This window comes from Acinetobacter minutum (genome assembly GCF_035916735.1).
Lineage (GTDB): Bacteria > Pseudomonadota > Gammaproteobacteria > Pseudomonadales > Moraxellaceae > Acinetobacter.
This window is the reverse complement of the sequence record NZ_JAQIHG010000011.1, coordinates 1-57,671: the sequence shown is the minus strand read 5'-3', so window position 1 is coordinate 57,671 and position 57,671 is coordinate 1. Positions and strand designations below refer to the sequence as shown.

Genomic DNA, 57,671 nt, shown 5'->3' with positions numbered 1-57,671 from the left:
TGTTCTATGAATATGCCAGCGAATATTGCATCAAAAGTTGCATCTAAAATCCAATATTTTAAAAACCCGAAAAACCGTGAATTAAGCAAAACCGAACTGGATGAACTCGCTAAAGAGCTTGATGCCATCAAGCAAGAAGTTCTGGATGATTTGGGTGAACAAGATGCTAAGTACATCCGCAAGATCTATTCAGCAGTGCGTTATACCGGGATTTCCGGCCGTGCTTTGCTTTTTGCAGGCTGGTTCCCACCAGCGTGGGTGTTAGGTACAGGCTTGTTGGGCGTGTCTAAAATTCTAGAAAACATGGAATTAGGCCATAACGTTATGCACGGCCAGTATGACTGGATGAACGATCCAAAATTCAAGGGTCAAACTTTTGAATGGGACATCGTGGGGACTGCAGACAACTGGCGTCAAACCCATAACTACAAACATCATACCTATACCAATATTAAAGGTATGGATGATGATATCGGTTATGGTTTGCTACGCTTATTCCCAGAACAACGCTGGAAACCAGGTTACTTGTTACAACCGATTTATAGTGTCCCATTCTGCTTGCTGTTCCAGTGGGGCGTTGCGATTCAGAACCTGGAAATTGGTAAAGTATGGATGGGCCGCAAAACCAAGCAGGAACTGAAAGAAGAATGGAAACCTTTACAGAAGAAAATTGGCAAACAGCTGTTTAAAGATTATGTTTTCTTCCCGTTAATTGCTGGTCCGGCTGCATTACCTGTGTTTCTAGGCAACCTGGCAGCGAATGGTATTCGTAATGTATGGACCTTTAGTGTGATTTTCTGCGGTCACTTTACTAAAGATGTGGAAGTGTTCCCGAAAACCGTTCTACAAGACGAAAGCCGTGGTCACTGGTATATGCGCCAGATTCGTGGTTCCTCAAACTTAACGGGTTCAGAGCTGTTCCATATCATGACAGGTCACTTGAGCCATCAGATTGAGCATCACCTTTATCCAGATATTCCAGCACGTCGTTACCGTAAAATGGCACCAAAAGTTGAAGCCGTATGTAAAAAATATGGTTTGAACTATAACAATGCCAGCCTGGTTAAACAGTATGGACAGGTGATTGGTCGTATTTTCAAATACGCGTTGCCTTTTAACAAATAAGACTGAATAAACCCAAAATAAAAACCCCCAAATAGTGACCTATTTGGGGGTTTTTCATTATCTAGTGATGAATTCAAGATAGATCTTAGAGGCTTGAGCATTGCTCGGCTTTGTTGCCCAGAATCTCGTTTTGCTGACCTTGCGGATTTTGTAAGTTATTGGAGCAGGTCATATTGCCTTGAATGGTATTTTGACTGACCTGGATCTGTGCTTTGTTATTTTCTAAAGCTAAATTTCCAAGAATAAGATTGTTTATTAAATCTACACGATGTCCGTTTTCTAGTTGAATATTACCATTAAAACGACTGCTTTTAGCAGACACGTGGTCAAAGGTATCATGTGATTCCAGATTGCCTTTAATGGTGACCTGATTTAAATGCAACGAGGCTTGGTTCTCCAGTAAAACATTGCCCGTAACCGTCACTTTTTCCAAAGAACAGTTCTTTTTGACCTGAATATTACTATAAATAGTGCGATTTTTGATGGATCCTTCACATTGTAGATCTGCTGCCCACAAGGGAAGACTACAGCCAGCGATGAGACTAAATAACAGTATTTTCTTCATTGAGGTCGTCCTACATGTTGTTATTCTTATCATTTGCTTCATTAATGTACTGTGAACTAATTCATTTTCACAATATCCGAGATGTAAAGATTTATAAAGTAAAACTTCATAGTGCTTTAGTGGGAGTCAAGAGGATGAGTAAACTCACCCTCTTCATTTGACTTATTTTAATTGAATACTGCCATTTGCATTGACGCTGATTTTTGATTCACCTGCACTCATGTCTTGTACAGGCATGGCCTCTGCACTCGCCAATTTACTCATGCTGCTACGTACCATTGGCTGTGGAAAATAGTTGTTGGTGTTGAGATTGAGGTTAACCAAAGTGTACTGATTTTTGTTCCAAGCCTTACTGACGGCTTGTGCACGCTGTTGAAAGTTTTTCGAAGCTTCGATCATCAATTCGTTTTCAACAGTTTTTCGTTGCTGGTCAGATACACTAAAGCTAATCGATTCAGTTTGGAAATTCTGCTGTAATTCACTGATGAGCTGACTGGCAGCTTTAAAATCCTGACTATTGATCTGGATTTCTGCACGACCCCGCCATTCTTTCAGTTTACGGTTATCCGTATCATAAATCGGGTAAGTGCTCTGCGAACCCGTTTTTACTTTCACCTGAGGATATTTGCGTGCAGTCTGTATTGCTTGAGACATTAATTGGTTCATCTGAGCAGCAAGTTCGGCAGGCTGTCGGTTGGATTTTTCAATAAACAGAATGGCTTGCATTTCGTCATTAGACATCTCACGTGAGGCCTCGGCTTGTAGATTGATAATTTGATAATTCAGACTTTCTACGGGTTGAGCTTGCACATGGGCAAGTACTGAACTGCTCAGTAAAACGCTAGATAAGATAAAACGACGCATATTGTTAACCTTGTTTGTTGATTCTTAAGAAATTGTTGGCTGTTGTGTAAGATAATAATTCTACTCTATGAGTCTATTAGGTAGATTTTGTCTTTAAATTGTAATGAAGGGTAGTTTGCTTGGGCAGGTTTTCTATAAAAAAACAATAAATATCAATCGATTAATTTTGATGAAAGAGGATGATGCTACGAGGTAGAAACATGTGGAATAAATCGTATAAAAATTAAAGTTTTCTTTGGCTTGTCACATAGTATGATGATAATTCAATCTAATAATGAGATTGATAAAGTTTTTCCATGAATCTAGCTCGGTAAACTGCACAAAATACGTTTATTTTCTTTGAAAATTAGGTATCATCGCGCTCCTAGTTATAAGATATATAACACTGTTGTGTCTTCACTAGATTCTAACAAGCACCGAGTCAAAGGACCACAAGTCACCAGACTTATTTCTTTTACCCTTATCAGAGATGGTAATCCGATATGAGCGTTACTTCTGTAAACCCTGCCACCAATTCCACTAACGAATACTACTTGACTCGCCAAAGTCAAATGGAATCGAATGTGCGTAGCTATCCGCGTAAATTACCGCTAGCAATTGCACAAGCACATGGTTGCTGGGTTACTGATGTTGAAGGTACAAAGTACCTTGATTGTTTAGCTGGGGCAGGGACATTGGCTTTAGGTCATAACCATCCTGCGGTGATCAAAAGTATCCAGGATACCCTTGCAAGTGGTCTTCCTTTGCACACTTTGGACTTAACTACTCCATTAAAAGATGCATTTACAGAAGCTTTACTTTCTCACTTGCCAGGTGGTAAAGAAGAATATTGCTTACAGTTCTGTGGACCTTCTGGTGCCGATGCGACTGAAGCTGCGATCAAGCTTGCGAAAACGTATACAGGCCGCAGTTCAGTGATCAGTTTTTCTGGTGGCTACCATGGTATGACCCATGGCTCTTTGGCCATGACAGGTAACCTGAGTGCTAAAAATGCAGTTAATGGCTTGATGCCAGGCGTACAGTTCATGCCATATCCGCATGAATATCGTTGCCCGTTAGGTTTAGGTGGTGAAGCAGGTGTTGACGCTTTAACTTACTACTTTGAACAGTTTATTGAAGATGTAGAAAGCGGTGTGACAAAACCGGCTGCCGTGATTCTTGAAGCAATTCAAGGTGAAGGCGGTGTGGTTATTGCACCAACAAAATGGTTGCAAAAAATCCGTGAAGTGACTGAAAAACACAACATCGTGTTAATTCTAGACGAAGTTCAAGCTGGCTTTGCCCGTTCAGGTAAAATGTTTGCTTTTGAACATGCTGGTATTGAGCCGGATGTTGTGGTGATGTCTAAAGCCGTTGGTGGTAGCTTGCCACTTGCGGTACTCGGTATCAAACGTAAATTTGATGCATGGCAACCTGCAGGTCACACGGGTACTTTCCGTGGTAACCAGTTAGCGATGGGTACAGGTCTAGCTTCACTGCAAGTGATCAAAGAGCAAAACCTTGCACAAAATGCACAAGAACGCGGTGATTTCCTGCAAGCAGAAATGAAAAAACTTGCTGCTGAATTCCCATGTATTGGTCATGTTCGTGGTCGTGGTTTGATGCTTGGTATTGAAATCGTTGATGAACGCCAGCAACCAAATCATATTGGTGCTTATCCTGCGGATGCACAATTGGCTGCTGCGATTCAAACAGCGTGTTTCAACAACCAGTTGTTGCTGGAAAAAGGTGGTCGTAACGGTACAGTGATCCGTCTACTTTGCCCGTTGATCATTACTCAAGACGAATGTGTTGAAGTGATCGCTCGCTTCAAGAAAGCCGTTGCTGAAGCATTGAAAGCGGTACGAGGCTAATCATGGTTGATTTTGCAGAACATCGTAAAGCGTTACTCTGCAATGATGCGCAGTCTATTGCTGACTATGAGTCAGCAATGGCTGAAGCAACGCACGCAGTTGCAGCATGGTTGCAAAACGACAAAATGTATACGGGTGGTAGCATCAAGGAATTGCGTAAAGCAATTGCTTTCCACCCGTCAAGAGAAGGTTTAGGTGTCCATAAAGCGCTTGAACGTATGGTTGAGCTTTTCCTGAATAAAAGCTTGAAAGTTCACCATCCTCATTCATTGGCACATTTACACTGCCCAACCATGGTGACCAGCCAGATTGCAGAAGTGTTGATCAATGCCACCAACCAATCGATGGACTCTTGGGATCAAAGTCCTGCAGGTTCATTGATGGAAGTGCAGCTGATTGACTGGCTCCGCCAAAAAGTCGGTTATGGTTCAGGCCAGGCAGGTGTGTTCACCTCAGGTGGTACTCAATCTAACCTGATGGGTGTGTTGCTGGCGCGTGACGCGTGTATTTCCAAGAACTGGAAAGACGAGAACGGTAATCCATGGTCAGTACAACGTGATGGTATCCCTGCAGAAGCGATGCGTAACGTTAAAGTGATCTGTTCGGAAAATGCACACTTCTCGGTACAAAAGAACATGGCCATGATGGGCATGGGCTTCCAGTCTGTTGTGACGGTTCCAGTCAACGCAAATGCTCAAATGGATGTGGATGCCCTGGATAAAACCATGGCGCATTTACAGGCAGAAGGCAAAATCGTGGCGTGTGTTGTTGCAACTGCGGGAACAACCGATGCCGGTGCGATTGATCCATTGAAGCAGATCCGTGAGATCACCAATAAATATGGCGCATGGATGCATATCGATGCTGCTTGGGGTGGTGCGCTGATTCTGTCTAATGAATACCGTGGCATGCTGGATGGGATTGAATTGTCCGATTCGATTACGCTGGACTTCCACAAGCATTATTTCCAGACGATTTCGTGCGGTGCTTTCTTGCTAAAAGATGAAGCGAACTATCGTTTCATGCACTACGAAGCAGAATATCTGAACTCTGCATACGACGAAGAGCATGGTGTACCAAACCTGGTGTCTAAGTCATTACAAACGACTCGCCGTTTTGATGCATTGAAACTTTGGATGACCGTTGAAGCCCTGGGTGAAGAGCTCTATGGCTCTATGATTGACCATGGTGTGAAACTGACACGTGAAGTCGCGGATTACATCAAGCAAACTCAAGGCTTGGAGTTGCTGGTTGAGCCGCAATTTGCATCTGTGCTGTTCCGTGTGGTGCCAGAAGGCTATCCTGCTGAGTTCCTTGATACTTTGAACCAGAACGTTGCAGATGAGCTGTTTGCGCGTGGTGAAGCCAATATTGGTGTAACCAAGGTAGGGCAGGTTCAGTCATTAAAAATGACTACCCTCAGCCCAGTGGCGACACTCGACAATGTTAAAGCGTTGTTGACTCAGGTGCTGGCAGAAGCAGACCGTATTAAAGATGCGATTGCAACTGGAACGTATGTGCCGCCAATCGATTAATTTCGATATTTCTGCACTGAAAAATCTGTAGTATCTAGAAACGGTCACCTTAGTGGCCGTTTTTATTGTCTTAATTTTGCATTAAAAAAAATATTACAAACAATGTGATCATTTTCACAAAGAAATATTTTGTGTTACATATTGAAAATTAAAGAATTTTAATAAAATCAAAGATAAGACGATAAAAATCATCAAAGCGTCATCAAGTTGTCACTTAATTGTCATATTTTAAAATCAAAATGCACCTATCGAAAATGTACAGCGCACTACAAAAAAGTGACGTACAGCAAACTACATTCACATTAAAGAGAGAAGAGCATGCGCTTCAGCCCACGTCAAATCGCAATCGCTTTAGCTGTATCAGGTGCCACTATTGCTACTGCAGCTAACGCAGCACGTGACACTATCCAGATTGCTGGTTCATCAACTGTACTTCCATACGCAAGTATCGTTGCTGAAGAATTCGGTAATACTTTCCCACAATTCAAAACACCAGTTGTTGGTTCTGGCGGCTCTTCAGCTGGTTTAAAACAGTTCTGTCAAGGTGTTGGTGACAATACTATCGACGTTGCAAACTCATCTCGTAAAATTAAAGATACAGAATTAGCTGCTTGTAAAAAAGCCGGTGTAACTAAAGTACACGAAATCAAAATCGGTTATGACGGTATTGTATTTGCTTCAAACTCGCATAAAGCCGCTTTTAAATTGAAGCCTTACCATGTATTTGCTGCATTGTCTGCACAATTACCATCTAAAGGTAAGTTGGTTGCTAACCCATATACGCGTTGGAACCAGATTGATAAATCACTTCCAAACGAACCAATCACTTTGGTAATTCCAGCATCTAACCACGGTACACGTGAAGTGTTCCAAGAGAAAATGGTTGAAGCAGGTTGTGAAGCGTACGAATACTTCAAAAACCTAGATAAAGATGCTCAGAAAAAAGCATGTTCTACTTTCCGTAAAGACGGTCGCGTAATTGAAATCGCGGGTGACTATACTGAAACTCTAGCACGTTTGAAAACTTCTCCAAGCGCTGTAGGTGTATTCGGTCTAGGCTTCTATGATCAAAACCGTGACAAATTGCGTGTTGCAACTGTAAACAACGTTGTACCAAGCGAAGCAACGATCCTTTCAGGTAAGTACCCTGTATCTCGTCCACTTTACTTCTATGTGAAAGGCGAGCACTTGAAATCAATCAAAGGCTTACCACAATACGTAGAATACTTCCTGAACAAGAAAGTATCTGGTAAAGGTTCTAAATTGGATCGCGCTGGCTTGATCTCAATGAGCGATGCAGAACGTGCAAAAGTACTTGCAGCGTTCAAAGCAGGTAAAACTGTAAACTAAGTTTAAACAAATCAGAGCTGATGCTAGAGAAAGTCTAGCATCGGCTTTTTTTGCTAAATCGAGGTTTTTTCAAAGAATGAAAATTGAAAAAACAGTGGAGAATACATGAATCTGCTACTAATTGGCGTATTATTGGCTCTTGTAGCAATTGCGTATCAGATTGGGCTTCGTAAGAGCCGTACTCTAGCAGGTCAGGGAAATAACTCGGCTTCTTTGCATTCACGTCCTGGTTACTATGGGGCATTGGTTGCATTGTGGTGTGGCATCCCTGCTTTTTTAATTTTGATTGTTTGGGGTTTTGCTGAACCGACCATTCTTCGTCACCTGGTTCTAACCAATCTGCCTGCAGCTGTTGCAGCAGGGATGGATCAGGCAGCTGTTGAAGTGCTTATGGATCGCGTACAGTCGATTGCATCAGGTTTTGGTGTAAGTGATCAACCTGCCGCTTATGAAGTGGCTGCAGCACAACAACTGGCGAAAATGCAAAGTATCAGTGCATACGCTAAATTAGCTGTCATTATTAGTGTTGCCTTGGCTGGTTTGGTCTGGGCGAAAAAACATGTGAGCCAGCAATATCGTGCGCGTAACCAGGTGGAACGTGTCATTAATGTTGCCTTGGCTTTGTGTTCAGGTGTTGCAATCTTGACCACTGTGGGCATTGTGATGTCCATGTTCGGTGAAGCAATGCATTTCTTCCGTTTTGTCAGCCCTGTTGATTTCTTCTTTGGAACTGAATGGAACCCGGGTTTCAGTACTTCAGGTAATGCCGAAGGTAGCTACGGTTTACTTCCACTGTTGTGGGGTACATTGATGGTGAGTGGGATCGCCTTACTGGTTGCGGTACCGATCGGTTTGATGATCGCGATTTATCTTGCAGAATACGCTTCTGCGCGTTTGCGTTCTTGGGCTAAACCAACCATTGAAGTGCTTGCAGGTATTCCAACGATTGTATATGGCGTATTCGCCATGATGGTCATTGGTCCATTCTTTAAAATGCTCGGTGATAGTGTCGGTCTGGAAATCAATGCAACAAGTGCACTGACCGCAGGTTTTGTAATGGGTATTATGATTATCCCATTCGTTTCATCTTTATCAGATGACATTATTACTCAGGTACCTCGTGCACTCCGTGATGGTTCTTTGGGACTTGGCGCAACCAAATCGGAAACGATTCGTCAAGTGGTTTTACCTGCTGCCTTACCAGGGATTACTGGTGCGTTCCTGCTTGCTGTATCTCGTGCAGTGGGTGAAACCATGATTGTGGTTCTTGCTGCGGGTAACAGTCCGTTACTGCATGCAAACCCATTTGAAGCCGTTTCAACCGTGACTGTGACCATTGTGAAACAGCTAACAGGTGATACTGACTTCTCTAGTCCACAAGCATTGGTGGCATTTGCATTGGGTCTTACGTTATTCGTGATTACCCTAGGTTTGAACATCATCGCACTTTACATCGTGCGTAAATACCGCGAGCAATACGAATGAGTACATCCAATACCTCTCTTCTGGACCAAAATGCCGCTCAATTACGTGAAGAGCGTAAAGACAAGATCACGAAATCTTTGGCTAAACGTCACCGCAAAGAAAAGACTTTCCGTTTGTTTGGTCTTTCCGCTGTCGTGGTGGGCTTGTTTTTCGTAGCGCTATTATTTGGTAGCATCATGTCAAAAGGCTTGCCTGCATTCTGGCAAGCGAGCATCACGATTCCGGTATATTTCGATCCTGATCTGATTGATGCTGGTCCACAACCGGCCAAGAATGCCAATGAGAACCCAGCACAATACCAGGCGCGCTATGTCGAATGGCAAACCAAGATGGGTATGGTGGATTGGGATGCACTGATTGTGAATGGCATGATTGCAAAAGATCCAACGCTTGAAGCTCGTCGTGATTATCTCAACAGTGTTTATACCAGTTCTGAAGCGTATCGTTTACGTGACATGGTGATGGCGGACCCTGCGTTAATTGGTCAAAAGAAAGAAATGACCTTTCTTGCAGATGCCAACGTTGATGTCTGGATGAGCGGTAAAATTGACCGTAGCTTGCCAGATGATCAACAACAGCTTGATGCAGATACTCGTAAGCTGATTGATGATCTAGAAGCAAAAGGAATTTTGGAAAGCAAGTTCAACACCAATATCTTTACTAATCCAGATTCACGCAGTTCGCCAGCAACTTCAGGTATGGCTGGCGCATTCATGGGCTCATTGTTCATGATGCTGATCGTTATCCTAATTTCAATTCCAATTGGTGTGGCGAGTGCGATTTATCTTGAAGAATTTGCACCAAAAAATATCTGGACTGATATTATTGAAGTGAACATCAACAACCTTGCTGCTGTTCCATCGATTGTCTTTGGTTTGCTCGGTGCTGCGATCTTCATTGGCTGGATGCATTTGCCTTTGTCTGCACCCGTGGTGGGTGGTTTAGTGTTAAGTTTATTAACGCTTCCAACGGTGATCATTACTACACGTGCATCGCTAAAAGCTGTACCTCCTTCGATTCGTCAGGCAGCTTTGGGACTTGGTGCATCTAAAGTACAAACGGTTTTCCATCATGTCTTGCCATTAGCACTTCCAGGCATCATGACGGGTGCGATTATCGGTGTTGCACATGCATTGGGCGAAACTGCGCCACTGCTATTGATTGGTATGAGTGCCTTCGTTGCCAGCATTCCTGCGACTCCAATGGATCAGGCAACTGCTTTACCAGTACAAGTCTACTTATGGCAGGGTAACGAGTTACGCAACTTCTTTGAAGGTCGTACTGCTGCAGCGATTATTGTACTTCTTGCCTTGATGATCGGACTAAACAGTCTAGCCATCTGGCTACGTAAAAAATTCGAAGTGCGTTGGTAATTGAGGCCACACCATGAATACTCTTGATGTAACAAATTCCTTAAAACAGGATAAAGCTGTGAATTCTGAACATACACAATTTACTTCTCAGTCTACTGAGCCAAGCCGTCCAAGCACTTCGTTTACTTCGCAATTCGAAACTGGTACTTCAAGCAAAAAAAATGCGGATAAAACCGTCAAAATCAGTACCAATGATGTGCATGTGTACTATGGTGAAGCTGAAGCCATCAAAGGGATCGATTTAGAGATCTATCAAAATGAAGTGATTGCCTTCATCGGTCCTTCAGGTTGTGGTAAATCGACCTTCCTACGTACTTTAAACCGTATGAATGACACGATTGATTCATGTCGTGTGACAGGTAAAGTCATGCTGGATAACCAGGATATTTATGATCCAAATCTAGATGTGGTCTTGCTGCGCGCACAAGTAGGAATGGTATTCCAAAAACCAAACCCATTCCCGAAATCAATCTTTGATAACGTGGCTTATGGCCCGAAATTGCATGGTTTGGCACGTGACAAATATGATCTGGAAGAAATCGTAGAGAACAGCTTACGCAAAGCCGGTCTTTGGGATGAAGTTAAAGATCGTTTGAACCAGCCAGGAACAGGTCTTTCAGGTGGTCAGCAACAACGTTTGTGTATCGCGCGTACTATTGCCGTGAGTCCCGAAGTGATCTTGATGGATGAACCATGTTCTGCACTTGATCCAATCGCGACAGCAAAAGTCGAAGAATTGATTTCTGAATTATCGACTCAGTACACCATTGCGATTGTGACGCACTCAATGCAACAGGCTGCACGTGTGTCGGACCGTACAGCATACTTCCACTTAGGTGACTTGATTGAAGTGAACTCAACTGAGAAAGTCTTCACTCAACCTGACCATCAGTTGACAGAAGCGTACATTACCGGACGTTTCGGTTAATCGATTTCCTCGGTGAAGGAGCCGTTTGCACTAGAGTGTGAACGGCTTTTTTATTCTCTATTGCAAAAAACATATTGAATTTTAAGCGATTGGCCTTCATCTTTATGATCGTAAATGAATTTTGAGAATAGTACCGGTATGTTATTTCACTTGCCTAAATTTCCAGCGGAACTTCATGTCACTCATTTGAATGCCCGAGTGAATGAGCAACGTAAAAAGATTGCACAAAATACAGCATCCAAATTTGAACTATTACAATTAAGTCAACAGCTGGCCAAAGAGGCAAGACTTCGCAAGAAACAAAAGCAGAAGATTTTTGTGATTGATTTCAAAGGAGATATACAGGCTTCAGCGGTTGAAAATCTGCGTGAAGAAATCACCCTGATTCTCGCTACAGCCAAAGCCGGACGTGATCGCGTGGTGGTGCGTCTAGAAAGCCCGGGAGGAATGGTGCATGGTTATGGTTTAGCTGCTGCGCAATTGGTGCGGTTACGTGATGCCGGTTTCCATTTGACCATTTGTGTCGATAAAGTTGCGGCGAGTGGGGGTTACATGATGGCATGTATCGCCAATGAGATTATTTCTGCACCATTTGCGGTGCTAGGCTCGATTGGGGTGGTGGCACAGGTGCCGAACTTTAATCGTTTGCTGAAAGAGCATCATGTAGATTTTGAGCTGTACACGGCGGGGGAATATAAGCGTACCGTCACCATGTTTGGTGAAAATACCGCAGAGGGTAAAGCCAAATTTGAGCAGGAATTACAGCAGACACATCGACTGTTCAAACATTTTGTTGAAAAGTACCGTCCTAAATTGAATGTTGAGAAGATTGCTACCGGTGAGCATTGGTATGGTCAGGATGCTCTGGATCTGAATTTGGTGGATCAGTTACAGACCTCAGATGAATATTTACTCGGATTATTGGCGCAACATGACATTTATGTGATCAGTACCCGCCGCAAGCCTACACTCGGTGAAAAGCTCGGATTACAGGCTGCACAACTGGCGGATCATGTCATCCCAACTCTGGTGGATAAGTTGATTAATCAGGTGACTAAGACTAATCACAGTCTCGTTCAGTTGCGTGATAGCCAGCTTTAATGATCTAGATGCTACTTTGTAAAAAGCACTGAATTTCAGTGCTTTTTATTTATTTAAAAGATTTACCGTGATGCTATGTATGATTTCTTGGTAAATTTGATCATTACAGATGTTTATTCATCAAAATATGCGTTGTCGTTTAATCATTGATTAAGTTAGAGATTGCAAAATAAGCATAATATTCGGGGGGAGTTATTCATGCAGGCCTTGCAGAGCAAGATTCATTTGGATAGCGCAATTCGCTTTCTGCATCTCATTATTATGTTGAGCTTTTTAGCCGCCTATTTGACCGGTGATAGCGAAGATTGGCATGATTGGCACATGATGTCTGGTTATACCTTGGCGATCAGTTTGGGATTGCGTCTGATGTGGCAATTTCTGGCACCGATGCTTGGAGTGAGTCAGCCGTTTGGTTTGCGTAAGCGGTTGACCATCGGCAAAAACTTTCTGCAGCGGGTTTTCAAAGCACCTGCTCATTTGATATCACAAGCTAGTTTGCAAGCCTTAAGTTCCGGCCTGTTTCAGGCCAGTATTTTGCTGATTTTTTTGGTGTTACCTTTTACTGTAATTTTTGGCTATGCTACAGAAAATACCTTTAATCATATGCTAAAAGAAATTCATGAATTTCTTGCTAACCTGTTTTTAACTGCCGTGCTGTTGCATATTGCATCGCTACTGTTGAATATGGGGGTTCAGAAAAAATTCTGGGCAAAAAAAATGTTCTGGGGACAGGAATTTTCAGGAACCGCTTTGTTCAGTATGGCTTTGATGCTAGGTGGGTTAATGGCTTTCTGGTATTGGTATCTCAGTTAATTGTGTTTGAATCATACATATAAAAGTTAGGATGATAAAAATGAAAATGGGCAAATCGATTTGCCCATTTTTTCTATAAAACGTCATAAATTGTTTAGTGAGGAACCTGTTTGTTTTTACGATGGGCCGCATATAAGGCAGGCAGGCCATATAACACCCCTCCTAGAATGGCTAAGAACATATCCTTATGGGCATCCCACGCATCGCCTTGTTGGCCATTATAGTTTTCTGCAGCTTCTGGTGACATGGTCAGTGCAATCCACCATTCCAGTAGCTCGTAAATTAAGCTGGAGGCCATAATAAACTGGATGGCGATCAGAAACAGGACATAGGGTTTGATCGGTGGTAGCCAGGCCTCAAATGTGCGGTAAATAAAAGGATAAAGTAATAAACCACATCCAAAATGGATGAGTCGGTCATACATATTGCGGGGCCAGCCCATAAATTGATCGAGATCAAATCCGAACTCGTGGATTAATAGTTCATTATAGGGGACATAAGAATATAGATAATGGGCACCGATGATGTGTAGGATCAAAAATACGTTGTAGAGATGGAACGCCCATAAGCTGTAACCAAAACGTTTATTCAGAAGAATTAACAAGATCACCATAACCACCGTGCCAGACTGATGTAGCAGGTAGGCAGCAAATTCAAGTGGATGAATTGATGCAAGCAGAGAGGCCAGTAGTACCAGTCCTAAACTGCCCCAATGGGCCATGCCAAAATTTTTATAGATCATGGGGATTATCGAGTTATTCTTAAAAATAAAAAAGCGAAGCATAGAGCTTCGCTTTTTGAATGTGAATTGTCAACAATTACAGTTTTTCAATTAACACCTTGATTTGTTTTGCTTGTTCAGCGGCATTACCGGTATAGCTTGCAGGTGTCATTTCAGCCAAACGTGCACGGTCAGCCGCAGGAACTTGTACAAGTTCTTCACCATTCACGAAATTCACCATCATGTCGCGAGTCATTGCTTGACCACGAGTAAGTGCTTTTAATTTCTCGTATGGTTTTTCTACGTTGTAACGACGCATTACCGTCTGGATTGGCTCTGCTAGAACTTCTTGAGCCTGATTAAGGTCTTCAAGTAAACGTGCAGCATTCAACTCAAGCTTACCAATCCCTTTTAAGCAGGCATCAAATGCGATCAAGCTTTGTGCAAAACCAACACCCATGTTACGTAATACTGTTGAGTCTGTAAGGTCACGCTGCCAGCGAGAAATAGGTAACTTTTCACCCAAGTGTGCCAATACGGCATTGGCAATTCCTAAGTTACCTTCAGAGTTTTCAAAGTCGATTGGGTTCACTTTGTGCGGCATAGTTGAAGAACCGACTTCGCCTTCTTTAAGTTTTTGTTTGAAATAACCCAAAGAAATATAACCCCAGACGTCACGGTTAAAGTCGATCAATATGGTGTTGAAACGACGTAACGCATCGAACAGTTCAGCCATGTAATCATGTGGTTCGATTTGTGTAGTGTATGGGTTGAATGTTAAGCCCAAAGATTCAACAAAGGCTTGTGAATGGCAAGCCCAGTCAATATTTGGGTAAGCAGACAGGTGCGCATTGTAGTTACCTACAGCACCGTTGATTTTGCCAAGTAATTCTACGTTATTGAATTGTTTGATTTGACGTGCCAAGCGGTAAGCGACGTTGGCCATTTCTTTACCCAAAGTGGTTGGGCTGGCAGTTTGACCGTGAGTACGAGACAACATTGGTTGGTCTGCATGGGTTTCAGCCAAAGCGACAATCGCATCCAAGATTTTTTGCATAGATGCTGCAAGCACTTCACGGCCATTTTTTAACATCAAGGCATGTGACAAGTTGTTGATGTCTTCAGACGTACAGGCAAAGTGAATAAACTCACCAGCATTTTTCAGTGCGTCAATCCCTGCAATTTTTTCTTTTAAGAAATATTCAACGGCTTTCACGTCATGGTTGGTCGTGCGTTCAATTTCTTTAATACGGTTAGCGTCATCTTCAGAGAATTGTGCGACGATTGCATCAAGTGCTGCATTGGTTTCATCTGAGAATGCAGGAACTTCAGTGATTTCAGGGCGGTTCGCCAAGGCTTGTAACCAACGTACTTCAACCGTTACACGAGCATGAATCAAGCCGAACTCAGAAAGGAAAGGGCGCAGCGCGTCACATTTGCTGGCATAACGTCCATCAAGTGGAGAAAGTGCGGTTAAAGCATTCATAGGGATTCCTTAATCATGGAATAAAGGTAAAAGTGAAAGTCTTTGCAGCATGGTTAAATGACCTGATACTGCAAACGGGCCAAATCTTGAATATCGTGCAATAGCTTACGCTTGCTAAAAATCATGTTCCAGGAGCTGCCACCCAGCTGACGCCACAGGTGCGCCAGTTGCAGGCCAGTAAACAGGCTGGCACGAATCCGGTTGGTGTGCTGGCTGTCTTTAAACGCTTCCGGATTTCCTCTGACCAGAATCCGCGGGTTGATCTGACCGGCGGTATCCACATAGGTCTGTGCCAGATTGGCAAGAATGCTTGGATGCAGATAATTATTGTCGAAGAAAGACAGCTGTTTCAGAATTTTTTGCTGTGATTGTTCAATAATTTCAACGTATTTGGGATTGCTATAGACTTTTTTTTCCAGTTGCAGCAGCGACATCGCATAGGAAAGCGGTAATTTGGCATGGCTGAGTTTGGGTAATTTGGATTTGGGCATCACCGAAAAGGGCTGGGTAATACTACTTTCCAATGTTTTAAGTCCCAAGGACACATCAGCCAACTGATGAAAAAAATCCAGCGTTTGGGTGGAATGATTGCGGGTGGGACGAATGTTCAGGCTGGCTTTGAGCAACTGTTCAAAATAGAAATTGCCACTTTCACCAATGCTGTGACGCCCGCTCATAGCCGTCATATGTGTGAGCTGGGCAGCCTGAAAAACACCAGCCAAGGCCAGTGCACGGTTTTGCCGTGTGCTTAAAGCGGGTGGTTGCTGAAAAGGTAGCTCAACCATGCCTGACATTCCTTTAAATAAAATCCGGTTTAGGTGCATTGGTCTGTAAAATGACCCCGCCACCCAAACAGCTCTCATCCTGATAAAATACCACGCTTTGGCCTGGTGTCACGGCACGTTGTGGCTCGTCAAACTCAACACGAATTCGGCTACTGTCTGGCGTATCGCGATACAGTGTGCAGGCTTGGTCTGGCTGACGGTAACGGGTTTTAGCTGTGCAGCGTAAACCATTCGCGGGAATTTCTTGTTCTCCAGCAACCCAGTCGACATTGTCTGTCCAGAGCATGGTGCTTTGCATCAGCGGATGCTCATGTCCTTGACCAACGACCAGACGATTGCCTTCAACATCTTTATACAGCACAAACCAGGCACCTTCTTGGGCACCTTTCATGCCACCGAGACCGATACCACCGCGCTGTCCCAAGGTGTAATACATCAGGCCATGATGCTCACCCACTTCCTGACCATTATCTAGCACGATCTTGCCGGGTTGAGCGGGTAAATATTGTTTAAGGAAATCATTAAAACGGCGTTCACCAATAAAGCAGATACCGGTTGAGTCTTTTTTCTTTGCGGTCACTAAACCTAATTCTTCGGCAATTTTACGCACCTGTGGTTTTTCAATTTCACCTACAGGGAAAAGGGTTTTATTGATTTCGCGACCATGTACTGCGTGCAAGAAATAGGTCTGATCTTTATTTTTATCCAAACCGCGCAGCAGAGGGGCGTAGGCTTCGCCTTTCGAATTGTAGAGTGTCTCACCTCGACGTGCGTAGTGGCCTGTGGCAATAAAATCTGCTCCCAGTGTCATCGCATGGTCGAGAAAAGCACGGAACTTGATTTCTTTATTGCAGAGAATATCCGGGTTCGGCGTACGGCCAGCTGCATATTCCGCCAGAAAATGTTCAAACACCCGGTCCCAGTATTCCATGGCAAAATTTGCAGTGTGCAACTTAATTCCGAGTTTGTCACATACAGCCTGCGCATCGGCCAAATCTTCCAGTGCTGTACAATATTCCGTGCCGTCATCTTCTTCCCAGTTTTTCATGAAAAGACCTTCAACCTGATACCCTTGTTGAAGTAATAGCGCTGCAGAAACAGAAGAATCTACACCACCTGACATACCGACAATGACACGTTGTTGCATAGGATTAGGCATCCAAATGAGAGGTTAATGAGGGAGAAAAATGCTCATAAATTAGCGACAGTGGATATTTCTGACCCGCTAGGGCATCTTGAATGGCTTTGATAACCAAAGGACTACGCGCACGTGCTGAAGCTTGCAGTTCATCTAAGCTCATCCAGCAAATGCCGGTAATACCATCGTCTAGCTCAGCTGAAGCATCATACTCAATGCTATGTGCCAAAAAACAGAAGCGGTAATAGGTACGATCAGGAAACATTGGCGGTGTATAGGTATAGATCCCGAGTAAGGAATCAATTTCCACCGTGTGGCCAGTTTCTTCTTGGGTCTCGCGGATCGCGGCCTGGATCAGGGTTTCCCCACATTCCACATGACCTGCAGGCTGATTGAAGACAGTATGAACCACCCCTTCAGTATGTTCTTCAACGAATAAATAACGCCCGTCTTTTTCTACGACAGTCGCAACAGTGACATGGGGTGTCCAAGCGGTCATCAAAAAGCACCATAGGATAAAAGTCGTATTCTACGAAATTTCTCGGTACATGGCTATGCCGATCTAACCGTGAGGTACCTGATATCAGATAAAATACTGATCATCAGGCTCACATGTCTAAACTAGCAAATCTTTAATCTGCAGCCTGATTGTCTTTATGGTGGTTCATGACCTTCACATAATGTAAGGCTGAATATGGCAAGAAGGCGATTTCTTTTTCGGTCAGTGGACGTACCTGCTGTACCGGACTTCCCACATACAGATAGCCGCTTTTTAATACCTTGCGTGGGGGTACCAGACTACCTGCACCAATCATCACGTTGTCTTCAATGATCACGTCATCGAGTACCACAGTATTGATCCCGATTAAGACCCGATTACCAATGCTACAGCCATGCAAGGTGACATGGTGGCCAATGGTGACATCTTCCCCGATGATGAGCGGAGAACCATTTGGTTTTACCTCATTTTTATGGCTGACATGCAGCATGGCATGATCTTGCACATTGCTATTACGGCCGATCTCAATGCTGTTGACATCCCCACGGATGACTGCAAAAGGCCAAACCGAAACATTTTCGGCCAGTTTGACATCGCCAATTACGACGGACATGTCATCAATATAACAGCTGGAATCAATTTGGGGCTGATGTTCGAGGTACGGCCGGATATTCTTTTGCATAGGTTTAGCTGAATTTTTATAGATAGGGATAAAGTATAAAATAAAAAAGCATTCATACCGTAGATATGAATGCTTTTTTGCAGCGACCTGAATTTAGAACAGGTTGCTGAAGAATTGCTTGATATGGTCAATCAGACGTGAGAAGAAGCCGGCTTCTTCTACTGGTTTTAAGGCAACGAGTGGTTTTTCAGCAATCACTTTACCATCTAGGCTTGCCACTAATTTACCAATCACCTGACCTTTTTGTAGTGGCGCATTCAGTTTAGGCTGAACCACCAACTGGGTTTTGATCTTGTCAGCTTGGCCTTTTGGCATAGTGACGTTGAAGTTTTCCGCTAGACCGATTTGTACTTCATTTTCTTTACCAAAATAGACTTTGCTCTTTGCAAGCACCTGATTGGCTGGCTGTACGTTAACGGTTTCAAAGTTCGCGTAGCCCCAAGCGAGCAGTTCACGTGTTTGTGAAGCACGTTCATTCATGCTTGGTGCACCAAAAATCACCGAGATCAGACGCATTGGACCACGTTTGCTGGATGTTGTCAGACAGTAACCAGCTTCTTCAGTATGACCGGTTTTTAAACCATCCACGCTTGGATCGGTATAAAGCAGGGCATTACGGTTACCTTGCTTGATACCGTTAAAGGTAAATTCTTTTTCTGAATAGATTGGATAATATTTTGAGCTGTCTTTAATGATGTGCTGTGCCAGTGTTGCCATATCTTTCGCTGTAGAGTAGTGACCTTCAGCTGGCATACCGGTTGAATTCATGAAGTGTGTATTGGTCATGCCAATACGTTTTGCTTCTTGGTTCATCGCATGAGCAAAAGTCCCTTCATTGCCAGAAATGTGCTCTGCCATGGCTTTAGAAGCATCGTTACCCGATTGAATAATAATCCCGCGCAGCATCTCCAATACGGTTGCCGTACCATTCAATGGGACATACATACAGGACTCTGTGCTGCTACCACGGCACCATGCGGATTCGTTCATGCGAACTTTTTCATTTTCCGTCAGTTCGCCTTTTAATAATTTTTGCTCGATGAGGTAACTGGTCATCATTTTGGTCATCGATGCAGGGGCTAGCTTTTCATTTTCATTTTTGGCAGCCAGGATTTGTCCCGTCTCGTAATCCATCAACACATATGATTTATTGTTTAATTCTGGTGGAGAGGATAAGACTGTTGCTGCATAAGAAAAACTAGGTATAAGTAACAATGCAGCAATGGCGCTTTTTCGGGTCATTCTAGGTGTTTCCAATCTTAGTACAGGGGCACAAACGAGCTAGCATTTTAGGACAAAGCAAAGCCGACTGCTATGGGCAAAGTCGGCTTATTTCAGAATGTATTGTAACTATTTAGTTTTTGCGATCGTAGGCCATGATCTCTTCACAGATTTGTTTATTTTCAGTATCTCCAGCCACTTGGGCATCGTTTTGAGCTTCTTTCAGGACTTTCTCGAATTGCGCTGTTTGGCTCAGTTGTTTTAATGCAGCAACGGGATCTTTTTCTTGTGGCAAATGTTCAGCGGCTAAGGCTGCCATCCCTTGCTTGAACTGTGGGTTATCACCGACCAATTTCGGGCAAATGTCCGACAAAACGTAAATCGCTGCCAGCTCTTCTTGAGTAATTTGCTGTTGAGTGACTTCAATATTTTCCGTAGAGGCTGCCTGAGTACTGCTCAGTACGAACGCCATGCTTAATCCGAGGCCATATGCACACGTTTTTATCCAGTTGAATTTCATGTTATTCCTGATGCGTCTTGATCAAACCATAATGCAAAATAGCCTAATGCTTTTGCAATCGAAATGTCGCAAAAAAATGTATCAATGCTGTTGCTTTGAATCACATGTCTGGGGTGTTATTTAAATAACTCATGTATGGTTTGAATGACTGTAGCGGGGCAACGAATAAACGCGAAGCTTATAGATCTAGGCTTACACCGAAGTTGTGAACCTGTTCATGTAATGACTGGATGAAACTGTTGAAGTCGCTATAATCCATAATCGATTTTGTATTTTTACTTTTCGCTGTTTATTAATAGATTGAGATTGTTGTGAATATTCTTCTTGCCAATGATGATGGTGTTTTTGCACCCGGGATTCAAGCACTTGCACACGCATTACGACCGTTAGGCCGTGTCGTGATTGTGGCACCAGAAAGCGAACGTAGCGGTTTTTCTAGTGCCCTAACCCTAGACCGCCCTTTACGTGCTGTACCGATTGCTGAAGATGTCTGGGCAGTCAATGGTACACCGGCGGATTGTGTATATTTATCTATGAATGGCCTGTTTGATTTCGAATTTGATCTGGTGGTCAGCGGCATTAACAGTGGTGCCAACCTTGGTGATGATGTGCTGTATTCGGGAACCGTGGGTGCTGCATTTGAAGGGCGTCTGATGAAACAGCCAGCACTTGCGGTTTCCTTGGCAGGGAGTAATGTTCGTTCTTATTTGCATCCGAATGATTATGCCGTTGCAGCAAAATGGATGCATGATTTTATTGCCGCAGGGGTGCCCAAATTGCCTCCACGCCATATCCTGAATATCAATATTCCAGATGTGGAAGAGCTACAGGGCGCACAGATTACCTATCAGGGCCGCCGGACACAGTCTAAACCGATTACCAGCCATGTCGATCCACGTGGCCGTCAAGTCTACTGGATCGGACTGGCCGGTGAAGCAGTTGCTGAACCTCGTAAAAATGTTGCTGATATTCAGTCCGATTTTTTTGCGGTTGCGAATGGTTACGTGAGCATTACCCCGATTCAGATGGATGCAACCAATTATGAGGTTCTCAGCAGTTTACAAAACCAATTAAGTGCAATGCGATAAAAACAAAATAGAATGTTATAACTTTGTGAAAAAGACAGCTGGATACAGGTGTTTTAGCTGTCTTTTTTGTTAACCTTAGCCCATCTTGATTTTTATGTTTGACTGAACCTGGAGAGGGAGATCAATGCAATTGCTTCGACAACAGCCATTCTTTTATGTGCCGACAAATATGCTAAAAACCATCGTGTTGTCCGTAGCCGTTGTTTCAACGATTGCACTGACTGGTTGTGCCTCTAAACCTCAAGTCAATAATCCTGCACGTTATGCGATTGCTCCTGAGTTCTACACTGTGCGTTCCGGAGATACCTTGAGTGGGATTGCTGCGCGCTACGGCTTGAGTTACACCAGTATTGCTGAAATGAATGATATTACACCGCCTTACCGGATTTATGTGAATCAGTCATTACGCCTGAAACAATCTGGGACAGCGCGTCGCAGTACTACGACCCAAGCTGTTACACAAGCTGCACCGATTCAACGTCAAAGTATGAATTTTCCGAGTGCCCCAGTCGTGAGCAGTCCACCTGTTCAATCAGCTACTTCGGTTGCAATTGCGAAAGCGAGTAACTTACGTTGGGTGAAACCAAGTAATGGTGCCGTGCTGCAAGGTTTCAATCTAGCCAGCAATGTGAAGGGGATTCGCTATGCGGGTAATATGGGGGATCCTGTATATGCAGCAGCAGATGGTCAGGTAGTCTACGCTGCAGATGGCTTAAAAGAATATGGCAATCTGGTGCTGATTAAGCATATTGATGGTTATATCACTGCCTATGCACATAACAGTAAAATGAATGTGAAAAGTGGTGAAAATGTGAAAGCAGGGCAGAAGATTGCTGAGATGGGATCGAGTGGAACCAATCGTGTGATGCTGGAGTTTCAGGTCCGTTTAGATGGTAAGCCGGTGAATCCTGTCGGTGTTTTACCAACTAATTGATAAAAATAATGCATTATGTGAAATTCCTCGTATAATACAATGAGTTGCTTTTATCAAAAAGGATGGAGCATCTCATAATTTCAGAGGGAAATTTATGTTAGACCAACTTCGAGCAATGGGTGTCTTTGCTTGTGTTGTAGAAAAAAGTTCATTCAGTGGTGCTGCCCGAGCTTTGGGCATTACCACCAGTGCTGTCAGCCAACAGATTCGCTCCTTAGAACATGAAATGGAAGTCACCCTTCTGCACCGTTCGACACGAAAGCTGAGTTTGACTGAGGCGGGCCAGACTTTTTTCCACAGCTGCCAAGAAATGCTCGCTGCTGCGGAACGCGGCAGAACGCGTATCAATGAATTGCGTGATGATCTGGTTGGTGAATTACGTATCGCTACGACGCCTGAATTGGGGGCAAACCATCTGGTGCCTGCTTTGTCGCACTGGATGGCGGCGCATCGTGGCCTATCCGTTAAAATAGAAACCAATAACCATGATGTCGACTTGATAGAAGGGCGGATTGATATTGCACTGCGGATGAGTCCTCAGGCAGAAGATCAGCATATTGCATCTGTACCATTAACACCGGTTGAACAGATTCTGGTTGCTGCACCGAGCTATTTAAATCAGACCGTACCGCTCACCCGGCCGGAAGATTTACAGCATCATGAACTGCTTCCAACCAATATCATCAAGAATGATCGGCATTTCGCATTTCAGCACAACAGCACTGGCGAAGCAGTTGAGGTTGAGATGAATGCCCGTTTGCATTCCAATAATGTTTCAGTCGCCAAATCCTTGTGTAAACAGGGCCACGGTATTGCACGCATTTTTTATCTGGATGTGCAAAAAGAATTAAAGAACGGGTCGTTAGTGGAAGTCCTTCCGGAATGGAAATTACCCGCGTTCACTTTATGTGCGATGATTTCGAAACAAGAACAACAACCGATTAAAATCCATCGCTGTGTTGATGCATTGAAACAATATTTTAGCCAGTTACCCGGTGGCCGAATTTTTCAAGACGCTTTATAAAAGCTGAAGAATAAAAAAAGCCGCGAACCGCGGCTTTTTCAATGCATTAAATCATTAGGCTGCAAGAAAATCCTGGATCAATGGAACCAGACGCTGCACAAGATCGTCAGCCTGTTCGCGGGTCATGTTCAATGGCGGCAACAGACGTACCACATTGCCAGCGGTTACGTTAATAATGAGTTTTTGCTGATCACGAGCAATATTCACCAGTTCCGCACAAGCTTTTGGTAGTTCAATCCCGATCATCATGCCGAAACCACGAACAATCACGTTCTGGACTGCCAGTTTTTCACGCAGTTGATCCACGATGTACTGACCCACTTGAGCGGCATTTTCCATGGTGTTTTCTTTTTGCATTAGGTCGATCACGGTATAGACTACGCGCGAACCCAAAGCCGTACCACCGTAAGTTGAACCGTGGTTGCCTGCTGCCAATACGCCAACAGCACGTCCTTGAGTCATGACCGCGCCAATCGGGAAACCATTACCCAATCCTTTTGCTGTGGTTAAAACATCTGGCACGATATTGGTATGCTGATAGGCAAAATATTTTCCGGTACGGCCATTACCCGTCTGGACTTCATCCAGCATCATGAGCCAGTTGTGCTGGTTACAGATCTGACGGACGTCTTCAAGATAGCTAAACCCTTGTGGTGCAGTATTGACACCGCCTTCACCCTGGATCGGTTCAATCAAAATCGCCACGATGTCTGGGTGCTGGACCGCTGCTTCCTGAATGGCTTCGATATCGCCAAAAGGCACACGGATAAAACCTTCTACGAGTGGAGCAAAACCTTCCTGCACTTTGGCATTACCTGTCGCAGAAAGCGTCGCAAGGGTACGGCCATGGAAAGATTTCTCTGCCACAATAATTTTAGGATGGCTGATGCCTTGTTGGTGGCCATATTTACGTGCAATTTTGATTGCACCTTCATTGGATTCCGCACCACTGTTGGAGAAGAAAATCTCTTCCATACCGGAGACTTCAGCCAGTTTTTGTGCAGCGGCCGTTTGCCATGGAATTTCAAACAGGTTACTGGTATGAATCAGGGTGGCTGCCTGTTCAGCAATCGCTTCTGCAATCACAGGATGGGCATGACCTAAGCCGCATACGGCAATCCCGGTGAGTGCATCTAGGTATTCACTGCCATCTGCTGTATAAAGATAAGCACCTCGTCCTCGTACAAAGCTGATCGGTTGACGGCCATAAGTTGGCATCAAATGAGATGGTTGATCAGGTTGTACCGGAGCAAGGGTGATATGATTCATGACAGAACTCTTATCTGTTAAGTGACTAGAAAAAGTTTATATAAGCAAAATCTGCCTCAGAATAAAAGCCCAAATGTAAAATTAAAACAGAAATATCGTGGTGATTGGTCCTGTTTGCCGAAGTTTTAGGTATAATGCGCGCAGATGAGTTGAGGATCTTTCTATGACTGAACAAGCACGTGATACTGAAGCATTAATTCGCGATCAAATTGCTAAACATGCTGTACTCCTTTACATGAAAGGTACGCCGCAATTTCCACAATGTGGTTTCTCAGCACGTGCTGTGGAAGCGCTCAGTCAGATTGGCCGTCCGTTTGCTTATGTGAATATTCTTGAAAATCCAGATATTCGTGCAACTTTACCAAAAATTGCCAACTGGCCAACTTTCCCACAATTGTGGGTGAATGGTGAGTTGATTGGCGGTAGCGACATCATGCTTGAAATGTTCCAGAGCGGCGAACTCAAGCCATTGATCGAAGCACATAGTGCAGCACCTGAAGCATAATTTGCTTACAGTCAAAAAAAGCGCCTGTTGATCAGGCGCTTTTTTTATGGGGCTTGACTGATTCAATTCACCAGTTCTGCAGACTGATTGGTATTTTCATCGCTCGCTTTCTGTTCTGCATTCAGTGATTGATCCGGACGAGCACTTTCATCTGCTTTCTTTTTTTTCTTCTTTTTTTTCTTTTTCTTCGGCTCTTCTTCCAGTTCAGCACCATCTTCGATTGCTTGCCAGTATTCCAGTTGCTCCATCACAGCCGCATAGATCGAGTTTTTGCTATAACGGCCTTTCTTGTTGAGGGTGCCAACAGGGCGGGCCATCAGGATTTCCAGTGCCTGATCAATGGTATCAATGGCATGAACATGGAACTGTCCGGCCTGTACGGCATCAATCACATCCTGGCGTAACATCAGATGTTGCATGTTCTGGCGCGGAATAATGACGCCTTGTTTACCGGTTAGACCTTGCAGTTTGCAGGCATCATAGAAGCCTTCAATTTTGGCATTGACACCCCCAATCGGCTGCACCTGGCCAAGCTGGTTCATAGAGCCGGTAATTGCCCAGGATTGATCAATCGGGATTTGGCTAATGGCTGAAATGAGGGCGCAGAGTTCAGCAACGGTGGCACTGTCGCCATCAATTTGTCCGTAGCTTTGTTCGAAAGCCAATGCAGCCGAGAAGTGCAAAATCTGTTCACGGCCAAAGTGGGCTTTCAGAAAGCTGGCCATCAGTAACACACCTTTGGCATGTAATGAACCACCCAGCTCTACACTACGTTCTATATCCAGAATATCTCCACCGCCTTGATAGACAGAAGCGGTCAAACGCGATGGCAAGCCAAACTCTACATCCGCATAATGAATCACAGAAATGGCGTTAATTTGGCCGAGGCGGTGGCCACGTGTCTCGATGAGCTGAGTTCCACTTGACAGATCCTGCCAATACAATTCACGCAAATAGCCTAAGCGGTATTGGCGGTTATGTAAGGCTGTGTTGATATGTTTGGCCGAGACGATTTTATCTTCTGCCTGTACCGCATGGTGATGCGATTCACGGATCAAGTCCCCCAAAGTCAGCGCATGCAGGGAGAGTGAACTCTGATCTTCAGCTTGACGGCTTGAATCGGTTAGCAGGGCAGCGAGTGCAGAACGGTCAAACGGCAACAGTTTATCTGCCTGTACATAATCAGCGATCAGCTGCATGTAAGCATGTTCATTTTCTGCTGTACGTTGCAGGGTATCAGTAAAATCTGCCCGGATTTTAAAAATACTACCCAGTTCAGGTTCTAGTTCCAGAATTTCATAGTAAATTTCCGGTTCGGCCAGCAAAACGACTTTTAAATTCAGTGGAATGGCCTGGGGTTCAATCGAAATACTACCGGTCAGGGTAAGCATATGTTCTAGCGAAGAGAGCTTTAACTGACCCGATTTCAGTGCACGTTTCAGACCTTGCCAAGCATACGGTTGTTCCAATAATTGCTCAGCTTCGAGCATGAGAAAACCGCCATTGGCACGATGTAAGGCACCCGCACGAATGAGGGTGAAATCCGTGGTAATAGTACCGTTATGCGTCAGTTGCTCAACGTGACCTAACAAATTGTAGTGGGTTGGAAAGTCTTCAAAAATAACCGGTGCACCACTGTTAGCTTTATTGCTGACAATGACATTCGCCTGATAGCGCGCGGGAATACGGCTAAACATCGCCGGAGAGAAATCATCTTCTTCCTGATCCAGAATCATTTCTACATGGTCAATGATGTCTTGAGCATACAGTTTTAGATACTGCTCTAAGCCTTTAACTTCACTGAATTTATTCAGAATTTGCTCGATCCGTGGTAGTACCACCTGCTTTGCAATATCACGATTGAGGTCAAAGACACGGTCACGAGCATCATCTTCGAGATCGCCCAGATGTAAACCGAGACGTTCCAGCTTTTTATCCATATAGCGGATATTGGCGGCGATTTCGGCACGCTCTTTACTACTTAAAGCATTGATTTCATCTTGTGTCATTTCCTGCATCTGGTCATTTTTAAGATGAACAGGAACAAAACAGTGTTCTTCCTGACGTGAAATCAGTTTCAAATCGAGTGCTTCACCTTCCTTAGTGATCGCAATCAACGCTTGTTGCTGTTCCGTGCCGGTACGTTGGCGGATCTGTTCAATTTTATTGTGATAGGTTTCTGCACTAAAACGGCGTTCGAGCTGCTTGAGTAAGGTTTGCCAGGTTTGATGCAGTAGATCGGCAAATTTGCTTCCTTGACCTGCTGGAAAACATAGGCCAATTGGCTGACGCGGGCTTTGAAAGTTATAACCATAGACCCAGTCGTCTGGGGTCGGCATGCTCTTGGCATGCTGCTGTAACAGACGTCGAATCATGGTTCTTTTACCAAGACCTGCGGTACCGACAGCAAAAATGTTGTAGCCGGAATAAGGTAATGAGATCCCTGCTTCTACTGAGGCTTTCGCACGATCCTGACCGAGAAAGTTATTTAATGGTTTAATCCGTTTGGTTGAAGCAGGAATATTTTCCAGGTTAGGGATATGGGTGAGTTGTTTATTGTGTAATGCGGTTTTTTGTAATGTACCCTGAATGTCGGCTTGCTCAAATGCAGAAGGATTTTCCTGAATATTTTTTGCGATTTGGGGAAGTAAAGCGGGGGTGGAAGAACAAGTCATCTGGTCGAGTCTTTGCGTCACTGTGAAAATCCAAAACTGAAGCTGCGTAATAGATTTTAAGGTATACAGGTTTAACCGAAAATATCAAGCGAGCCGTCCGGTTTATCAACAAAATAAAATAATCCTTGCACAAATCGGGTTGCAACATTTGTGATTAACGGTTTGAATAACAATCTTTGTAAGATCATGGAACAACAGACGCGGATGACCACACAATCAACAGGATGGAAAAACGCCTTTACGGCCTTTTGGGATCGCCGTGCGATCATTATGCTGTTTTTAGGTTTTTCTGCCGGTATTCCCATTCTGCTGATTTTTTCCAGTTTGTCTTTATGGCTCGGTGAAGCCGGTATTGATAAAAGTGCCGTCACTTTCTTTAGCTGGGCCGCGTTAGGTTACTCATTTAAATTTGTCTGGGCACCGTTAATCGATGAATTACCCGTTCCTGTACTCACCCGCAGTCTTGGTCGGCGTCGTGCCTGGTTACTGATCGCCCAATCGCTGATTATCCTTGCCATCGGCATTATGGCCTTTTCCAATCCTGCCTTAGGACAAAGTTCCTTAATTCAGATGGCTATCGGAGCGGTATTGTTGGGTTTTGCTTCGGCTACCCAAGATATTGTGATTGATGCTTACCGGATTGAACTGGCAGAGACGCAAATGCAGACGGTTTTGGCCTCGACCTATAATGCAGGCTATCGTATCGGGATGATCATTGCAGGGGCAGGTGCCTTATTTTTGGCAGCGTATCTCGGTACTGCGAAAGGCAACTATATTTATGAGGCCTGGAAATACACGTATTTAAGCATGGCGGCGGTGATGCTGGTTGGTGTCATCACGACATTCATCATTCGTGAACCGAAGGTCGAACGAGTTTATAAAACCTATGCACGCAGCGATTATTTCCGTCTGGTGTTGGTGTTTCTGGTCGCGGTTGCTGGTTTTGTTCTGAGCTATATCTATTCCGATCGACTGGTGCAGGCAGTCATAGAAGCCGCACAAATTAGCGATACCTTTTTAAAGTTTTTGCTAGAGAGCGTTCGTTTTATTGGTTCAGCGTTGGTGGCACTTGTGCTGGGATCACTGTTGGTTAAGGCTAAAGTGGTGAATCAGCAGATGGCACATGAGACCTGGATTAACCCGATTCAGGATTTTTTCCAGCGTTATGGCCTGAAACTGGCATTGGTTTTGTTATTGCTGATTGGTTTTTACCGTATTTCTGACATTATCGCGGGTGTGATTTCCAATGTGTTCTATCAGGATTTAAATTTCAGTAAGGAACAAATTGCCGAAGCGGTAAAAGTCTACGGGGTGATCTTTACCTTGATTGGTGGTTTTCTGGGTGGTTTGCTGGCTCAGCGTTTTAACATTATGAAAATCATGTTGATCGGTGCGATCCTGGCCAGTTCAACCAATCTGATTTTTATTGGTTTGGTAAAATCAGGCAATGCTTTAGCACCGGTTGAGATTCAGATCGGCGAGCAACATTACCGTACGACAGCCGATGAGGTCGGATACTGGAAACTGAAAATCCCAGCTGAACAATTATTGCAGACGGATCATCTTGAAGTGCATGCAGCCTATACGGATCAGCCGAATCAAAGGATGAATGTCCGTTTACCTTATTTGAAAACTGAATCGGGTGATTCCAGACTTGCATTACAGATCTTACCTGTGACTTCCGACAATCGGGTTGATACACAAGAAGCTGAAAAAAGTCTGGTCATTCGTGGACAGGTCTTTGGTCTGGATACCGCACGTTCCGAAAAAATAGAAGTGTGGCTGGATGGTAAAAAATTCGATGCTACCGTGGATGATGCTGGTATCTGGAGCGCTGCGGTTGATGGAAAACAACTTGCAGCTTCAGACTCCCACCAGTTAAAAGCGCAGGTGATTAATGCTCAAGGCCAGGTCTTAAAAGCCCAAACCCTGCAATATCAGAGTGGTAGTGCGAAAACGACCGGACTCGATGTGGATATACAGCCGCTAGGACTTGTGAAAGCAGATCAGAAGGATATTGAACTTCAAGGGAAAGTCATCAAGCCTTATAGCAGTGTTTGGTTGTATTTTGCCATTATCGTGGATAATTTAGCATCTGGACTGGCAGGAGCAGCCTTTATTGCATTCCTCTCTAGCCTGACCAGTGTATCTTTTACCGCAGTACAATATGCCATTTTTAGCTCTTTGATGACCTTGACCCCGAAAATTCTAGGCGGTTATTCGGGGACGATTGTGACCCATATCGGTTATCCAAGCTTCTTCTTGATGACCACTCTGATGGGAATTCCGATCCTGATCTTGATTCTCTGGGTCGCACGCCTTCTGGCAAAACATCAACAACAGCAAGTTTAGAGAGAGTGAGGATAAGATAATGCGTATGTTACATACCATGCTCCGTGTGGGGAATCTGGAACGTTCATTGGCTTTTTATACTGAAGTTTTAGGTATGCGCTTATTACGCAAGCGTGACTATGAAGAAGGGCGTTTTACCTTGGCTTTTGTCGGTTATGGTGATGAGGACAGCACAACTGTGCTGGAATTGACGCATAACTGGGATACTGAAAGTTATGACCTCGGTAATGGTTATGGCCATATTGCGATCGCTGTCGAGGATGCCTACCAAGCCTGTGAAGAGATCAAAGCCCGTGGTGGTAAAGTGGTGCGTGAAGCAGGGCCCATGAAAGGAGGCGTCACCGTGATTGCCTTTGTTGAGGATCCGGATGGCTATAAAGTCGAGCTGATTCAGCAAGATGAGAATGCCCGCAATAATTAATAAGGCGATTGAACTGGATGATTAAGAGATCATTCGATTCTGCTTGATTTTCTTGAAAGTTCAGTCCGAATCCCCTAAGCTCAGCTTGACGAAATTTGACCTGTTGGTGAATTTCGTCTGCTGGGCTTTTTATTAACTATCGAAATGCAGGATGCATGTCATGTTGAAATTGTTGGCTTTGGATCGTTTTACCATTCTATTGTTTGTAATGGTTTTGCTGGCGAGTCTGTGGCCGATTTCCGGGCAGGCGGCCGAGTATTTTTCTGTACTCACTACCAGTGCAATTGCATTGCTGTTTTTCTTGCATGGCGCCAAATTATCACGTGATGCGATCCGTGAGGGATTATTCCACTGGAAATTACACAGTATTATTTTCCTGTTTACTTTTGCTTTGTTTCCGGGATTGGGGCTCTTGGCTCGACCGATCTTGGAACCTTTATTGGGGCAAATGCTGTATTGGGGTTTTCTATTTTTATGCTTCTTGCCCTCAACCGTGCAGTCCTCCATCGCGTTTACCTCTATGGCACAAGGCAATGTCGCTGGAGCCGTCTGTAGTGCCTCTTTTTCCAACATTATTGGTATGTTGATTACTCCATTGCTGGTGAGCTTGTTTATTATGGGGAGTAATACGCCACAGTATGACCCGAGTCAGGCGATTCTGCAGATTATTGGCTTGTTACTGGTGCCTTTTGTCTTGGGTCAATTGATGCGACCTTGGATCTATCCCAAAATGCAAAAATTTCCGAATTTAGTGAAAAATTTTGATCAGTGGTCGATTTTATTGGTGGTGTATGGTGCTTTCAGCGGTGCAGTGGTCAATGGCCTATGGCAGCAAGTGGACTTATCGACTTTGTTCGTGCTGATTCTGGTTTGCTCGGTTTTACTGGCCGTGATTATGGGTTTGGCTTTTTGGTGTGCGCGATTGCTTGGGTTTGACCTTGCCGATCAGAAAACGATTTTCTTTTGTGCCTCCAAAAAAACTTTGGCCAGTGGCGTTCCTATGGCGCAAATTTTATTTATGGGTTTACCTCTCGGGATTCTATTGTTGCCGATCATGATTTTTCACCAGATCCAGTTGATGGTGTGTGGCATATTAGCCAATGCCTGGTCGAAATCCTCAGATTCATCTATAGAATGATTCGCAATCTGGCAGGAGTTCACGTATAATGCGTGCCACTTGTTGTGCTTAGCTCTGGTTTAGAACCTCGGTGGGCCAAAAGAATGGTCTGTTGTGGTGTTGATCTGCGAATTTTCGCCTTTTCCCCTAATTTTGGGAGTGATCAATTGCGATGACAGCTTAAGCCTTTCTTCAATTAGGAGTAATCGACGATGCGCGCCGATATTCACCCAAAATACGAAACACTTGTTGCAACTTGTTCATGTGGTAACGTGATCGAAACCCGTTCAGCTTTAGGTAAAGAAACACTTTATCTTGACGTATGTTCAGCATGCCACCCGTTCTATACTGGTAAGCAAAAGAACGTCGACACTGGCGGTCGTATCGACAAGTTCAAACAACGTTTTGCAGGTATGTCACGTTCTATCAAACGTGGTTAATCCTCAAAATGAAAAAAACGGGCAATTCGCCCGTTTTTTTGTCTCTGCATTTTTATCTGGGTTGGCAAGATCTTAATGATCTTGCACATCGCTTAAATGATCGAGTTTTTTCTGGAAATAGTCACCCTGCAAATAACGCGCTTCGACATTCCAGGCATTTGCGAACAGATTCATATCATTTAATTCGGAAAGTAGAATTTCAACCGGACGAATAATCAGGAAGTTGGCAATTTTCTCTTGCAGCTGTTCGACTTGCGCATCGTCTGCCAGCATGGTAGACAGGCGGCTATCCAAGCTCAGATAATTAATCTCGACCTGATTCAGGAAGGAGTCACTGTACATCGACATTCCGAAATCTCGCAATGAAATCTCAGCACCATGCTGGCGTAATACCCGTATCTGTTTCTGTACGAGAGGGAGATCATGGTTGAGTGCTTTTTCCGAGAATTGTAGAATCAATGGATGGCTAACGCGACTGCCCACAATGGTCAGCAGTTTTTCCACGAGTTGTGGGAATTGTGGATCTTCTAGCAGGATCGGAGAATTCAGATTGACAATTAGTTTAGCCTCAGGATACTGCGTAATAAAGTTATGGAGTTGCTTACACGCCTCTACCAATACCCAGCGATCGACTTTGATAGACAGTTCTGGATCATCCGCCAATTCTCTAAAATCGGCTAAATTGTGCCATTGGTTTTCATAGATGAAACCACTAGTGACTTCATAGGTATACAAATTAGTATCGTATTTATCATACAGCTGCTGATATTTTAGCCGGATATCACCACTTTCCAGTCTTTGCTGTAAAGCCTGCAAAATTGTTGGCTGTTCCAAGAGTTGTGGATCGGCTTCAAAACCTAATGGAGTCGTTTCAAGTTTGGCGGATAATTCAAGATCCGATGCTTGAGTCAGGGTTGCCAGACTGTTATGGAAGGCGCGGTTAAGCAATTCTTCCAATTGATCTTCATTGCCCAGTTCACTTTTTAATTCAGCATAACCCAGTTTTAAGTGGAGTGGGTAACTGCTATTGCCTACAGCCAACAATTGCGGTTTTTCTAGGGCGGCTAAGCCTGCTAAACGCGATTTTAATACCGAAGCTGATTCAGCCTGCACCAGTACAGCAAAAAGTCCCGTTTCGATTTTAAAGACAGGTAAGTGAGTCTGTTCTTTCAGGAAGTTTTGGATGTTGTGGAAATAACCTTGCAGCGTGTTGAGATTGGTATGGAAAATTTCATTAGGACATGTGGCTAATGAAACTGAAACCAATGCATTACAATTCGCGGGCTGGTTGAGCAAGGTGCGATTAATGTGTTGATAGGTCTTCGCAGGTTGCTGCAGAACGCTTTTTTCAGATCCTTCGGTGGTTTTGGAATGTGGCGTAGCGTAATTGCTTGCAGTGCCACAATCAATCGTCAGCTGTAAAGCATCTTCTTCAGCAGCAGGCAAGAACTCGATATGTAAAGGATTTTTACTGGCTGCCTGAGACTGGCGTGTATGCATCTCAAAACATGCCTGATCAAATTGACCCTGTGAAATTTTCTTAAAACGCTGTTTAAAATCATTTAGATCTGCAGGTTGTAAGACATCTAATAGGGGGAGGCCAATAATCTCATCTTCATCTTTAAAGCCAAATAAAGCTAAATATTCAGGGTTTGCCTGTAAATGGATACCTTCCTGGATGATGGCAACAGCCTTATTACTGTCTTCGACTAAGGATTGTGCTTGTGACTGGGCATTTTCCAGTTCATCTTCTAGATGCTGTTGGGTTTGTACCAGACGGCTATAAGATAAGGCACGAATGACATCGATATAAAAACGAGCACTGTAATCCAGATTGACCAGATCATAAATGCCTTTATTGATAAAGGTCATATATTGTTCGAACTGATAATCCTCAGGTTTAAGCATCAAGACGGGGAGGTGCGGTTGTTTTGACGCCTGAATCAAGGCAATCGCCTGTTCAACTTTCAAGTCATAGGCACGACCAAAAATTACCACATCCCAGACATTGTGCAGCTGTTTTTCAAAGCTTTTGATATCGTCGAGTAAGCAGGCTTTAACCTGATGGCCTTTAGCATCCAGCAACTCAAGAATTTGGTTATAACGAATCTGGTTGTCATCAATAATGAGTAAGCGAGTTTCTGTACGCTTTAACTTTTTCGACAGTAAAGAGTTTCTCATTTTAATGCTTCCCATAAATCATGATCTTTCAATTCATCGGCCTTCTGGTGGATAAACTGATCTACAATAGATTGCTGCTGATCATTTAATAATTCAAATTCAAATTGGACAAAACTTTGTGTGATTGCCAGTGTCTTCAGTAGATAGATTTTGATTTCTTCTTTGCCGAGACGTAAATAAATGGTTTGTTGATCTTTAAACATTTGTGAACCCGGCAGAACCAGACTGGTTTTCACTAGGCCATCTTGTTCATTTTGTAAGATCAGCGCGGGATGGTAGTTATCTAGATGTCGTTCTGGCTTGATATGCACTGCACAAGGATAAATCTCTTGCGCCAGAATTTCTATGCCAAGCTCTAAACTTTTATCAGCCGCTTGTTTAATCCAGCGAATGACCGCAGAGCGCCATTTTCCTTGGTTATTTTCCTGAACCAGAATGAATTCACCGGTACGAAGATTTTTTGGCGTTTCACCGGTCCATTTAATGCGGTAACCATTGGCACTAATATCAATCACGTCAGCCTGATAAATCTGTTTTGCTTCTCGATCGAGTAACTTGGTGTGTGCCGTGCCTGAAGTGCTCGCATCTGTCCAACCTGCCAGCATTCGTGATTCATTCAACCTGTCAAAGCGTGTGCTGATTTCTAGCGTTTCGTAAAAATTTTTCGCTTTTGACATGTAAAAATGTGCAGTCATCAAGCTAAAACATAACTGTAACTGTGCTGAATATTCATAACGCTCATGCTGACGTTCGATGTGATCATTATCGAGAATAGTTTGCACATGGTGTTTTAATGTAGGGCTCAGGAACAGTTTTTCATTCTTTGAAAGGTACTCTGGATTTTTACCTAAGGTGTTATTGATATGCTCGAGTAGACTTTGTGTGCTGATGAATAGATTGGCCTGAAAATCATCGCTTTGCTTTTTATTGAATACCGGTCGTTCATCTGTACGTGTATCGACCAGATATTTACTCGTATTATTTTCTCGTGTTGAAAGTTGAATCAGACGGGCCCAATCAAAAGTACATTCGTACAAGGCATTAATTTCTGACGGACGGATTTGGTGCGTGTTGAAGATATCCAATAGGATTAATTGAGCATAGGCTTGAGCAATATTCTGTAGGCCATGTGCACTTTCTTTAATTTGACTGAGGCTGGTGTTGTAATAGTCATGCTCCAATGCCAGATTATAGAGTCGATGGGCAGCTTGCCATTGACCTGGTAAGGCACTGCTATACAACATTTGCTGTTGATAGAGTAGGCCTGCAAACTGGCGCAAACTATAAAAAGTTGCCAGGGAGCGTGCAGTCTGTAAATTTTTCTTTTGGCTAAAGGCAAACAGGGAAAATTTCTGATGTTGTAACTGATCGTGACTGCGCAGGGTAATGTCCTGATAGATCTTGGCGAAATAACTGCGCAGCAACATCGCCAATTCAATAATATGTTCATTCCGGTCTGAACTGATCAAGGCATGATTGGAAAAATGTTTTTCCAAACTTAATAGCACATTTTCAATACTATGGTGCAAGACCTGGATCAGGTCAAAACGCAAGGTTTCCGCACATTTGAGTTCAGAGATTTCGATCAGGGCATTAAACAGCAATTTAGATGAGTCACCCAATTGAAGAATAGACAACGAAGAAATCCAGTCCTGTACTTCTTTCACGGAGGTACCGGAAAAACTTAAATGGTCGCGTATTAAAGCGGTAGGTGTCTGAAAAGTATCCGAAATCGCACTATTCATCATATTGTTGTAAAACTCAAAAAGTTGAATCCCCAAAAAGCGGTGTTTTATTCTTTTCGCCCGCTATTTCCCTGACCAGTTTAGGAACCAAAAACCCCGGTAGATTCGCTAAAATTTCACGATAAATGTCATTCACCTGTGATGACAATAAATCGAAATGATGTGCCCCTTTCACCTTATCAAGTACGTGTAAATAGTAGGGCATCACCCCTGCCTCAAACAGGCGATAGCTTAAATTTACCAAGACTGGGGCTGAATCATTCACCCCTTTTAATAATACTGCCTGATTCAATACCGTAATATGATGTTGAACCAACTCAGAAAGTTTGGAGCAGGTGAAGTCATCTAACTCAGCTGGATGGTTTGAGTGTATCACCAGAATAATACGTAGCCTACTGTTTTTTAACAGCGTAATCAGCTCTTTATCGACACGGTTGGGGATTACGATCGGAACCCGTGAATGGATTCTCAAAAATTTTATTTGCGCGATGGATTCAAGTCGTTCAATCCACTCGGCAAGTTTGCGATTAGATAAGGTAAGGGGGTCACCACCGCTTAAAATTACTTCATTAATATCGGGCTGGCTTTCAATATAAGCTTTCATCTGTGGCCAGTCTTCGCGCTTTGGAAGATTCTCTTGATAGGGGAAATGGCGACGGAAACAGTAACGGCAATGTACAGCACATGCCCCTGTCAGGGTCAGCAAGAAGCGCGATTTATACTTATGTAGAATACCGGGAAATTGATTCGCTGCTTCTTCACCGAGCGGATCGGTTACAAAGCCAGGATGATCTTCCAGTTCGAGGTGATGAGGAAGAACTTGCAGCAGGAGGGGATCATAAGGATCGCCTACGTTCATTTTTCCAACAAATGCACGTGGCACACGCAATTTAAACTGTTCAGAAGCCAGAATCGCGCCCGATAATAAGTCATCGGGTGATAGCTCAAGCGTCGTGAGCAACTCTAGCGGGTCAGTAATCAGGTCACTGAGTTGTGATTGCCAGTTTTGCTCTTGATATAAATAGTTTATCATGCCACACGTTAAAAATAATGCTAGTCTAGCATTATTAGATTTGAGTTAGTAAGTTTGGAGTGTGCCAGTCATGGCCAATTATTCTACAAATGAATTCAAGCAAGGCCTTAAAGTCATGCTTGACGGTAACCCATGTTCAATCATGGAAAATGAATATGTAAAGCCAGGTAAAGGCCAAGCATTTAACCGTGTGAAACTTCGCAACCTGAAAACAGGTAAAGTTCTTGAAAAAACTTTTAAATCTGGCGACAGTTTGGAAGGTGCCGACATCGTAGAAGTAGAAATGAACTACTTGTACAATGATGGCGAACTTTGGAATTTCATGGATCCTGTCACTTTTGAACAGATCGCTGCAGATAAAACTGCGATGGGTGATGCTGCAAAATGGTTAAAAGACGACTCGAACGAGCTTTGCACTATCATGTTGTTTAACGGTGTGCCGTTAAACGTCAGTGCGCCAAACTTCGTCGTGTTGAAAATCGTAGAAACTGATCCAGGTGTTCGTGGTGATACCTCTGGCGGTGGCGGTAAACCAGCGAAACTTGAAACAGGTGCTGTTGTACGTGTACCACTTTTCGTTCAGCAAGAAGAGAGCGTACGCGTAGACACCCGTACTGGTGAATACCTCGAACGCGCTTGATTACAAAAAGATAAAACCGCAGAGTTAAAATACGACTAATGTGGTAAGGGATGATGTCAATCATCCCTTTTTTATGCCAAAGTATTGGTTGAAAAATAAGATATCAGGAGTAGAGTCAGCCCAAACAGCAGAAAACGAATAATAAAAATGAGCTGCTTTAAATCATCAAGAAATTAAAAATATGAGGTTTTCTATGAACATGATTCAAACGAAATCTACTCTCCCCTCAAAACTGATCTGGAGTTTAGTCGCCATTGTCGGTGCAATTTCCTTTGGGATTTTAGCAGTTAGCCGTGGTGAACATGTCAATGCCGTCTGGCTGGTACTGGCCGCGATCTGTATCTATAGCATTGCATACCGATTTTATAGTTTATTCATTGCCAATAAGGTATTCGAACTCAATGCCCGACGCCTGACTCCAGCCCACCGTTTAATGGATGGTTTGGATTATGTGCCGACCAACAGATATGTACTCTTTGGCCACCATTTTGCTGCGATTGCTGGTGCTGGACCTCTCGTAGGACCGATTCTCGCTGCACAAATGGGCTACTTGCCTGGCACCATCTGGTTATTGGCTGGGGTGGTGCTCGCAGGTGCCGTGCAAGACTTTTTGGTGCTGTTTATTTCAACACGCCGTGATGGTCGCTCGCTCGGTGAGATGGCTAAACAAGAATTGGGCTCTTTCGCCGGTATTGTGGTCATGCTTGGTGCTTTAGGTGTGATGATCATTATTCTGGCCGTGTTGGCGTTGGTAGTCGTGAAAGCCTTGGCACATAGCCCATGGGGCGTGTTTAGTATTGCCGCAACCATCCCGATCGCCTTGTTTATGGGCGTGTATATGCGTTTCATCCGTCCAGGCAAGATCGCAGAAGTCTCGATCATCGGTTTTGTGCTGATGATGCTGGCGATTGTGTATGGTGGCCAAGTGGCCGCGGATCCTTACTGGGGGCCGTTCTTTACCTTAACCGGCACACAATTGACCTGGTGTCTGATTATCTACGGTTTTATTGCTTCTGTATTACCTGTCTGGCTGCTATTGGCTCCACGTGATTATCTGTCCACCTTCCTTAAAATCGGGGTAATTGCCGGTTTGGCCATCGGGATCATGGTGGCTTTACCTGAGCTGAAAATGCCGGCCGTCACCCATTTTATTGATGGTACAGGCCCGGTGTTTGCGGGCAGCTTATTCCCATTCCTGTTTATTACCATTGCTTGTGGTGCGATTTCTGGTTTCCATGCATTGGTATCGAGTGGGACATCACCGAAACTGGTGAATACTGAAGCCGATATTCGAATGATCGGTTATGGCGGTATGTTGATGGAGTCCTTTGTTGCCATTATGGCAATGATCTGTGCCACAGTACTGGAACCCGGCATTTACTTTGCGATCAACGCGCCTGCGGCTGTGCTTGGTACTACTGTGGAAAGTGCAGCTGAAGCAGTGCGTAACTTGGGCTTTTTCGTTACGCCTGATACCCTGGCTCTGTTGGCTAAAGAAGTAGGTGAAAGTTCGATTCTATCCCGTACGGGGGGAGCACCGACCTTTGCAATCGGGATGGCACATATCATTTCCGAGATTTTCAATAACCGTTCGATGATGGCATTCTGGTATCACTTTGCCATCTTGTTTGAAGCCTTATTCATTCTCACTGCAGTCGATGCTGGTACCCGCGCTTGCCGTTTCATGGTGCAAGATACAGTCGGTATTGTTGTTCCAGCCTTGAAACATTCGGGTTCATTCTTCGGAAACTTGGTGGGTACGTCTGTTGCTGTAGCGGGTTGGGGCTTCTTCGTTTATCAAGGTGTGGTCGATCCACTTGGCGGGATTAACTCGTTATGGCCATTGTTTGGTATCGGTAACCAGATGTTGGCCGCGATGGCGTTGATTCTGGGGACTGTGATTCTTTTTAAAATGAAGAAAGAAAAATATGTCTGGGTCACCATTCTCCCGACGATTTTCTTGTTCATTACTTGTATGACCGCCGGTTGGCAAAAGATTTTCCATGAGAATCCTAAAATTGGTTTCTTGGCACAAGCCAATCGTTTCTCGGATGCGATGGCGCGTGGTGAATTACTGGCTCCGGCAAAATCACTGGCAGAAATGCAAACGGTGGCATTGTCGAATCAGATCAATGCCATATTGTGTGGTTTCTTTATGATCGTGGCGATCGTTATGGTGTTTGCATCAATTGGTGTGATTCGCCGAGCATTGGCGAGCAAAGTGCCGACTGTACATGAAGCTGAAGCGGTGTATGTCGATCCAGCAACCTTGCAAAAACCCTCTAACCATTAATTAGGAGCATGACATGCTGTTCAAAATTCCTAAAAGTGGTCAGGCGGTGATTGTAAAAATCATCAAAATGACCGTAATGGCACAAAAGGATCTCTTGTTGTCGCCAAAAAACTGGTCACGTATTGCGACGTTGTGGCAGCGTTTACAACAGAGCTTCCGTTTGATGGTGGGTGTTCCTGATTATGAAACTTATCTGGAACATATGCGTAACCATCATCCCGATTTGGTGCCTATGGACGTCAAGACTTTTTTTCGCCATTGTGTAGATGCACGTTATCCATCTGCCAAAGGCGGAATGAAGAAATGCCCATGCTAGAAATCTTTTGATTTCTTTAGAAAAAAATTAAAACGGTGTATGTTAGGCATACGCCGTTTTTTAACATTGAGACAAATGTGATGTGGAGCAAAACGAAGGCTCAAAAGCCAGAAATTCATCAACAAATGTCCGTGCTCACTGAGCAGATTGAAGCCTTTCAAAGTGCTATTGATACTTTTTTACAGCAGATTAATTCCATTATTTTGGACAAACCTGAACAGACCAAATTGGCGCTCACCTGCTTGCTGGCAGGTGGACATGTGCTATTTGAGGATTTGCCGGGTTTGGGTAAAACCACACTTGCCAGTGCCTTGGCGAATTTGGCCGGTCTGCAGTTTCAGCGCATCCAGTTTACCAATGACATGCTGGCCAGTGATGTCATTGGGGTGAACATGTTGAACCAGAAAGAACATCGTTTTGAGTTTAAGCAGGGACCGGTTTTTACCCAGATTTTGCTGGCCGATGAAATTAACCGCTGTAGCCCTAAAACGCAGAGTGCACTACTCGAAGCCATGGAAGAAGGCTTTGTGACCGTTGATGGTGTGCGTTATACCTTACCTCAACCATTTTGGGTGATTGCTACGCAAAACCCACTTTATCAAAGTGGTACTTATGCGTTGCCTGAGTCACAACTTGACCGTTTTCTGATGCGTTTGTCACTTGGCTATCCTTCACGCGAAGCAGAAAAAATACTACTGCAGCAAGACACTCGCCAAATCTTGTTGTCGCAGCTGACGGCGATCTTTAAGCAGCAGGATATTCTTCAATTGCAACAGATGGTACGGCAGGTTTATCTCAGTGAAGCGGTGCTGGACTATTTACTGGATCTTGCCTCAGCAACCCGGAAAAAACAGCATGGTTTATCTACACGAGGGTTATTGGCACTGAAAAAAGCCGCACAAGCTTATGCTCTGGTCGAGAAGCGATCCTTCGTGACCACGGATGATGTTCAAGCAGTATTCGTAGCCGTTGCGGCGCACCGTATGGGCATCAGTGAAGTGGAAATCCTGAAATTACTCGATGCTGTGGCAGCTTGCTAAATGAAACCGCTGTTCTCCTCTGCACTGATACAAAAATGGCTGGTTAAACGTTTTCGTATCGATAAGCATAAGATGCTCAAACAAAATGATATTTTAATTTTTCTTTACCAGCAGGGTTATCTGTACTTGGTACTGATCTTGATCACCTTTATTGCGGGGGTAAATTATGCCAACAACCTGATTTTGGGATTTTGTTTTTTTATCAGTGCTGTGTTATGCATCAGTTTTTATCGGACCTTTAAACAGTTGCATGGTTTAAAGTTGGAAATGATTTATCCAGAAGTTGGGCGTGCCGGCCAGCCTTTAGAGGTGAAAATTCAGTTTGAGCAGGCCATGATTGCACCACGCTATTTATATGTTCAGACGGAACAGCAGCTACATAAAGTGTTGTTAAAACAGCGTGAACAGACAATAGCCTTGCATTTTTTTCCACAGCAGCGCGGTGCCTTTCCTTTACCTCAGATTCGGGTGTTTTCCCTGTATCCTTTGGGTTTGGTACGAGCCTGGACTTACTTGTATCCAGCTGAACAGATCTGGATTGCACCTCAGCCGCAAAGTATGACGAATCTGCGACAGCATGCGAGTGATCCGGATCAGCATGCGTTGGATGAATTCTTTGAACTGCGGGATTTTAAAATAGGCGATCCCTATCAGGCAGTATCTTGGAAACAGGCTGCACGTGGGCAAGGAATGCTGGTCAAGGTATTTGAAGCAGAGCGTGAAAAGCACCATCAAGTGATTGATTATCAGCAAATGCCTGGTATTGATCATGAGCAAAAATTGAGTTTTATGATGGAACTGATTGAACTGTGTGAACAGCAGCGACAGCCTTATCAGATTCGACTACCTCAGCAGTTACTGGCTGAAGGAATGGGGCGGAAACATTATCAACAGGCACTTCTGGCACTCGCACAGGCATAATCATGATTCATCGATCTGTTCAGTTTTCCATTTTACTGAGCCTTAGCTTGGTGTTGATTGCACAAGTGGCTTTCGCACCTGTTTTGCTGAGCATTGGTCTCGCAGTCATTGTGATTCTGCTGAGCTGGCGTTATCGCTACTCGTATCATCAACCGATTGCTAAAGTGCTACAGATACTTTGGCTGGGTTTGGGTTTGTCCACAATTTATCTACAGTATCAGACGTTTATCGGTGTAGAGGCGGGCGTTGCACTACTCACCACGATTTTGTTTGCTAAAGCACTTGAAACCCGAACTGCACGTGATGTGATTGTTCTGTTCAATTTCGCTTTATTCGTGAGTGCCAGTCTGTTTTTATACAGTCAGTCGGTCTGGATGGCCTTGCTGATACTGACCAGTTTAATGAGCTGTTTATTGGGCTTGTATCGTTTACAGCAGGCGGAATTTACCGATCATCTGGGTACACTGAACTTTAAACAGGATGCAAAACGCATCTTGCAGCTTAGCGCTTATGCAATCCCTTTTTTTATCTTATTATTTTTATTCTTTCCGCGCTTGCCACCACTCTGGCATATTCCCATACAAAATCAGCAAGGGGTGACCGGGATCAGTGATCAGATGTCTCCGGGCGATATTGCAGAGTTGTCTCAATCTAGTGCTTTGGCGTTTCGCATTATCACGGATACTTCACGCTTGCCGCCACGCTCGGAAATGTATTGGCGTGCTCTGGCATTGGATCAATATGATGGGGCGCGTTGGACCAGTCATGTGCTGAATAGCCAGCCACAACAGCATAATTCTCCGCAGAACTCGACGGCTCAATCTTTTGAATATCAATTATTACCGGCTGATCAACGGCAAATATGGATTCCTGCGTTGCAACAGTCGCAACCGCTAGAGTCTAATTTTCAGCTCAGACAAGATGGAGGGATTACACCATTACGCACTCTGCAGCGTAGCCAACCGATCCGTTTACGTTGGATCGGACCTGAATTGCCAGCTGGGCAGGATTTTAATGTATTTAATGATTTTCAGCATAAAATCAATACGGCTTATCCGGCAAGGAAAGACTTGCATGCCCAGCGATTAGCCCAACAGATGTTGAGCCAAAGTCGTTCTGATCCACATCGTTATATTGACAATATTTTGCGCTGGTATCAGCGGCAGGGTTTTAAATACACCTTAAATCCGGGACGTTTGGGCGAGCAGAGAATTGATGAGTTCCTCTTTCAGTCAAGACAGGGCTTTTGTGAACATTATGCTTCGAGCTTTGTCATGTTGATGCGCTATGCCGGTATTCCTGCACGTGTCGTGGTGGGATATCAGGGTGGGCAATTGGCACTAGATGCTAAAAGTTGGGAAGTTCGACAACTGGATGCACATGCCTGGGCCGAAGTCTGGCTGAATGGACGCTGGCAAAGTTTTGATCCCACCGCTTTGATTGCGCCGCAGCGAATTGATCAGGGAATGCAGGAGTTGATTGAGAATGATCAGCAAATTTTTGGTTCTGAATCTGCAAATGCTTGGAAATACCAGCAGTTTGCCTTGCTCAAAAATCTGAGAATCTGGAGTGACTATGCAAGTTATCAATGGCAACGTAATGTTATTGGCTATGACAGCGAGACCCAAAAGCAATGGCTGTCGAGATTGGGACTTCACTCACTATACAGTACGGTGCTTGTTTTATGCTTCGGAGGAGTTGCTTTAGGTTTATTTTATTTTGTGATTTTAAAGCTGCGGGCAAGACAGCGTTTACCTATGGTTCAGCGTTTGATAATGAACTTTTCTAAATGCTTACCACGTGTTTGGCAAAAACAGCAGAGTGAAACCTTTGAACAGTGGATGCGACGTTTGATGCAATATTGTCCTGAAATGCAGCAATCTTTATTTCAACGGTTGATTCAGCATTACCAAAAAATTGTTTTTATGGAACAGAGGAATTCAGGAGATATCGTGCAACTTAAAAAAATGCTTAAAGACTGCACAATTGTGTTAAGGCAGGTGAGAAAAACCTTGTCAGAAAAATAAAAAATGAATATGATGCAATCACTTTAGGCGTATAGCTCAGTTGGTTAGAGCGCTACGTTGACATCGTAGAGGTCTCCAGTTCGAGTCTGGATATGCCTACCAAAATTAGCTGTTAAATCAGCAAATTAAAGCCCACCTTAAAACGTGGGCTTTTTTATTGGGGTTCTTTAGGGGTATTAAATATTTCTGTTGTGTTAATAATTCCTAAACAAACTCTAAGGAAAAAAATTTAAAATTTTTATATCAGTTGTTCACTCTTTGATGGAGCAGGGACATTAATGGCTGTCTTTTAACTTGGTTTTGTATCACTTGTTAAGCTTGCTTGGAGTTCTTGGATGATGCCGCTAGCTTGCCGCCGTGGAAGCGTGTAAATATTGGCCAATTCAGGATTGGCTTTAAAACGTTTATAGCTCCAATGATAATGTTCAGGATAGCGTTGGATCAGCTGCTCAATCGTTTGATGAATCATCCCGGTACCCTGTTCAGCTGAAACCGTGTAAATCTGCTCATTCATGGGCTCAAAATATAGATCGAAGCCGCCCGCATCATTGCGTAGTGCATAAACCAATAAGGCACTTGCTTTGGTTTTCTGGATCAATTTAGCTGTCAAATGGCTCGAAGCAACCGGGATGCCAAAATAGTTCACTAAATCACCGCCAAGCTTGGGCGTATGGTCGGGAAGAACAATAGTCGTTCCTCCGCTTCTTAATGCCCGAAAAATCTCGCGCACGCCACTGTCATTTGTTGGGACCAAATGTGAGTGTTCACGGCTACGAGCTTTACGTACAAATTGTTCAGTTGCTGGTTCCTTAATTGGCTTATACAAAATGGTCATCGCCGTATATTGAGAGCACCAACTATTGATGATTTCCCATGTGCCAAAATGAGGTGCCACCATAATAAGGCCCGTGTTGGCTTTTAAGGCTTGATGAAAATAAGCTTCACCATGGATATTATGCAGGCGATCAAGATTTTTCTGATGGTTAGACCCCCAGATGCTTAAGAATTCAAAGTAAGACAACATTTCATTTTTAGCTGCACGGCGGGTGATCTGTTCACGTTGTTTTTCCGATAACTCGGGAAGTGCAATCTCCAAGTTCATGGCAATGCTATGGGTAGTATTGGAGATCGGTAAATGATGAATCAGTCTTGCAAGCACACGGGCGAAAAAACGTAAAATTTGGATAGGCTGACGACCGGCCAATTTAAGAAGTTTATAATTTAAGCTGTTCGAATGAGAAGTCGGCATGAAAAGAAAGGATACCTTGCGGTCAGAAAAAGAAGGCTGAGCTGTTAGTGTAATCTAAATAGGGTGCTCACTTCAGGATTTCTTATCGGGGCATGGATGCCACACAAGTAATGAATGCCGAATTGCAGAGTTTTATCGAAGCAACGGCATGTGTGACTGAAGCGGAATGTTAAGGAGAATAGTGGTATTTTAGCAATCTCCATATGCAGTGGCAGAATGAGCTTGATGGTCTTTGCTTCAGTAAGCCAATTGAAAACATTACTGGAGATTGGCAGCACAACGCAAAATTCAGCCGAATGAACCAGTCTTCATGCTTACGCTCAAAGATGCTTTAGCTTATGTTGACGGGTTGGGAAGAAAATTATCGACAGAACAGCAATGGGAACATGCTGCAAAAACTTTTAGTCGCGAACATGAGGTCTTAGCAGATTTGCAACATGTCAATGTCTAGCAAAGGAAACTTCCTTACTTATCAAAATTAGCAAAAACAAGGGGTTATTGAGTTGCCCTGGCTGGTTGTTTTACGGCCCATCCTTTTGGTTTATACGACATGATTTGCAATATTAGGAATACACCAAAATTCCTTTTAAGGTAAGCCATGATGACCATATAAGCATGCAACAATGACGCTTACAATATTTGCCTTGCTTTAACTGTTGCACCATCAAAGCTTGATCTTATCTTTGTGTCGTAAATTATGGTCAGCACTGCCGTGCTTCCGTAAGGGATGCACAGAAAATAGATTTAGGTATCAGTCACTTCAGATTTAGAACCGTGAAAAACCGTCCATAATTTTTAATACGAAGCTGATAGATAGACATTCAAAAGAATGTTTTTCTGGAATAGTGAGTCGCTTTCCTTGAGGAAAACTCAGGATTAATTTCGATTGAATAGTATCGAATTCAAGAGTGGCTGATCTAATATTTTATATTGCGTATATATGAATATTCATATATAAAAGACGATCTGTTCAAGAAGCTTTTTTGTGGATGCTATGCCAAAAGTACAAATTTATCATAACCCTGCATGTGGTACTTCCCGTAATACACTCGCGCTGATCCGTAATGCGGGGATTGAACCGGAAGTGATTGAATATCTGGTGACGCCACCTTCAAAAGATAAACTGGTAAAAATGATTCAGGATTCCAGCCTTACTGTGCGTGAAGTGTTACGTAAAAATGTGGATCCTTATACCGAATTGAATCTGGATGATGCCAACTGGACCGATGAAAAACTGATTGATGCGATGCTTGAATATCCGATCCTGATCAACCGTCCCTTGGTGGTCACAGATCTGGGCACACGCTTGTGTCGCCCATCGGAAGTGGTACTGGACATTTTGCCTTTACCACAGTTAAAAGCCTTTGTGAAAGAAGATGGTGAAGTCATTATTGATGAACAAGGCAACCGCGTAAAATAAAATCCTCCCTAAGAAAGCTCAACTTGGTTGGGCTTTTTTTATATTCAAAAAATATAGATTGACGTTGCGCCGTATAATTTTACATACTCAATTTAAGTCACTGATGGATAAACATAATTGATGAGTCTACAAGTGCTTGTCTAGGTTCAGTTTGAGAAGATGAGATCTCTTTTGTAGCTTCATGAACTCGAGTATAGAGTCATGTATTATCGACAAATTGCTATAAAAATTGACCATCATGCTATTTCATTCATATTGAAGTAAAAGTACTGATTCGTCCAAGACAAGGGGATTAAAATGGAGAGCCTGATCGCATTCTTTGCTTGGTTGAACAATGCACTGTTAAAAATGACGTGGCTGTCAGAAGGAGTACGTTGGCTGGTTGAAAATATTTTTGGATTATCTGTCGCGACCCGGCTTGGTGGCAGTATTCACTTTTTTATTTATGATGTTTGCAAGATTTTTATTCTGTTAGCAGTACTGATTTATTCACTGTCTTATATCCAGAGTTATTTTCCGCCGGAACGTACCCGACAAATTTTAGGGCGAATGAGCGGATTAAAAGCCAATATTATGGGAGCACTGCTTGGAACGATTACGCCGTTTTGTTCCTGTTCTTCCATTCCGTTATTTATCGGTTTTACCCGTGCCGGGCTTCCAGTAGGTGTGACTTTTTCTTTTTTGATTTCATCACCATTAGTCGATTTGGCCTCGATTATTTTGTTGGCCAGCATTTTTAACTGGAAAATCGCCATGATCTATGTATTGCTTGGTTTGGTATTGGCAGTGCTAGGTGGTTCATTGATCAGCTTTTTAAAAATGGAAAACTATGTGGCTGAGTTTGTAACTCATAATGGTGCCATTCAGGGAGAAGAAGATTTCACCATGACTGCCCAAGAGCGACGCGCTTTTGCTTGGGAGCAGGTGGTGGAAATTTTCACCAAGGTTTGGCTCTATGTGTTGATCGGGGTGGGAATTGGCGCTGCGATTCATAACTGGATTCCGGAACAATGGATTACAGCATTGCTCGGTCAGGAACACTGGTATTCCGTATTGATCGCGACCATTGTGGGCATACCGATGTACGCAGATATTTTTGGCACTTTGCCGATTGCTGAAGCACTGGTGGCAAAAGGCGTAGGTTTGGGTACAGTGCTGGCCTTTATGATGGCAGTCACTGCACTATCTTTACCATCCTTGATTTTACTCAAACAAGTCGTGAAGCTGCCTTTACTCAGTCTATTTGTCGGCATTGTGTTTGTGGGGATTTTAATTATTGGTTATAGCTTAAACACCTTGGGTTACTGGTTTTTATAACGTTTGGAGAATAAAATATGCAAATTAAAGTGGTGGGTACAGGCTGCCGTAAATGTAAAGCACTTTTGGCAGCAACAGAAGAAGCGGTGAAAAATACTGGTGTACAGGCAGACATCGAATATGTGACCGACATGATCAAGATTGCGGAAACAGGCCTGTTAAGCACACCGGGTCTGATCATTGACAATAAAATCGTGTCGAGTGGCAAAGTGCTGGAAGCCCAAGCTGTTGCAGAACTCATTGAGAAAAACAAATAAGCTCGAACATTCAGTGGCATGAAAAAACCAGTGGCAGTACCACTGGTTTTTTATGATGCAGATGTAACCGTAGGTTTATTGTTTGACAATCAATACCGGGGGTTTGGCTAGTTTTAATACCTCTTCAGCCACACTGCCCAAAGTGATTTTATGGATACCTTGTCGTCCATGTGATCCCATCACAATCAGATCGGCCTGTAATTGTTGTGCTGCGTTGACAATTGCAGTGGGTAAAACCTCGGCTTTTATCAGTTGTGTCGCCACCTCACAGGCACCGGCGTTGATTGCCAATTTTTGTGCCTCGGCCAATGCACGGCTTGCATTTAGACTAGCTTCATCAAAAAAGCTTTGCATGGTACTGGCATCTGCACCGAAATAATAAAAATCGGTATTGGCAAATGGATTCTCTTCAATAATGCTGATTATAGTCAGTTTGCTGTCTAGGGCGGCAGCCATGATCGCGGCTTGTCTGGTCGCAGCGAATGCCTGATCAGAAGCGTCAATCGGTACTAAAATGTGTTTATGAGGCATGTATTATTCCTTTTTTTCATTGAAATTTTTTCTTTATTCATAACATAGCGAACCACAGCTGACAATTTTTTAAACAACTTCTTTAGGAGGAGGCTTTCTCTGTATCCAGTGATAATTTTAAGATCAGCCATTTACTATATATATGGATATATGTATATTTAGATAATAGGATGGGAGCAGCTATGGACCACGTTCAGTTTTTTAAATGTTTATCGGATGAAACACGTCTCAGTATTGTCATGCTGGTTGCAGAAAATAAAGAGCAGTGCGTCTGTGATTTGACGGACAAATTGCAAGTCAGCCAACCCAAAATTTCACGCCATTTGGCTTTATTGCGCGCTTGTGGTTTGTTGAATGATCGCCGTCAAAGTCAGTGGGTGTATTACAGCATCAATCCTGAATTGCCGACGTGGTGCTTTCAAATTTTAGATGCTCTTAAACACAGTCAATACCCCGGTTTAGTTCATTCTCCGGCTCTGTCGGTTCAAAGCCATTGTGAGTAAATTTTCATGAAATTTTTATTTTTATGTACAGGCAACAGTTGCCGCAGCATTCTTTCTGAAGTGTTATTTAACAGCCGTGCGCCAGAAGGCTGGGTGGCTTACAGTGCAGGAAGCAAACCTTCCGGTCAGGTTCATCCTTTAACGATCAAGACCTTACAGAACTTGGGTCTATCGACTGAAGGTTTATCCAGCAAAACCATTGATGCCTGTGAACAGTATGAGCCAGAAGTGGTGATTACCGTGTGTGATGCAGCGGCACAGGAAGCTTGCCCGTTATATTTGGGTGGAGCCATCAAAGCGCATTGGGGGCTGTCAGATCCTTCACACTTGGATTTGCCTGAAGAAGAAAAATTACAGGCATTCTTGACTACTGTCGATCATATCAACAAACGTTTAGATGCCTTATTCGCTCTAGATGCAAAAAAAATGAGTCGTCCTGAGCTCATTGCTGAAATCAATAAAATTTCTCATATTTAATCGAGCAGATCATGTCTAAACAGGGTTTATCCTTTTTAGATCGCAACCTGACGTTATGGATCTTTGTGGCCATGGCATTGGGTGTTGCGATTGGGGTGGTATTTCCACAAGCATCAACAGCACTGGATGCCATGAGCGTGAATTCAGTCAATTTGCCGATTGCGATTGGTCTGATTCTGATGATGTATCCACCTTTGGCCAAAGTGGACTATGCGACATTGCCACAGGTTTTTCACGATAAAAAAACTTTGGCTTTATCACTGGTACAAAACTGGCTGATTGCACCGGTGCTCATGTTTGTACTGGCGATCGTTTTCCTCAGTGATTATCCGGAATATATGACTGGCCTGATCCTGATCGGTTTGGCACGTTGTATTGCCATGGTGCTGATCTGGAATGGTCTGGCTTGCGGTGACAACCAATATGGTGCTGCACTGGTGGCATTTAACAGTATTTTCCAGATTCTGTTCTTCAGTAGTTATGCCTGGTTCTTCCTGACCTATTTACCACCGTTTTTTGGGGTGGAAGGCCATGTGATCAATGTCGATTTCTGGACGATTGCCAATGCAGTATTGATCTATCTGGGAATTCCATTCCTGATGGGTTTCTTGACCCGTATTTCTTTGGTCAAGGCGAAAGGTCTGGATTGGTATCAAACGAAATTCCTGCCAAAAATTGGCCCGTTGAGCTTAATCGCGCTGCTGTTCACCATTGTAGCGATGTTTAGTCTCAAAGGCGCTGATGTGGTGAGTTTGCCTTTGGATGTATTGCGTATCGCGATTCCATTGACCATTTACTTTGTGTTGATGTTCTTTGTCAGCTTCTTTATGAGTAAATGGATGGGGAACGATTATCCAAAAACCACGGCCATTTCCTTTACGGCTGCGGGCAATAACTTTGAGCTGGCTTTGGCTGTTGCAATCGCCACGTTTGGTTTGGCTTCTCCGATTGCCTTTACCACCATCATTGGTCCTTTAGTGGAAGTGCCCGTGCTGATTTCCTTGGTCAGTGTATCTTTGTGGCTGAAGAAAAAGTATTTTGCTTAAAAAATTGGGATGAAATAGTAATGACACTGCCAAATATCGATCTTGATTTGCTCGAAAAACCCACCTTTGAACAGGTACAAGCCAAGCAACTCGAACACCCGCCGCGTATTCTTTTGTTGTACGGTTCAAACCGTGAACGCTCTTATAGTCGTTTGGCTGTTCAGGAAGCGGGACGTATTCTGGAATATTTCGGAGCGGAAGTGAAAATATTTCATCCCAAGGGACTTCCACTGCCTGAAGATGCAGATATGAACCATCCAAAGGTGAAAGAGTTACATGAACTGTTGGCTTGGGCTGAAGGCATGGTGTGGTCTTCACCCGAGCGTCATGGTGCGATGAGTTCAATTCTTAAAGCCCAGATCGACTGGATTCCACTGGCTGCTGGTGCTATCCGTGCCACTCAGGGTAAAACTTTGGCCTTGATGCAAGTCTGCGGCGGTTCACAATCCTTTAATGCGGTAAATCAAATGCGTATCCTCGGCCGCTGGATGCGGATGATCACGATTCCGAACCAGTCGTCTGTGGCAAAAGCCTTTCTGGAATTTGAGGAAGATGGCCGCATGAAACCATCGGCGTACTATGACCGGATCGTAGATGTGATGGAAGAGCTATATAAGTTCACCTTGCTCACTCGTGGTCAAAGTGCGTATTTAACGGATCGTTACTCGGAACGCAAAGAATCCGCTGAAGAATTGTCTAAGCGGGTGAATCAACGAAGTATCTAATATATCCGCATCGGAAACATATTAATGATTTCGCGTTCAGGCAGATGAGCTGAATTTTTTTTGGTTATAGAAATGATTTGAAGCTGGATATTCAATAGCATCATCGTCCAACAGCCACCTCAACATGAGGTGGCTTTTATTTTAAAGGTGCCTGAAGCAATAAAGTGACGTAAAAGGTAGTTTAACGAAGAGCGGCGATCTCAGTGTCCTGACCAATACAGGCTTAATGTTTTTGATGATTTTAGCTAAAAGGTCTAGACATGGATCATCTTGTTTTCCATCCACAATTGGCATGAAAAGAGAGGGAAATGACACCCCAATTTAGCCCTCTAATTGCCGAAACTTTTCTTTTGACTATTCATTCGCAGTGATTTTCTGTGCAAAAAGCGTTGCAAAACGCTGTTTGATCCGTTGCCCTGCTGCATTGGTGCGATGCAGTTCACCAACATTTTCATTGTATTTTAAAATCTTCCAGCCTTGATAATAGCTGCTCAATTCACCTGGTTTAAACGCAAAGGGAAAATCAGGCCGTGCAGGATAATCTGGAGTATCCATGGCACAGACAATTAGATTGAAGCCATTGGTCTGAGTGGCTTGTTGCATTTTTTGGATCAGTTGAGGAATGATTTCGGGCTGCAAAAACATCATCACCACGGTGCAATAGATAAAATCATACGATGTAGAAATATTCGGGTTCTGATTCAGATCACGAAGAGCTGTGTGAATGTTTGAGATCTGTTCCGCATCCAGAATTTCATTCAATTTCTGCAGGCTCTTTGGATTAATATCCCAGGCATCGACCTCGAACCCCTGTTGACTTAAAAACAACGCATTACGCCCTGTACCGCAGCCCACATCCAGTGCCTTGGCGGGATAGAGTTGCGATAGTGCTTCACGGATTTCGGAATGGACCGCAGTGAGCTGATATTTTTTGGAAAAATAGTCTGTTGGTTCACAGTAAAAACTTAATTGACACCGCACATCTTCACTGCTCGAAACAATTTTGTGCCAGGCTTGGGGTTCAATAAATGGAGGTTGATGCGCGACCGAAAAGACATGTTCTGAAACGATCGTGCCGCTTTCATCTAGCATGGCAAAATGGATTTCACCTTGCAGAATCTGCAATTTTGCCCAAGTCCCTACTTTGGTGTTGTGCGCTTGCTGGAAACCCGCAGGGATAGTGTCATGTGTCCAGACTGGTAATTGCTTGTAGCAGACGAGGTGTTCCATCAACGTTTCTCCAGGTTGAAGTCAGCAAAATGCAGAACCATTCATTTGGGCTGAATTGAAAATAGCAATTCTACGGAATTGTGGTAGTGGAAATGATTGGCATGCCTTCTAGTCAATAGCAGAATCTGAACCAGTCAGCAACTTTGTGTTTAAAAATAGACCGTATTACATTGTATGAGAGGGCATATTCCACCGGTTTATTCAGAAAACAACTGGAAACACACCTGTCGTAACCAACGGTTCCCAGAATTGTGATGCACACGGGCGTACGAGTGCTACTTGGCATTATAGGGTCGGTTACAGGATTTTCATCCCACTTTACGTGGTGACCATTCTTATTGAGTGCGTCAGTCCTGAGCGATTCTCATAAGGATGACACTCTTGAATGATTCAGGAGTCGATTTGTCGGATTAGGCGAGATCATTTAATCCGTTTTTAAAGGATTAAGAAGCTGGACTTTGATTAAAGCGATGGTTGGTTAAAATCACCGTCAAATCCTGCAATGAAACCGGTCGGGCAAAATAAAAACCTTGTAAATATTTGCATTGATGCTGTTGTAAAAACTCAACTTGTTCAGCAGTTTCAACACCTTCTGCCACGACAGTTAAATCAAGAGTATTGGCCATACTGATAATCGCATCGACAATTGCTGCATCATCTTGATGTTCAGCCAAATGCTGAATAAAGCTACGATCCAGTTTGAGTTCATCTATTGGCAGTTGGCGCAGATAACTCAGGCTTGAATATCCTGTACCAAAGTCATCAATCGCGACCTTGATTCCCAAAGCACGTATCGACTTCAACAGTTCAATTGAACGCTCTGCACCCATAATCAAAACCCCTTCGGTAACTTCGATTTTGAGTAACTCTAGGTTGAGCTGATGCTCAGCAAGCACCTCTTGCAGCTCGTTGAGGAAACCTGTGCGTCTAAATTGTAGCGGAGAAATATTGACAGCAACACTGAGTGGACGAGTTCTGCCCAGATTCAGCTGTACGATATCTTTGCAGGCCTGCTGTAGTACCCAATGCCCGATCGCAATAATTTGCCCGGTACGTTCAGCGAGCGGAATAAATAAAGCCGGGGAGATGAGACCTTGTTCGGGATGATGCCAGCGGATCAAGGCTTCGACCCCTGTAATCTGTCCGCTGATACTATCAATGATTGGCTGGTAGAAAAGCTGGAATTGTTGCTCTTGTAGGGCAATCATCAACTCATGGCGTAGCTGTGCATAATCCACAGCTACCTCCAATTTTCGATGATCTGCATACCATACCCAAGTATTGCCGCCTTCATTTTTTGCATGGTGCATGGCTTGCATCGCATGTTGCAGAAGCTCCTGGAAATCCAGATTGTTTCTGGTATCTAGCGCAATCCCTATACTGGCACTGAGATGGATATTATGATCATCTACATTAAATGGTGCTGCTAACAAGCGCAGAATGTCCTCGGCAATTTCAGCTGCCTGTTGTTGTGTGCGAGATTTATTTAATAATAGGGCAAACTCACCACCGGCAAAGCGTGATAGCACGTCGTCGGGTTGCAGCACCGACTGTAAACGTTTAGCGATCAATCTAAGCAGCTGATCCCCAAGAAAATACCCCAAACTTTCATTCAGTGGACGGAAATCATCCAGCTCAATATATAACACGATCAGTGGATGAGAGCTGTTATGTTGTAGGTGAAAAGCCAGATCAAGCTGTTCTTCAAATGTTTGACGGTTGGCGAGGCCAGTTAACGAATCATGGGTGCGTTGATAATTAATATATTCTTCATCAATGCGTTGTTGCGTGATGTCTTGTTGAATACTAATAAAGTGCGTACAAATACCTTGCTCATCGAGAACCGGACTCAGGATCAGCTGGTTCCAAAACCAGCTACCGTCTTTGCGATAATTTTTTAACAGGGTTTTAATTTCACGTCGTTCGGTAATAGCCTGTTGAATATGCTGCACAATCACCTGATCTGTTTCAGGTCCCTGTAGAAAACGGCAGTTGCGTCCTAGAGTTTCTTCTTCTGTATAACCGGTAATCTGGGTAAAGGCCGGATTGACGTACACAATTGGGTTATCTTCAGTTGCTTCCGTGATGATAATGCCATGTGGGTTTGCATCAACACCACGTTTCAACAGGCGTAAATACTCTTCCGTCATACGGCGCTGGCTGATGTCTCGAACCACACCAAAAACCCCGACAATCTTTTGATCATTGAAAATCGGCAAATAGGTCAAATCAATCCAGTAGCTTTGCCCCGATTCCCGATAGGCCTGAATTTCGATGCGCTGGATATCACCCGCTACAGCACGTTCAAAAGCCGCTTTTGCTGTCTCCAAATATTCAGGCAGAATCACTTGTGAATAATGCAGACCGTAGATTTGTTTCAGTGCAAAACCACTAATTTGTTTTGAGGTCATATTGGCATCACGGATATAGCCTTCCAGGTCATGCTCAAAAACCCCATCCGGATGATGATCGAAGAACGAACGGTATTTCTCGTGCATTGCGATTTTTTGCCGACGCTCATCATGCAGGTCCATCCCGAGAGCCACGAGAGAGGCTGCACGTTGCAACAGCTTGATATGAAAATCGGTCGGTGGTTTAGGATGACGATAATAAGTTGCAAATGTACCGTACAAGACGCCTTGAGCATTGATGATGGGAACCGACCAGCAGGCGGCAATATTGTCTCGCTGGATCAATTCCTGATAAGGTTGCCAGTTTGGATCGGTTGCTAGATTTTCACAGATCACCATTTTACGCTCAAAGGCAGCGGCGCCACATGCTCCTATTTGCGGACCAATTTTTAAATCTTTTATGGCGTCTTTATAAAGAGCAGAGAAATGTTGTCCGCCACTGATCAGGTTAAGGTGCTGCTCTTCTTCTGAATACAACATTACCGAAACCAAGGCATCAGGGATCAGGCTTTCTAGCCAATTCGTCACCATATCCAGCACGACTGTCAAATCTGCCTTTTGACCGAGTAGATCCAGAATAAGTAAGGTATCTAGTTCATTGTTTTTATCAAACATTCAGCATCCCTAATATGATAGAAATCGACCCTTTATAAATATTATTTTAGCAGGATAATGCTTGTGATGTTTAAAATATCATCACCTTATGAGTATTTTAATTCCAGAGTATTTAAACTCAAAATCCCGCTACGGCTTTACGGTTCGATTTTTTGGAAGGTATTTGAATCATTTGATTGGCTAAGTGAGTGAATCGAGCAAACTGAGTAGATATTTTAGCTTAATTTATTTGGATAAATCTTTTTTATTCAATAAGATATTAACTCATCCATAATAAGGATTAGTTGTGAAATTTATGGCGCAGGAGGTGCTTCTAATTTCATAATCTCTCTTTAGATCATTCGAATAAGAGTCTATTCAAATTAGAATTTTGATTTTTAAATTCTTTTTTCTGATTTTTTGTCAGCGATATTTTTATGTTAAACCGCAAGATCAAACATAAACGTTTTATCTCAAAAATAACTTTATTTCTTGTGTGATTCATAAGAAACTTATGGCGCTTTCAATTCGGGTTGAGTGAAGAGTTAAACGTCTTCAGTCCTTCATCGATCGTCGACGCTTTATACATTGCTCCGCATATTTACTCAGATTCTCTCTTCAGGAAAATTGCATGATTCAAAAGTCACTCTTGATGCTCTCTGTATCGGCAATGCTGAGCCTGACAGCATGTGTCAGTACGACACAGACTACTTCGGGTGTAAATCGTAAACAGTTGATGTTTGTTCCGCAATCTGTAGTCGAAAGTACGGCTCAAAGCCGCTATGAGCAATATGCGCGTGAGGCCAAAGCCAATCATACCTATATTACCAATGGCCGATTAACAGAAATCATGCAGGTTCTCATTCCATACGCAGAAGCGATGATGAGTGAAAAACGAAAAATTGATTGGCAAATCAATGCAAATCTAAATAACTATCCAAATGCTGTTTCGGTGGCGAGTGGACAGATTGTGGTGAGTACCTCATTTATTATTGGTCCAACCTTTACTGATGATGAACTCGCCACTTTAATTGCTCATGAAATGGCGCATATTGTGCGGCAACATGGCCGTGAAAAGGCTTCAATTCTAAATCTGGGAACTTTTACCGGGCATAACCGGAATCTTGAATTGGAAGCGGATCAGTTGGGCCTGGAAATTATGACACGTGCAGGGTATGAGCCAGCTTCAGCAATTAGTTTTTGGCAAAAAACCGATCAACTGATTCGGCGTACGGAAGCATTAATGAAAAAATCTGAGAGAGCGAGTGCGACCCCCCCTTTGTTGAGTTCACATCCACAATATGAAGAACGCCTGAAGCGTATTCAACAATATGTGATCAAGATGGAAGCATTACGTGATTCACTCAATACGAGAAATTCATCCATTTCTGCAACGCCAGTTTCTGTATCCTAAGTCATTCATCTAGAGAGATTTTAAGTACAGATAGTTTTAGAAAAAATTTACAAGTTCTTTAATGCATAGGGATTGTTTATTTAATAATCCTTATTTAATACAATCGCATAGATTTTTCTATTTTCAACAATATGAAAAGTCCTTTTTAAAATTAAATTGACTGTATTTTTTGGGTTTATTAATAGGTTTAAGTGTATTAATTAAATGTAAAAAATTAAAAAAAGTAAATTTTATTAAATTTTTATAAATCTCTTTTTTGTTTTTAATTTTATAAATCAAGTTGTTAGAAAAGCAATTAAGATGAGGTCTTTTAATAAGTTAAGATGAATATATTAGGAATCTTTTTAGTTAAACGTGGCTTTGTTGCACAAACCTATCTGTAAAGGCTTTTTCAGCGATATAATTTTCAAATGAAGAAGCCTACACACAAAA

Annotated in this window: 51 protein-coding genes and 1 tRNA gene; 33 read left to right on the top strand and 19 right to left on the bottom strand. The window is 43.5% G+C overall.

Going from position 1 to position 57,671, the window contains the following annotated elements:
- Window positions 1-6: 6 nt before the first annotated feature.
- A complete protein-coding gene (locus PAE54_RS06510; RefSeq protein ID WP_442784384.1) occupies window positions 7-1,125 on the top strand; it encodes a fatty acid desaturase family protein in 1,119 nt (372 codons plus the stop codon).
- 85 nt (window positions 1,126-1,210) lie between these two features.
- Here PAE54_RS06510 and PAE54_RS06505 read toward each other — a convergent pair whose 3' ends face one another.
- Together PAE54_RS06505 and PAE54_RS06500 are read right to left on the bottom strand one after the other, a co-directional pair.
- Complete coding sequence (locus PAE54_RS06505; RefSeq protein WP_273776975.1) at window positions 1,211-1,690, bottom strand: hypothetical protein; 480 nt, start codon at window positions 1,688-1,690, stop codon at window positions 1,211-1,213.
- 162 nt (window positions 1,691-1,852) lie between these two features.
- On the bottom strand, window positions 1,853-2,554 hold the full coding sequence (locus PAE54_RS06500) for an SIMPL domain-containing protein (RefSeq protein WP_326518843.1): 702 nt from the start codon (window positions 2,552-2,554) through the stop codon (window positions 1,853-1,855).
- 482 nt (window positions 2,555-3,036) lie between these two features.
- Between PAE54_RS06500 and PAE54_RS06495 the strand changes: the two genes are divergently transcribed.
- From PAE54_RS06495 to PAE54_RS06460, 8 genes are all read left to right on the top strand, one after another.
- Window positions 3,037-4,407, top strand: coding sequence for a diaminobutyrate--2-oxoglutarate transaminase (locus tag PAE54_RS06495; protein ID WP_273776970.1), 1,371 nt, complete (start codon window positions 3,037-3,039; stop codon window positions 4,405-4,407).
- 2 nt (window positions 4,408-4,409) lie between these two features.
- Entirely contained in the window at window positions 4,410-5,942 is a 1,533-nt protein-coding gene (locus PAE54_RS06490; RefSeq protein ID WP_326518842.1) for a pyridoxal phosphate-dependent decarboxylase family protein, read from the top strand.
- Between the two features lie 318 nt (window positions 5,943-6,260).
- On the top strand, window positions 6,261-7,292 hold the full coding sequence (locus PAE54_RS06485) for a substrate-binding domain-containing protein (RefSeq protein ID WP_326518841.1): 1,032 nt from the start codon (window positions 6,261-6,263) through the stop codon (window positions 7,290-7,292).
- Window positions 7,293-7,397: 105 nt separating this feature from the next.
- On the top strand, window positions 7,398-8,777 hold the full coding sequence (gene pstC, locus PAE54_RS06480) for a phosphate ABC transporter permease subunit PstC (protein ID WP_326518840.1): 1,380 nt from the start codon (window positions 7,398-7,400) through the stop codon (window positions 8,775-8,777).
- On the top strand, window positions 8,774-10,150 hold the full coding sequence (gene pstA / locus PAE54_RS06475) for a phosphate ABC transporter permease PstA (protein WP_326518839.1): 1,377 nt from the start codon (window positions 8,774-8,776) through the stop codon (window positions 10,148-10,150). The genes pstC and pstA overlap by 4 nt, the downstream gene beginning before the upstream one ends.
- Before the next feature lie 13 nt (window positions 10,151-10,163).
- Entirely contained in the window at window positions 10,164-11,078 is a 915-nt protein-coding gene (pstB, locus tag PAE54_RS06470) for a phosphate ABC transporter ATP-binding protein PstB (protein ID WP_273776960.1), read from the top strand.
- 138 nt (window positions 11,079-11,216) lie between these two features.
- A complete protein-coding gene (sohB, locus tag PAE54_RS06465; protein ID WP_326518861.1) occupies window positions 11,217-12,179 on the top strand; it encodes a protease SohB in 963 nt (320 codons plus the stop codon).
- Between the two features lie 198 nt (window positions 12,180-12,377).
- Window positions 12,378-12,992, top strand: coding sequence for a cytochrome b/b6 domain-containing protein (locus PAE54_RS06460; RefSeq protein WP_326518838.1), 615 nt, complete (start codon window positions 12,378-12,380; stop codon window positions 12,990-12,992).
- 94 nt (window positions 12,993-13,086) lie between these two features.
- Here the strand turns inward: PAE54_RS06460 and PAE54_RS06455 are convergent, their stop codons facing one another.
- From PAE54_RS06455 to PAE54_RS06420, 8 genes are all read right to left on the bottom strand, one after another.
- On the bottom strand, window positions 13,087-13,734 hold the full coding sequence (locus PAE54_RS06455) for a DUF2238 domain-containing protein (protein ID WP_326518837.1): 648 nt from the start codon (window positions 13,732-13,734) through the stop codon (window positions 13,087-13,089).
- Window positions 13,735-13,810: 76 nt separating this feature from the next.
- Window positions 13,811-15,199, bottom strand: coding sequence for an adenylosuccinate lyase (gene purB / locus PAE54_RS06450; RefSeq protein ID WP_326518836.1), 1,389 nt, complete (start codon window positions 15,197-15,199; stop codon window positions 13,811-13,813).
- Window positions 15,200-15,252: 53 nt separating this feature from the next.
- Window positions 15,253-15,984 (bottom strand): high frequency lysogenization protein HflD, encoded by a 732-nt coding sequence (hflD, locus tag PAE54_RS06445; protein WP_273776955.1) that lies wholly within the window; start codon window positions 15,982-15,984, stop codon window positions 15,253-15,255.
- Between the two features lie 13 nt (window positions 15,985-15,997).
- Complete coding sequence (mnmA, locus tag PAE54_RS06440; RefSeq protein WP_273776953.1) at window positions 15,998-17,131, bottom strand: tRNA 2-thiouridine(34) synthase MnmA; 1,134 nt, start codon at window positions 17,129-17,131, stop codon at window positions 15,998-16,000.
- Window positions 17,132-17,135: 4 nt separating this feature from the next.
- Window positions 17,136-17,621 carry an NUDIX hydrolase gene (locus PAE54_RS06435; protein WP_273776951.1) on the bottom strand — a complete coding sequence of 162 codons (486 nt, stop codon included), beginning with the start codon at window positions 17,619-17,621 and terminating at the stop codon, window positions 17,136-17,138.
- Between the two features lie 133 nt (window positions 17,622-17,754).
- Window positions 17,755-18,303, bottom strand: a complete 549-nt coding sequence (locus tag PAE54_RS06430; RefSeq protein ID WP_273776950.1) for a gamma carbonic anhydrase family protein — start codon at window positions 18,301-18,303, stop codon at window positions 17,755-17,757.
- Window positions 18,304-18,396: 93 nt separating this feature from the next.
- Window positions 18,397-19,545, bottom strand: coding sequence for a D-alanyl-D-alanine carboxypeptidase PBP5/6 (gene dacC / locus PAE54_RS06425; RefSeq protein WP_273776948.1), 1,149 nt, complete (start codon window positions 19,543-19,545; stop codon window positions 18,397-18,399).
- A 112-nt stretch (window positions 19,546-19,657) separates the two neighbouring features.
- Window positions 19,658-19,996, bottom strand: a complete 339-nt coding sequence (locus PAE54_RS06420) for an MCR_0457 family protein (protein ID WP_273776947.1) — start codon at window positions 19,994-19,996, stop codon at window positions 19,658-19,660.
- A gap of 359 nt (window positions 19,997-20,355) precedes the next feature.
- Here PAE54_RS06420 and surE point away from each other — a divergent pair, with 359 nt between their 5' ends.
- The 3 genes from surE to PAE54_RS06405 all read left to right on the top strand — a co-directional run bounded on the left by surE (window position 20,356) and on the right by PAE54_RS06405 (window position 23,090).
- Window positions 20,356-21,132 carry a 5'/3'-nucleotidase SurE gene (gene surE / locus PAE54_RS06415; RefSeq protein ID WP_326518835.1) on the top strand — a complete coding sequence of 259 codons (777 nt, stop codon included), beginning with the start codon at window positions 20,356-20,358 and terminating at the stop codon, window positions 21,130-21,132.
- A 124-nt stretch (window positions 21,133-21,256) separates the two neighbouring features.
- Window positions 21,257-22,066, top strand: a complete 810-nt coding sequence (locus PAE54_RS06410) for a peptidoglycan DD-metalloendopeptidase family protein (RefSeq protein WP_326518834.1) — start codon at window positions 21,257-21,259, stop codon at window positions 22,064-22,066.
- Window positions 22,067-22,160: 94 nt separating this feature from the next.
- Entirely contained in the window at window positions 22,161-23,090 is a 930-nt protein-coding gene (locus PAE54_RS06405) for a LysR family transcriptional regulator (protein WP_326518833.1), read from the top strand.
- Window positions 23,091-23,144: 54 nt separating this feature from the next.
- Here the strand turns inward: PAE54_RS06405 and PAE54_RS06400 are convergent, their stop codons facing one another.
- Complete coding sequence (locus tag PAE54_RS06400; RefSeq protein WP_326518832.1) at window positions 23,145-24,359, bottom strand: aspartate aminotransferase family protein; 1,215 nt, start codon at window positions 24,357-24,359, stop codon at window positions 23,145-23,147.
- Window positions 24,360-24,522: 163 nt separating this feature from the next.
- Between PAE54_RS06400 and grxD the strand changes: the two genes are divergently transcribed.
- Entirely contained in the window at window positions 24,523-24,864 is a 342-nt protein-coding gene (grxD, locus tag PAE54_RS06395; protein WP_273776938.1) for a Grx4 family monothiol glutaredoxin, read from the top strand.
- 62 nt (window positions 24,865-24,926) lie between these two features.
- Here the strand turns inward: grxD and PAE54_RS06390 are convergent, their stop codons facing one another.
- A complete protein-coding gene (locus PAE54_RS06390; protein ID WP_273776937.1) occupies window positions 24,927-27,560 on the bottom strand; it encodes a Lon protease family protein in 2,634 nt (877 codons plus the stop codon).
- A 183-nt stretch (window positions 27,561-27,743) separates the two neighbouring features.
- Between PAE54_RS06390 and PAE54_RS06385 the strand changes: the two genes are divergently transcribed.
- The 4 genes from PAE54_RS06385 to rpmE all read left to right on the top strand — a co-directional run bounded on the left by PAE54_RS06385 (window position 27,744) and on the right by rpmE (window position 31,869).
- Window positions 27,744-29,891 carry an AmpG family muropeptide MFS transporter gene (locus PAE54_RS06385; RefSeq protein WP_326518860.1) on the top strand — a complete coding sequence of 716 codons (2,148 nt, stop codon included), beginning with the start codon at window positions 27,744-27,746 and terminating at the stop codon, window positions 29,889-29,891.
- Window positions 29,892-29,910: 19 nt separating this feature from the next.
- Window positions 29,911-30,312, top strand: a complete 402-nt coding sequence (gene gloA / locus PAE54_RS06380; RefSeq protein ID WP_273776935.1) for a lactoylglutathione lyase — start codon at window positions 29,911-29,913, stop codon at window positions 30,310-30,312.
- Window positions 30,313-30,472: 160 nt separating this feature from the next.
- A complete protein-coding gene (locus PAE54_RS06375; RefSeq protein WP_273776933.1) occupies window positions 30,473-31,450 on the top strand; it encodes a bile acid:sodium symporter family protein in 978 nt (325 codons plus the stop codon).
- A gap of 191 nt (window positions 31,451-31,641) precedes the next feature.
- Window positions 31,642-31,869 (top strand): 50S ribosomal protein L31, encoded by a 228-nt coding sequence (rpmE, locus tag PAE54_RS06370; RefSeq protein WP_273776931.1) that lies wholly within the window; start codon window positions 31,642-31,644, stop codon window positions 31,867-31,869.
- A 72-nt stretch (window positions 31,870-31,941) separates the two neighbouring features.
- Here rpmE and PAE54_RS06365 read toward each other — a convergent pair whose 3' ends face one another.
- From PAE54_RS06365 to epmB, 3 genes are read right to left on the bottom strand one after another with little or no spacing between them, the layout of a single operon-like run.
- On the bottom strand, window positions 31,942-34,065 hold the full coding sequence (locus PAE54_RS06365) for an EAL domain-containing protein (RefSeq protein WP_326518831.1): 2,124 nt from the start codon (window positions 34,063-34,065) through the stop codon (window positions 31,942-31,944).
- Window positions 34,047-35,798 (bottom strand): cyclic-di-GMP receptor FimW-related protein, encoded by a 1,752-nt coding sequence (locus PAE54_RS06360; RefSeq protein ID WP_326518830.1) that lies wholly within the window; start codon window positions 35,796-35,798, stop codon window positions 34,047-34,049. Before PAE54_RS06360 ends, PAE54_RS06365 begins: the two co-directional genes overlap by 19 nt.
- 13 nt (window positions 35,799-35,811) lie before the next feature.
- Window positions 35,812-36,828 carry an EF-P beta-lysylation protein EpmB gene (gene epmB, locus PAE54_RS06355; protein ID WP_326518829.1) on the bottom strand — a complete coding sequence of 339 codons (1,017 nt, stop codon included), beginning with the start codon at window positions 36,826-36,828 and terminating at the stop codon, window positions 35,812-35,814.
- 70 nt (window positions 36,829-36,898) lie between these two features.
- Between epmB and efp the strand changes: the two genes are divergently transcribed.
- The 7 genes from efp (at window position 36,899) to PAE54_RS06320 (ending at window position 44,167) form a co-directional block, all read left to right on the top strand.
- Window positions 36,899-37,468 (top strand): elongation factor P, encoded by a 570-nt coding sequence (efp, locus tag PAE54_RS06350; RefSeq protein WP_273776923.1) that lies wholly within the window; start codon window positions 36,899-36,901, stop codon window positions 37,466-37,468.
- 193 nt (window positions 37,469-37,661) lie between these two features.
- Entirely contained in the window at window positions 37,662-39,761 is a 2,100-nt protein-coding gene (locus PAE54_RS06345; RefSeq protein ID WP_326518828.1) for a carbon starvation CstA family protein, read from the top strand.
- A 13-nt stretch (window positions 39,762-39,774) separates the two neighbouring features.
- Window positions 39,775-40,077 carry a YbdD/YjiX family protein gene (locus PAE54_RS06340; protein WP_273776919.1) on the top strand — a complete coding sequence of 101 codons (303 nt, stop codon included), beginning with the start codon at window positions 39,775-39,777 and terminating at the stop codon, window positions 40,075-40,077.
- A gap of 80 nt (window positions 40,078-40,157) precedes the next feature.
- Entirely contained in the window at window positions 40,158-41,117 is a 960-nt protein-coding gene (locus PAE54_RS06335; protein WP_326518827.1) for an AAA family ATPase, read from the top strand.
- Window positions 41,118-42,038: a DUF58 domain-containing protein gene (locus tag PAE54_RS06330; protein ID WP_273776917.1), complete on the top strand. Its 921-nt coding sequence runs from the start codon at window positions 41,118-41,120 to the stop codon at window positions 42,036-42,038.
- Window positions 42,039-42,040: 2 nt separating this feature from the next.
- Window positions 42,041-44,065 carry a transglutaminase TgpA family protein gene (locus PAE54_RS06325; protein WP_326518826.1) on the top strand — a complete coding sequence of 675 codons (2,025 nt, stop codon included), beginning with the start codon at window positions 42,041-42,043 and terminating at the stop codon, window positions 44,063-44,065.
- A gap of 25 nt (window positions 44,066-44,090) precedes the next feature.
- Window positions 44,091-44,167 (top strand) — tRNA-Val (locus PAE54_RS06320).
- A gap of 187 nt (window positions 44,168-44,354) precedes the next feature.
- Here the strand turns inward: PAE54_RS06320 and PAE54_RS06315 are convergent.
- Window positions 44,355-45,314: a lysophospholipid acyltransferase family protein gene (locus PAE54_RS06315; protein ID WP_326518825.1), complete on the bottom strand. Its 960-nt coding sequence runs from the start codon at window positions 45,312-45,314 to the stop codon at window positions 44,355-44,357.
- A 268-nt stretch (window positions 45,315-45,582) separates the two neighbouring features.
- Between PAE54_RS06315 and PAE54_RS06310 the strand changes: the two genes are divergently transcribed.
- The 4 genes from PAE54_RS06310 to PAE54_RS06295 all read left to right on the top strand — a co-directional run bounded on the left by PAE54_RS06310 (window position 45,583) and on the right by PAE54_RS06295 (window position 48,308).
- A complete protein-coding gene (locus tag PAE54_RS06310) occupies window positions 45,583-45,765 on the top strand; it encodes an SUMF1/EgtB/PvdO family nonheme iron enzyme (RefSeq protein ID WP_326518824.1) in 183 nt (60 codons plus the stop codon).
- Window positions 45,766-46,299: 534 nt separating this feature from the next.
- Window positions 46,300-46,734 (top strand): arsenate reductase (glutaredoxin), encoded by a 435-nt coding sequence (gene arsC / locus PAE54_RS06305; protein ID WP_273776910.1) that lies wholly within the window; start codon window positions 46,300-46,302, stop codon window positions 46,732-46,734.
- Between the two features lie 297 nt (window positions 46,735-47,031).
- Window positions 47,032-48,051 (top strand): permease, encoded by a 1,020-nt coding sequence (locus tag PAE54_RS06300; protein ID WP_273776908.1) that lies wholly within the window; start codon window positions 47,032-47,034, stop codon window positions 48,049-48,051.
- 17 nt (window positions 48,052-48,068) lie between these two features.
- Window positions 48,069-48,308, top strand: a complete 240-nt coding sequence (locus tag PAE54_RS06295) for a thioredoxin family protein (protein ID WP_326518823.1) — start codon at window positions 48,069-48,071, stop codon at window positions 48,306-48,308.
- Window positions 48,309-48,383: 75 nt separating this feature from the next.
- Here PAE54_RS06295 and PAE54_RS06290 read toward each other — a convergent pair whose 3' ends face one another.
- Window positions 48,384-48,839, bottom strand: a complete 456-nt coding sequence (locus PAE54_RS06290) for a universal stress protein (RefSeq protein ID WP_326518822.1) — start codon at window positions 48,837-48,839, stop codon at window positions 48,384-48,386.
- Window positions 48,840-49,021: 182 nt separating this feature from the next.
- Here PAE54_RS06290 and PAE54_RS06285 point away from each other — a divergent pair, with 182 nt between their 5' ends.
- The 4 genes from PAE54_RS06285 to arsH are packed head-to-tail and all read left to right on the top strand — an operon-like array spanning window position 49,022 to window position 51,590.
- Window positions 49,022-49,342 carry a metalloregulator ArsR/SmtB family transcription factor gene (locus PAE54_RS06285; protein ID WP_326518821.1) on the top strand — a complete coding sequence of 107 codons (321 nt, stop codon included), beginning with the start codon at window positions 49,022-49,024 and terminating at the stop codon, window positions 49,340-49,342.
- A 6-nt stretch (window positions 49,343-49,348) separates the two neighbouring features.
- Window positions 49,349-49,819 carry an arsenate reductase ArsC gene (locus PAE54_RS06280; protein ID WP_326518820.1) on the top strand — a complete coding sequence of 157 codons (471 nt, stop codon included), beginning with the start codon at window positions 49,349-49,351 and terminating at the stop codon, window positions 49,817-49,819.
- A gap of 11 nt (window positions 49,820-49,830) precedes the next feature.
- Window positions 49,831-50,865 (top strand): ACR3 family arsenite efflux transporter, encoded by a 1,035-nt coding sequence (gene arsB, locus PAE54_RS06275; protein ID WP_326518819.1) that lies wholly within the window; start codon window positions 49,831-49,833, stop codon window positions 50,863-50,865.
- 20 nt (window positions 50,866-50,885) lie between these two features.
- Window positions 50,886-51,590, top strand: coding sequence for an arsenical resistance protein ArsH (arsH, locus tag PAE54_RS06270; RefSeq protein WP_326518818.1), 705 nt, complete (start codon window positions 50,886-50,888; stop codon window positions 51,588-51,590).
- Window positions 51,591-51,944: 354 nt separating this feature from the next.
- On the opposite strand, the gene tehB is transcribed toward arsH, so the two are convergent.
- A complete protein-coding gene (tehB, locus tag PAE54_RS06265; RefSeq protein ID WP_326518817.1) occupies window positions 51,945-52,820 on the bottom strand; it encodes an SAM-dependent methyltransferase TehB in 876 nt (291 codons plus the stop codon).
- 443 nt (window positions 52,821-53,263) lie between these two features.
- Window positions 53,264-55,846 carry a bifunctional diguanylate cyclase/phosphodiesterase gene (locus PAE54_RS06260; RefSeq protein ID WP_326518816.1) on the bottom strand — a complete coding sequence of 861 codons (2,583 nt, stop codon included), beginning with the start codon at window positions 55,844-55,846 and terminating at the stop codon, window positions 53,264-53,266.
- 610 nt (window positions 55,847-56,456) lie between these two features.
- On the opposite strand from PAE54_RS06260, the gene PAE54_RS06255 reads away from it, so the two are divergent.
- The gene (locus PAE54_RS06255) at window positions 56,457-57,239 is read left to right on the top strand and encodes a M48 family metallopeptidase (protein ID WP_326518815.1); all 783 of its coding nucleotides are present in this window, start codon (window positions 56,457-56,459) and stop codon (window positions 57,237-57,239) included.
- The last annotated feature ends 432 nt before the right edge of the window (window positions 57,240-57,671 follow it).

Bases quoted from the DNA above. Each gene is read 5' to 3' on its own strand.
- PAE54_RS06510 (WP_442784384.1), top strand. From the start codon at position 7: ATGAATATGCCAGCGAATATTGCATCAAAAGTTGCATCTAAAATCCAA.
- PAE54_RS06505 (WP_273776975.1), bottom strand. From the start codon at position 1,690: ATGAAGAAAATACTGTTATTTAGTCTCATCGCTGGCTGTAGTCTTCCC.
- PAE54_RS06500 (WP_326518843.1), bottom strand. From the start codon at position 2,554: ATGCGTCGTTTTATCTTATCTAGCGTTTTACTGAGCAGTTCAGTACTT.
- PAE54_RS06495 (WP_273776970.1), top strand. From the start codon at position 3,037: ATGAGCGTTACTTCTGTAAACCCTGCCACCAATTCCACTAACGAATAC.
- PAE54_RS06490 (WP_326518842.1), top strand. From the start codon at position 4,410: ATGGTTGATTTTGCAGAACATCGTAAAGCGTTACTCTGCAATGATGCG.
- PAE54_RS06485 (WP_326518841.1), top strand. From the start codon at position 6,261: ATGCGCTTCAGCCCACGTCAAATCGCAATCGCTTTAGCTGTATCAGGT.
- pstC (WP_326518840.1), top strand. From the start codon at position 7,398: ATGAATCTGCTACTAATTGGCGTATTATTGGCTCTTGTAGCAATTGCG.
- pstA (WP_326518839.1), top strand. From the start codon at position 8,774: ATGAGTACATCCAATACCTCTCTTCTGGACCAAAATGCCGCTCAATTA.
- pstB (WP_273776960.1), top strand. From the start codon at position 10,164: ATGAATACTCTTGATGTAACAAATTCCTTAAAACAGGATAAAGCTGTG.
- sohB (WP_326518861.1), top strand. From the start codon at position 11,217: ATGTTATTTCACTTGCCTAAATTTCCAGCGGAACTTCATGTCACTCAT.
- PAE54_RS06460 (WP_326518838.1), top strand. From the start codon at position 12,378: ATGCAGGCCTTGCAGAGCAAGATTCATTTGGATAGCGCAATTCGCTTT.
- PAE54_RS06455 (WP_326518837.1), bottom strand. From the start codon at position 13,734: ATGATCTATAAAAATTTTGGCATGGCCCATTGGGGCAGTTTAGGACTG.
- purB (WP_326518836.1), bottom strand. From the start codon at position 15,199: ATGAATGCTTTAACCGCACTTTCTCCACTTGATGGACGTTATGCCAGC.
- hflD (WP_273776955.1), bottom strand. From the start codon at position 15,984: ATGGTTGAGCTACCTTTTCAGCAACCACCCGCTTTAAGCACACGGCAA.
- mnmA (WP_273776953.1), bottom strand. From the start codon at position 17,131: ATGCAACAACGTGTCATTGTCGGTATGTCAGGTGGTGTAGATTCTTCT.
- PAE54_RS06435 (WP_273776951.1), bottom strand. From the start codon at position 17,621: ATGACCGCTTGGACACCCCATGTCACTGTTGCGACTGTCGTAGAAAAA.
- PAE54_RS06430 (WP_273776950.1), bottom strand. From the start codon at position 18,303: ATGCAAAAGAATATCCGGCCGTACCTCGAACATCAGCCCCAAATTGAT.
- dacC (WP_273776948.1), bottom strand. From the start codon at position 19,545: ATGACCCGAAAAAGCGCCATTGCTGCATTGTTACTTATACCTAGTTTT.
- PAE54_RS06420 (WP_273776947.1), bottom strand. From the start codon at position 19,996: ATGGCGTTCGTACTGAGCAGTACTCAGGCAGCCTCTACGGAAAATATT.
- PAE54_RS06410 (WP_326518834.1), top strand. From the start codon at position 21,257: ATGCAATTGCTTCGACAACAGCCATTCTTTTATGTGCCGACAAATATG.
- PAE54_RS06405 (WP_326518833.1), top strand. From the start codon at position 22,161: ATGTTAGACCAACTTCGAGCAATGGGTGTCTTTGCTTGTGTTGTAGAA.
- PAE54_RS06400 (WP_326518832.1), bottom strand. From the start codon at position 24,359: ATGAATCATATCACCCTTGCTCCGGTACAACCTGATCAACCATCTCAT.
- grxD (WP_273776938.1), top strand. From the start codon at position 24,523: ATGACTGAACAAGCACGTGATACTGAAGCATTAATTCGCGATCAAATT.
- PAE54_RS06385 (WP_326518860.1), top strand. From the start codon at position 27,744: ATGACCACACAATCAACAGGATGGAAAAACGCCTTTACGGCCTTTTGG.
- gloA (WP_273776935.1), top strand. From the start codon at position 29,911: ATGCGTATGTTACATACCATGCTCCGTGTGGGGAATCTGGAACGTTCA.
- PAE54_RS06375 (WP_273776933.1), top strand. From the start codon at position 30,473: ATGTTGAAATTGTTGGCTTTGGATCGTTTTACCATTCTATTGTTTGTA.
- rpmE (WP_273776931.1), top strand. From the start codon at position 31,642: ATGCGCGCCGATATTCACCCAAAATACGAAACACTTGTTGCAACTTGT.
- PAE54_RS06365 (WP_326518831.1), bottom strand. From the start codon at position 34,065: ATGGGAAGCATTAAAATGAGAAACTCTTTACTGTCGAAAAAGTTAAAG.
- PAE54_RS06360 (WP_326518830.1), bottom strand. From the start codon at position 35,798: ATGATGAATAGTGCGATTTCGGATACTTTTCAGACACCTACCGCTTTA.
- epmB (WP_326518829.1), bottom strand. From the start codon at position 36,828: ATGATAAACTATTTATATCAAGAGCAAAACTGGCAATCACAACTCAGT.
- efp (WP_273776923.1), top strand. From the start codon at position 36,899: ATGGCCAATTATTCTACAAATGAATTCAAGCAAGGCCTTAAAGTCATG.
- PAE54_RS06345 (WP_326518828.1), top strand. From the start codon at position 37,662: ATGAACATGATTCAAACGAAATCTACTCTCCCCTCAAAACTGATCTGG.
- PAE54_RS06340 (WP_273776919.1), top strand. From the start codon at position 39,775: ATGCTGTTCAAAATTCCTAAAAGTGGTCAGGCGGTGATTGTAAAAATC.
- PAE54_RS06335 (WP_326518827.1), top strand. From the start codon at position 40,158: ATGTGGAGCAAAACGAAGGCTCAAAAGCCAGAAATTCATCAACAAATG.
- PAE54_RS06330 (WP_273776917.1), top strand. From the start codon at position 41,118: ATGAAACCGCTGTTCTCCTCTGCACTGATACAAAAATGGCTGGTTAAA.
- PAE54_RS06325 (WP_326518826.1), top strand. From the start codon at position 42,041: ATGATTCATCGATCTGTTCAGTTTTCCATTTTACTGAGCCTTAGCTTG.
- PAE54_RS06315 (WP_326518825.1), bottom strand. From the start codon at position 45,314: ATGCCGACTTCTCATTCGAACAGCTTAAATTATAAACTTCTTAAATTG.
- PAE54_RS06300 (WP_273776908.1), top strand. From the start codon at position 47,032: ATGGAGAGCCTGATCGCATTCTTTGCTTGGTTGAACAATGCACTGTTA.
- PAE54_RS06295 (WP_326518823.1), top strand. From the start codon at position 48,069: ATGCAAATTAAAGTGGTGGGTACAGGCTGCCGTAAATGTAAAGCACTT.
- PAE54_RS06290 (WP_326518822.1), bottom strand. From the start codon at position 48,839: ATGCCTCATAAACACATTTTAGTACCGATTGACGCTTCTGATCAGGCA.
- PAE54_RS06285 (WP_326518821.1), top strand. From the start codon at position 49,022: ATGGACCACGTTCAGTTTTTTAAATGTTTATCGGATGAAACACGTCTC.
- PAE54_RS06280 (WP_326518820.1), top strand. From the start codon at position 49,349: ATGAAATTTTTATTTTTATGTACAGGCAACAGTTGCCGCAGCATTCTT.
- arsB (WP_326518819.1), top strand. From the start codon at position 49,831: ATGTCTAAACAGGGTTTATCCTTTTTAGATCGCAACCTGACGTTATGG.
- arsH (WP_326518818.1), top strand. From the start codon at position 50,886: ATGACACTGCCAAATATCGATCTTGATTTGCTCGAAAAACCCACCTTT.
- tehB (WP_326518817.1), bottom strand. From the start codon at position 52,820: ATGGAACACCTCGTCTGCTACAAGCAATTACCAGTCTGGACACATGAC.
- PAE54_RS06260 (WP_326518816.1), bottom strand. From the start codon at position 55,846: ATGTTTGATAAAAACAATGAACTAGATACCTTACTTATTCTGGATCTA.
- PAE54_RS06255 (WP_326518815.1), top strand. From the start codon at position 56,457: ATGATTCAAAAGTCACTCTTGATGCTCTCTGTATCGGCAATGCTGAGC.